The organism is Streptococcus oralis (assembly GCF_964238205.1).
Classification (GTDB): domain Bacteria; phylum Bacillota; class Bacilli; order Lactobacillales; family Streptococcaceae; genus Streptococcus; species Streptococcus oralis_CZ.
On record NZ_CAXSLF010000008.1, the window covers coordinates 1 to 57,671 of the forward strand.

At 41.4% G+C, this 57,671-nt stretch carries 39 protein-coding genes and 1 tRNA gene (1 of these 40 running past the window's edge); 34 read left to right on the forward strand and 6 right to left on the reverse strand.

From position 1 onward, the window contains the following. The 17 genes from ACESOD_RS09440 (at position 1) to ACESOD_RS09520 (ending at position 17,538) form a co-directional block, all read left to right on the forward strand. Positions 1-72 (forward strand) — tRNA-Pro (locus tag ACESOD_RS09440). Between the two features lie 233 nt (positions 73-305). Continuing rightward, entirely contained in the window at positions 306-1,457 is a 1,152-nt protein-coding gene (locus tag ACESOD_RS09445; protein WP_373095420.1) for an iron-containing alcohol dehydrogenase, read from the forward strand. A gap of 184 nt (positions 1,458-1,641) precedes the next feature. Continuing rightward, on the forward strand, positions 1,642-2,913 hold the full coding sequence (locus tag ACESOD_RS09450) for a nucleotide disphospho-sugar-binding domain-containing protein (RefSeq protein WP_373095423.1): 1,272 nt from the start codon (positions 1,642-1,644) through the stop codon (positions 2,911-2,913). Then, positions 2,913-3,893, forward strand: coding sequence for an NAD-dependent epimerase/dehydratase family protein (locus tag ACESOD_RS09455; protein ID WP_373095426.1), 981 nt, complete (start codon positions 2,913-2,915; stop codon positions 3,891-3,893). Before ACESOD_RS09450 ends, ACESOD_RS09455 begins: the two co-directional genes overlap by 1 nt. Beyond that, positions 3,868-4,683, forward strand: a complete 816-nt coding sequence (locus tag ACESOD_RS09460) for an MBL fold metallo-hydrolase (RefSeq protein ID WP_373095429.1) — start codon at positions 3,868-3,870, stop codon at positions 4,681-4,683. Before ACESOD_RS09455 ends, ACESOD_RS09460 begins: the two co-directional genes overlap by 26 nt. Next, entirely contained in the window at positions 4,661-5,923 is a 1,263-nt protein-coding gene (locus ACESOD_RS09465; protein ID WP_373095432.1) for a F390 synthetase-related protein, read from the forward strand. The genes ACESOD_RS09460 and ACESOD_RS09465 overlap by 23 nt, the downstream gene beginning before the upstream one ends. A gap of 14 nt (positions 5,924-5,937) precedes the next feature. After that, a complete protein-coding gene (locus ACESOD_RS09470) occupies positions 5,938-6,882 on the forward strand; it encodes a 3-oxoacyl-[acyl-carrier-protein] synthase III C-terminal domain-containing protein (protein WP_373095435.1) in 945 nt (314 codons plus the stop codon). Between the two features lie 170 nt (positions 6,883-7,052). Then, positions 7,053-8,585, forward strand: coding sequence for a cardiolipin synthase (gene cls / locus ACESOD_RS09475; RefSeq protein WP_373095438.1), 1,533 nt, complete (start codon positions 7,053-7,055; stop codon positions 8,583-8,585). Positions 8,586-8,870: 285 nt separating this feature from the next. Next, entirely contained in the window at positions 8,871-9,161 is a 291-nt protein-coding gene (locus tag ACESOD_RS09480) for a thiamine-binding protein (RefSeq protein WP_000647682.1), read from the forward strand. Next, complete coding sequence (locus ACESOD_RS09485; protein WP_070458596.1) at positions 9,124-9,882, forward strand: ABC transporter permease; 759 nt, start codon at positions 9,124-9,126, stop codon at positions 9,880-9,882. Before ACESOD_RS09480 ends, ACESOD_RS09485 begins: the two co-directional genes overlap by 38 nt. Before the next feature lie 37 nt (positions 9,883-9,919). Then, positions 9,920-10,927, forward strand: coding sequence for an ABC transporter substrate-binding protein (locus tag ACESOD_RS09490; RefSeq protein ID WP_223339527.1), 1,008 nt, complete (start codon positions 9,920-9,922; stop codon positions 10,925-10,927). After that, complete coding sequence (locus ACESOD_RS09495) at positions 10,927-11,655, forward strand: ABC transporter ATP-binding protein (RefSeq protein ID WP_049509246.1); 729 nt, start codon at positions 10,927-10,929, stop codon at positions 11,653-11,655. The genes ACESOD_RS09490 and ACESOD_RS09495 overlap by 1 nt, the downstream gene beginning before the upstream one ends. A 116-nt stretch (positions 11,656-11,771) precedes the next feature. Then, positions 11,772-12,230 carry a CtsR family transcriptional regulator gene (locus ACESOD_RS09500; RefSeq protein WP_001211286.1) on the forward strand — a complete coding sequence of 153 codons (459 nt, stop codon included), beginning with the start codon at positions 11,772-11,774 and terminating at the stop codon, positions 12,228-12,230. Positions 12,231-12,236: 6 nt separating this feature from the next. Further along, a complete protein-coding gene (locus tag ACESOD_RS09505; RefSeq protein ID WP_373095445.1) occupies positions 12,237-14,669 on the forward strand; it encodes an ATP-dependent Clp protease ATP-binding subunit in 2,433 nt (810 codons plus the stop codon). A gap of 249 nt (positions 14,670-14,918) precedes the next feature. Continuing rightward, the gene (locus ACESOD_RS09510; protein ID WP_373095448.1) at positions 14,919-15,977 is read left to right on the forward strand and encodes an AAA family ATPase; all 1,059 of its coding nucleotides are present in this window, start codon (positions 14,919-14,921) and stop codon (positions 15,975-15,977) included. A gap of 9 nt (positions 15,978-15,986) precedes the next feature. Beyond that, complete coding sequence (gene pnuC / locus ACESOD_RS09515; protein ID WP_373095450.1) at positions 15,987-16,763, forward strand: nicotinamide riboside transporter PnuC; 777 nt, start codon at positions 15,987-15,989, stop codon at positions 16,761-16,763. 1 nt (position 16,764) lies between these two features. Continuing rightward, positions 16,765-17,538, forward strand: a complete 774-nt coding sequence (locus tag ACESOD_RS09520; RefSeq protein ID WP_373095453.1) for an NUDIX domain-containing protein — start codon at positions 16,765-16,767, stop codon at positions 17,536-17,538. A 202-nt stretch (positions 17,539-17,740) separates the two neighbouring features. On the opposite strand, the gene ACESOD_RS09525 is transcribed toward ACESOD_RS09520, so the two are convergent. Continuing rightward, positions 17,741-17,971 (reverse strand): hypothetical protein, encoded by a 231-nt coding sequence (locus ACESOD_RS09525; protein WP_373095456.1) that lies wholly within the window; start codon positions 17,969-17,971, stop codon positions 17,741-17,743. Positions 17,972-18,253: 282 nt separating this feature from the next. On the opposite strand from ACESOD_RS09525, the gene ACESOD_RS09530 reads away from it, so the two are divergent. Together ACESOD_RS09530 and ACESOD_RS09535 are read left to right on the forward strand one after the other, a co-directional pair. Next, entirely contained in the window at positions 18,254-18,946 is a 693-nt protein-coding gene (locus ACESOD_RS09530; protein ID WP_373095459.1) for a hypothetical protein, read from the forward strand. A 211-nt stretch (positions 18,947-19,157) separates the two neighbouring features. Next, the gene (locus ACESOD_RS09535) at positions 19,158-19,844 is read left to right on the forward strand and encodes a YoaK family protein (protein ID WP_373095462.1); all 687 of its coding nucleotides are present in this window, start codon (positions 19,158-19,160) and stop codon (positions 19,842-19,844) included. A 45-nt stretch (positions 19,845-19,889) separates the two neighbouring features. Here the strand turns inward: ACESOD_RS09535 and dusB are convergent, their stop codons facing one another. Both dusB and hslO read right to left on the reverse strand, forming a co-directional pair. After that, positions 19,890-20,870 (reverse strand): tRNA dihydrouridine synthase DusB, encoded by a 981-nt coding sequence (gene dusB, locus ACESOD_RS09540; protein ID WP_373095465.1) that lies wholly within the window; start codon positions 20,868-20,870, stop codon positions 19,890-19,892. Beyond that, positions 20,857-21,729, reverse strand: coding sequence for an Hsp33 family molecular chaperone HslO (gene hslO / locus ACESOD_RS09545; RefSeq protein WP_373095468.1), 873 nt, complete (start codon positions 21,727-21,729; stop codon positions 20,857-20,859). Before hslO ends, dusB begins: the two co-directional genes overlap by 14 nt. Before the next feature lie 239 nt (positions 21,730-21,968). On the opposite strand from hslO, the gene ACESOD_RS09550 reads away from it, so the two are divergent. The 10 genes from ACESOD_RS09550 to ACESOD_RS09595 all read left to right on the forward strand — a co-directional run bounded on the left by ACESOD_RS09550 (position 21,969) and on the right by ACESOD_RS09595 (position 32,480). Further along, a complete protein-coding gene (locus ACESOD_RS09550; RefSeq protein ID WP_000358457.1) occupies positions 21,969-22,100 on the forward strand; it encodes a teichoic acid D-Ala incorporation-associated protein DltX in 132 nt (43 codons plus the stop codon). A 20-nt stretch (positions 22,101-22,120) separates the two neighbouring features. Next, positions 22,121-23,671, forward strand: coding sequence for a D-alanine--poly(phosphoribitol) ligase subunit DltA (dltA, locus tag ACESOD_RS09555; RefSeq protein WP_373095472.1), 1,551 nt, complete (start codon positions 22,121-22,123; stop codon positions 23,669-23,671). After that, positions 23,668-24,912: a D-alanyl-lipoteichoic acid biosynthesis protein DltB gene (gene dltB, locus ACESOD_RS09560; RefSeq protein ID WP_303941923.1), complete on the forward strand. Its 1,245-nt coding sequence runs from the start codon at positions 23,668-23,670 to the stop codon at positions 24,910-24,912. Before dltA ends, dltB begins: the two co-directional genes overlap by 4 nt. Before the next feature lie 14 nt (positions 24,913-24,926). Further along, the gene (gene dltC, locus ACESOD_RS09565) at positions 24,927-25,166 is read left to right on the forward strand and encodes a D-alanine--poly(phosphoribitol) ligase subunit DltC (RefSeq protein WP_000351968.1); all 240 of its coding nucleotides are present in this window, start codon (positions 24,927-24,929) and stop codon (positions 25,164-25,166) included. Then, complete coding sequence (gene dltD / locus ACESOD_RS09570; protein WP_373095475.1) at positions 25,159-26,427, forward strand: D-alanyl-lipoteichoic acid biosynthesis protein DltD; 1,269 nt, start codon at positions 25,159-25,161, stop codon at positions 26,425-26,427. Before dltC ends, dltD begins: the two co-directional genes overlap by 8 nt. A 139-nt stretch (positions 26,428-26,566) precedes the next feature. Then, positions 26,567-28,780 carry a cell surface ecto-5'-nucleotidase Nt5e gene (gene nt5e, locus ACESOD_RS09575; protein ID WP_373095478.1) on the forward strand — a complete coding sequence of 738 codons (2,214 nt, stop codon included), beginning with the start codon at positions 26,567-26,569 and terminating at the stop codon, positions 28,778-28,780. A gap of 244 nt (positions 28,781-29,024) precedes the next feature. Further along, a complete protein-coding gene (gene adcR / locus ACESOD_RS09580) occupies positions 29,025-29,465 on the forward strand; it encodes a zinc-dependent transcriptional regulator AdcR (RefSeq protein WP_049548547.1) in 441 nt (146 codons plus the stop codon). Then, positions 29,465-30,169 carry a metal ABC transporter ATP-binding protein gene (locus ACESOD_RS09585; protein WP_045762612.1) on the forward strand — a complete coding sequence of 235 codons (705 nt, stop codon included), beginning with the start codon at positions 29,465-29,467 and terminating at the stop codon, positions 30,167-30,169. The genes adcR and ACESOD_RS09585 overlap by 1 nt, the downstream gene beginning before the upstream one ends. Beyond that, the gene (locus ACESOD_RS09590) at positions 30,162-30,968 is read left to right on the forward strand and encodes a metal ABC transporter permease (RefSeq protein WP_060956260.1); all 807 of its coding nucleotides are present in this window, start codon (positions 30,162-30,164) and stop codon (positions 30,966-30,968) included. The genes ACESOD_RS09585 and ACESOD_RS09590 overlap by 8 nt, the downstream gene beginning before the upstream one ends. A 9-nt stretch (positions 30,969-30,977) precedes the next feature. After that, positions 30,978-32,480: a zinc ABC transporter substrate-binding protein AdcA gene (locus ACESOD_RS09595; protein ID WP_373095483.1), complete on the forward strand. Its 1,503-nt coding sequence runs from the start codon at positions 30,978-30,980 to the stop codon at positions 32,478-32,480. A gap of 143 nt (positions 32,481-32,623) precedes the next feature. Here the strand turns inward: ACESOD_RS09595 and ACESOD_RS09600 are convergent, their stop codons facing one another. Beyond that, positions 32,624-33,481 (reverse strand): 5'-nucleotidase, lipoprotein e(P4) family, encoded by an 858-nt coding sequence (locus ACESOD_RS09600; protein ID WP_373095486.1) that lies wholly within the window; start codon positions 33,479-33,481, stop codon positions 32,624-32,626. Between the two features lie 431 nt (positions 33,482-33,912). Between ACESOD_RS09600 and rpoB the strand changes: the two genes are divergently transcribed. The 4 genes from rpoB to ACESOD_RS09620 all read left to right on the forward strand — a co-directional run bounded on the left by rpoB (position 33,913) and on the right by ACESOD_RS09620 (position 55,282). Continuing rightward, complete coding sequence (gene rpoB, locus ACESOD_RS09605) at positions 33,913-37,515, forward strand: DNA-directed RNA polymerase subunit beta (RefSeq protein ID WP_373095489.1); 3,603 nt, start codon at positions 33,913-33,915, stop codon at positions 37,513-37,515. Between the two features lie 32 nt (positions 37,516-37,547). After that, positions 37,548-41,210: a DNA-directed RNA polymerase subunit beta' gene (rpoC, locus tag ACESOD_RS09610; protein WP_373095491.1), complete on the forward strand. Its 3,663-nt coding sequence runs from the start codon at positions 37,548-37,550 to the stop codon at positions 41,208-41,210. Between the two features lie 262 nt (positions 41,211-41,472). Further along, complete coding sequence (locus ACESOD_RS09615) at positions 41,473-54,582, forward strand: GEVED domain-containing protein (protein WP_373095493.1); 13,110 nt, start codon at positions 41,473-41,475, stop codon at positions 54,580-54,582. A gap of 136 nt (positions 54,583-54,718) precedes the next feature. Next, positions 54,719-55,282, forward strand: a complete 564-nt coding sequence (locus ACESOD_RS09620; protein ID WP_373095496.1) for a sugar O-acetyltransferase — start codon at positions 54,719-54,721, stop codon at positions 55,280-55,282. A 137-nt stretch (positions 55,283-55,419) separates the two neighbouring features. On the opposite strand, the gene ACESOD_RS09625 is transcribed toward ACESOD_RS09620, so the two are convergent. Together ACESOD_RS09625 and ACESOD_RS09630 are read right to left on the reverse strand one after the other, a co-directional pair. After that, on the reverse strand, positions 55,420-56,103 hold the full coding sequence (locus tag ACESOD_RS09625; RefSeq protein ID WP_373095499.1) for a DUF4956 domain-containing protein: 684 nt from the start codon (positions 56,101-56,103) through the stop codon (positions 55,420-55,422). Further along, positions 56,096-56,872 (reverse strand): polyphosphate polymerase domain-containing protein, encoded by a 777-nt coding sequence (locus ACESOD_RS09630; RefSeq protein ID WP_373095502.1) that lies wholly within the window; start codon positions 56,870-56,872, stop codon positions 56,096-56,098. Before ACESOD_RS09630 ends, ACESOD_RS09625 begins: the two co-directional genes overlap by 8 nt. A 207-nt stretch (positions 56,873-57,079) precedes the next feature. Between ACESOD_RS09630 and ACESOD_RS09635 the strand changes: the two genes are divergently transcribed. Beyond that, positions 57,080-57,671 carry the beginning of a carbohydrate-binding domain-containing protein gene (locus ACESOD_RS09635; RefSeq protein WP_373095504.1) on the forward strand. 629 nt of this gene lie beyond the right edge of the window, so the window shows 592 of its 1,221 coding nt (coding positions 1-592); the start codon lies at positions 57,080-57,082; its stop codon lies off the right edge, out of view.

Genomic DNA, 57,671 nt, shown 5'->3' on the forward strand with positions numbered 1-57,671 from the left:
GGAAGTAGCTCAGCTTGGTAGAGTACTTGGTTTGGGACCAAGGTGTCGCAGGTTCGAATCCTGTCTTCCCGATTGATATTACAGAGTAAGAACACTGGTTGTTCTTTTTTTATTTGTTATTAATCTTTTTTTCAATAAAATAATCCATTTCAAATTTGTCTGGTTATCCTTTCCTTATGAAATTTTATTAAAATATTTTTTCAATCTCCTATTTGTTAAAAAAATCACAAATATTTGAAAATACAGAAAATATATTATATAATTAACCTAAATATATAGCGTGAAAAGCGCAAGGAGGATAAAATATGGCAACATTTTACGTTCCAGCAGTTAACCTTATTGGTAAAGGTGTGGTAAATGAAGTTGGGCCTTATGTTAAGGAGTTGGGCTATAGTAAGGCTCTATTGGTGACAGATAAGTTTATAGAATCAAGTGATATCTTGCCCAAAATTTTAAAACCTTTAGATGATGAAGGAATTGCTTACGTTATCTTTAGTGATGTTGAACCCAACCCTACTTGTAAAAATGTTATGGATGGGGTTGCTGCTTTGAAAGAGCACAACTGTGACTTTATTATCTCTGTCGGTGGTGGCTCTCCACAGGATGCGGCTAGCTGTATTTCTGTAATCGCGACTAATGGCGGTAAACCGCAGGATTATGAAGGTTTGCATAAGTCTGCTCAAAAAGGCCTTCCTGTTGTCGCTATCAATACTACTGCAGGTACATCAGCAGAAATTACCATCAACTACGTGATCACTGATGAAGAACGTAAGGTTAAAATGGTAATGGTGGATAAAAACAGTCTTGCTCTTATCTCTGTTAATGACCCTGAATTGATGGTTTCAAAACCTCAAGCTTTGACTGCTGCTACTGGTATGGATGCTCTTACTCACGCCGTTGAAGCTTTGGTAACACCAGGTGCTTATGATGTGACTAAGAAACTTTCTATAGGAGCTATCGAGCTGATCAAAGAATATCTTCCACGTGCGGTAGAAAATGGACACGACATCGAAGCTCGAGAAGGTATGGTTAATGCTATCTTCCTTGGAGGAATGAGCTTTAACAATGCTGGACTCGGCTATGTTCACTCAATGGCTCACCAATTGGGTGCAGTCTATAACTTACCTCATGGTGTGTGCTGTGCTATGCTTTTGCCAGTCGTTGAGCGTGAAAATGCCAAACGTGTACCTGTAGCCTTCCGTAATGTTGCGAAAGCCTTGGGTATGCAAATCGAAGGAAAATCAGATGAAGAATGTGCTGCTTATGCTATTTCTGAAATTGAAAAACTTTCTGAAACTGTCGGTATTCCTAAGAAACTTATAGAACTTGGTATCGAAGAAAAAGACTTTGACTTTGAATACCTTTCTAAGAATGCCTTGATTGATGCTTGTGCACCAGGTAATCCATTCATGCCAACTTTGGAAGAAACCATTGCTTTCTATAAGGAATTGTTCTAAGGAAAGCTACTTCAGAGCCCTTGTGGAATAGTAAATTTAAGATTCTTACATTATGAATTCCTCCCGAATATTCAAATAATGTATGAGGGAATCAAATACTATTCCTATGATTTAAAGCCAATAATATTTAAGAAGAACTATCCTCGTGATAGTTCTTTTTTGGAAAATTTGATATGCTAGGATTATGAAGAAAATCAAAATCGATGTTGTGATTGTTCCTTTGAGTGGACATTTGTATCCAACTATGAATTTATTACTACCTCTATTAGACAATCCTCAGTATGAGATACGTTTATTTACAGGTCCACAGAAAAAAGCTGTTGCTGAGTCTGCTGGTTTTAATGTAGTTACCATACTAGAAGATCATATTGAGGAATTTGAAAAGGCATCAAATAACTCTGAGCAATTAGGAATTTTATCGGCCTATCATCAACTTTCTGCTAGTATTGATTTAATTAATTTAGTTTCTGATCAATTAATGAAAGAGTGGCAAAAGAATCGTCCAGATATTGTTATTGCTGATTTTATAACTTTGTCTGGTGGCCTTGTAGCTAATCAGCTTGGTATTCCTTGGATCACTACCATGGCTACACAATTTGTTTTAGAGACTACTGATGGCCCGCCCTGTTTAATTGGTGGGATGGGGAGTCCCAAGAATGTCTGGCAGGCTGCGGTACAATTTTTAGGTAGAAAGGGAACTCGGTTAGTGAAACGGATTGTATCTTTTTCGTTTCGTGATCGTTTAAAGAGATATAATTTTAGACTCTATAATCAGCTGGACCAAGAGACTATTTATTCTCCATATTCAATCCTTGGTATAGGGATGAAAGAAGTAGAGTTAAAAAAAGGATTCCCAAAACACTATAAATGGGTGGGACCTTCAGGTTCTTCAGTAGAGGCTGGAGAGGATTATCCATTAGATTTGTCGGTTTTCCCTAATCGAAAAAAGGTTTTGGTAACTTGTGGGACACAACTGGCATGGGCCAAAGATAATCTAATCTTTCAAGCGAAGCAACTAGCAAAAGTGCATCCTGATTTTCACTTTTTTGTGACTCGTGGAGTTGGTGGAGAACCTTTTCAGTGTGAGAATCTGATGGAGAATCTGTCCCTTGTTTCTTATCTTCCTTACAAAGAATACATTCCTCAGATGGATTATGTGATTCATCATGGTGGAGCTGGAATTTTTTATCAGTGTATCATTTATGGTAAACCGGCTTTGATTTTGCCTCATGACTACGACCAATATGATTATGCTGTTCGTGGTGTGGAAGCGGGTGTTGCTTTCACAGCTAAAAGAGATAATAGCCAGGAGATTGGGCAGGCATTTGAAAAATTAATTGCTAAAGAAGATTGGTCAGAATTAGAAATTTTACGCCAGGCTGCACAATCCTATCATCCAACAGAAATTTTGGAAAGCGAAATCCACCGTCTGTTAGCAGATAAGGAGAAAGAATGATGAAAAAAGTATTAGTTACAGGAGCCACTGGTTTCTTGGGTAAATATGTAGTAGAAGAACTAGTAGAACATGGTTATCAAGTAAGAGCCTTTGGTAGAAATAGTCAGGTAGGGCAATCCTTGGAAGACTCTTCTGTCAGTTTTTTTCAGGGGGATTTGACAAAGGCAGAAGATTTATTAGAGGCTTGTCAAGGGATGGACATGGTTGTTCATGCTGGGGCTCTTTCAACTATTTGGGGGCCATGGGATGATTTTTATCAGACCAATGTTTTAGGCACTAAATATGTTCTCGATGCTTGTCGTCAAGTAGGTATTCAACGTTTAGTTTATGTATCCTCACCAAGCATCTATGCTGCTCCTAAGGATCAGCTGGCTATCAAAGAAAGTGATGCTCCAGAGGAAAATAATCTCAATAACTATATACGTAGTAAATTGGCTTCGGAGAGACTCTTTAAGGATTATCCAGATGTTCCTAGTATTATCTTGAGGCCTCGGGGACTGTTTGGGATTGGAGATACCAGCATCTTGCCACGGGTGATCAATCTTAGTCAAAAAATTGGTATTCCTTTAATTGGAGATGGGCGTCAGCTCATGGACATGACTTGCGTGGAAAATGTTGCTCTCGCAATTCGTTTAGCCTTAGAAGTCCCAGAAGCAAAAGGTGAGGCCTATAACATTACTAATGGCGAACCGAGGGCTTTTAGGGATTTGCTAGAGGAAAGTTTGAAAGGCTTGGGTTACCCAATCAAATATAGAAAAATTCCAGCATCTCTATTAGCAGGAATTGCAAGTAGTTTAGAGTTTCTTTACAAGTTCTTGAATCTGAAAGGGGAACCGCCTTTAACCCGATATACCTATTATCTACTTCGTTATAGTCAAACTCTAGATATTAGCAAGGCTGAGAGGGAATTGGGGTATCGTCCTAAAATTAGTATTTCAGAAGGGATTGAACAATATGTCCAAGATTATCGAAAGCATTGAGTATTTCCCAGCGGGATATTGTACGAGTTATGCCGGTTTGCTCTTTAAAGGTGTCAAGAATAGAAAGATGACTTTCCCAGCAGGCGTCTTTTTAATCAAACATAGGGATAAGGGCTATGTACTTTATGATACTGGCTATCACTACGATATTAAGACAAAACTAAGATATGCTTTATATCGCTTGGGGACGCCCGTTCAAATGACAGAGCAGGATCAGATTTCGCACCTGCTGAAAGCTAAAGGAATTAAACCAGAAGAAATTAATTATGTCCTGCTGTCTCATCTACATCCAGATCATTTAGGAGGGGCTAGCTTCTTTCCGAATGCAATCTTTATACTGACTCAAGAAGTATATAATGTTTATAAGAAACCCAAATTAAAAGATTTAATTTTTAAAGAATTTTTGCCGAGTGACTTCGAGGAAAGACTGACAGTCATCAAGGCAGATCAGCAAAACTCCAACTTTTCTTACCGTCCTACCTATGATTTGTTTGGAGATGGCAGTATTCTTGTAGCTTCGATAGATGGGCATGCTAAGGGCCAAGCCTGTCTCTTTATGCCAGACTATCATCTCTTTATCGCAGCGGACCTTTGTTGGGGAATTAACCTCTTACCCTATACGAAACAGATGCACCTGATTCCTTCCTTAGTTCAAGATAATAAGGCTGACTATATCAAAGGAACTGAGCTCTTGGAAGAGGTGTTAAAGGATGGAATAGAAGTGCTAGTCAGCCATGACCCTGTAGAAAGGATTGAGCAAATTTTGTATGAAAAAAATAACCTTTCTTAAAACCTTTATCCAAACTCGTTGGCTTCATAATTTTAAGTCTCGAGAAGCCTTAGAAAACTATCAGAAAAAGCAACTGGCTACCTATTTGGACTTTCTCAAGCGTGAGTCCCCTTATTTTAAAAATGGTGTACCTAGTGACTTTGACCATATGGACAAGGCTTTTATGATGAGTCATTTCAATGAGATCAACACCCAAGGAGTAGATCGAGACGAGGCCTTGGATTTGGCAATCGAAAGTGAAAAGACTAGAAATTTTACAGAGCTTAAAGGAGAAATAGCTGTTGGGTTGTCTTCTGGAACATCTGGACACCGGGGACTCTTTATCACAACTGAAAAAGAGAGAAGTATGTGGGCAGCAGCTATCTTGGCAAAGATGTTGCCCAAGGGCCAACTTTTTGGGCACCGCATAGCCTTTTTCCTCAGAGCGGATAATGAACTCTATCAGACCATCAATACGGCACTTATTCGTTTAGAGTACTTTGATATTTTCAAGAATACAGATGAACATATCGAGCGTCTCAATAGTTATCAACCGACTATTGTAGTGGCACCTGCTTCTATGTTGATTGAATTGAGCAAGCGATTAAAAGCAGGAGAGTTAAGAATTCAGCCACAAAAAATCGTTTCAGTAGCTGAAATCTTAGAAGATAGTGATAAAGAGCGAATTTCGAACGCTTTTGAGTTGCCGATTATTGCCCAAGTCTACCAGGCAACCGAAGGTTTCCTAGCTTGTACTTGCTCTGCTGGGAATCTTCATCTCAATGAAGACATCATTTTTGTGGAAAAACACTACTTGGATGACCGACGTTTTTATCCAGTCATTACTGATTTTAAGCGGAGCAGTCAGCCTGTTTATCGCTACCAGCTCAACGATATCTTGGTTGAAAATCCTAATCCTTGCCCATGTGGCTCCCATTACACAAGGATTGACAAGGTCGAAGGGCGTTCTGATGATATCTTCTACTTTGAAGGGCAGGATGGAGGTCAGGTCACGATTTATCCGGACTTTATCAGACGTTGCATTCTCTTTGTGGAGAATGTTGGAGATTATCAAGTCAAACAACATTCTGAGAAGTTAGTGGAAGTCTGTCTGAGTCAAAGGGATGAGCAAGTTGAAACAGCGATTACAGAGCAGTTTCGACTTTTGGCGCAACAAAAAGAGTTTAAAGAAGCTGAAATACAATTTTCTGATTATCACTGGGATACAAGTCGTAAGCTCAAACGTATCCAACGTTTATGAAAGGACAAAAAATTATGACAGAAGTAAAAAGACATGTAGAAATTGCAGGTTATGGAGTCTGCCTTCCAAAAAATACGGTAAAATTTAAAGACCAGACCCGTCATCGTGTGGTTGAAAATAAAGAAACGCAACTAGATTTGGCAGAAGCAGCTATCCAAGCTGCACTTGAAAATGCAAATTTGAGTATGAAAGACATTGATTGCCTGGTATCAGCTAGTGCGGTTGGTGTTCAGCCGATTCCTTGTACGGCAGCTTTGATTCATGAACGTGTTGCAAAAGGGCTCTCTATCCCAGCTATGGATATCAATACGACTTGTACAAGTTTTATCTCTGCTTTATCAACCATGTCACATTTGATTGAAGCTGGGGAATACCGTCGTGTTTTGATTGTATCTAGTGAAGTTGGTAGCTTGGGACTCAATCCAAAGCAAAAAGAAAGCTATGAACTCTTTAGTGATGGAGCGGCTGCCTTCATTTTCCAATCAAGTGATAAGGATAAGGGAGTGATAGCAAGCCTTCAACGTACTTGGTCAGAGGGAGCTCACGATACAGAGATTCGTGGAGGCTTAACTTCTTATCAGCCAAAAGAGTACTCTGAAGAGACCAAGACAAATTTTATGTTTGATATGAAAGGCAAGAAAATTCTCTTGCTTTCTGCTCGTGTCATCCCAGAAATGTTCCAAGAATTCCAAGAGAAATCAGGCATTTCTAAAGATGCTGTAGACTATATTATTCCCCACCAAGCTAGTCGCGCTCTTCCTTTGGTCATGGGAAAACTGGGTGTAGATGAAGACAAGTACCTTAACCTTGTTACGGATTATGGAAATATGGTTTCAGTTGCGGTACCTTTTGGTTTAGCCTATGCACTCGAACATGGCTATGTAAAAGAAGGAGATACCATCTTCTTGATGGGAACTGCAGCTGGTATGACGGTCAATATGTTGGCATTAAAATTGTAATATAAGAGCAGGCATGTATGTGGCCTGCTTTTTATTGTTCACCTCAGTTGGAGAACTATCGGCCTAAACAGAAAAGACTTGCTAAGTTCTTCTAAACTAAGTATACTAGAAGGTAACAAGCGTTTTCAGACGTTAAATTAGGGAGTAGACTTAGAAATTGAGAGGGAGTTATGGGAACTAGAAAATTGCGACTATTGATGTCCAAGTATGGTTTTAGCATTGCGATAATTCTGATAGAATTATTTGTAGTTTTTGCAGTCATTCTTTACATGAGTCAGATTGCTCCGATTATTTGGGTGACTCTTGTATTTTTGATTAGCGTAGCAACCGTTATAGCGATTGTCAATCGTTCGATGTCACCTGAAAGCAAGGTGACTTGGTTGATTGTCACTTTTGTCCCTGTTTTTGGTCCCTTACTTTATATCATGTTTGGTGAGCGTCGGTTATCAAAAAAGGAATTCAAACAACTGCAGGAACTTCGTTCTATTGCATCTCATGAAAAGCGAGAGCATAGTCTTCATCAGATCCTACAAGAAACTGATAAATCTGCCTACGGTATTATCAATGCCTTGCTACATATGGATAGTAATGCAGAGGTTTATGACCATACAGACTCACAATTCTTTGCTAATGGAGAAGAAATGTGGCAACAGATGCTCGAGGATTTGAAGAGGGCTGAAAAATTTATTTTTCTAGAATACTACATTGTCGACGAAGGTTTGATGTGGGATAGTATGCTTGAAATTCTTGAAGAAAAAGCTGCTCAGGGAGTCGAGGTCAAGATGCTCTACGATGATATTGGTTGTATGGTGACCTTGCCTGGGGATTATACCGTTCATTTGCGTTCTAAAGGGATTGATGCTCATAAGTTTAATAAGGTGATTCCTCGTATGACAGTGGCCTATAATAACCGTGACCACCGTAAGATTTTGGTCATTGATGGGCAGATTGCCTATACTGGCGGGATTAATCTTGCAGACGAATATATCAATCAGATTGAACGTTTTGGACACTGGAAAGATAGTGGGATTCGGATAGATGGTCCGGCGACTCAAGCCTTTACCAGACTATTTCTCATGAACTGGTACATCAACCGTGGAGAAATTAGTGACTTTGATCAGTATCATTTGGAAAATCAGACACGACCAGGAGGTGGTCTTTGTATCCCGTATGGAAGTGGGCCTAAGCCTATCTATAAAATGAAGGTGGGTAAAATCGTCTATCAAAATCTGATTAACCAAGCAGAAGATTTTGTCTATATCACCACGCCTTATCTCATTATCGATTATGATTTGACGGAGGATATAAAAAATGCAGCCATGAGAGGTGTAGATGTGAGAATTATAACTCCATTTATCCCAGATAAAAAGCTCATCCAGTTAGTAACTAGAGGGTCTTATCCTGATCTTTTATCTGCTGGTGTACGTATCTATGAGTATACTCCTGGTTTTATCCATAGTAAGCAAATGATTGTTGATGATCGATTTGCGGTTGTTGGAACCATAAACCTTGATTATCGCAGCTTGGTTCACCACTATGAAAATGCAGTTTTATTGTATGAAACACCGTCCATTGCAACTATTCGCAATGATTTTGAAGAAATTTTTGAAGAGTCGCAAGAAATTTTTCCTGGAACAATCAAGCCTACCTGGTATCAAACATTAATCAAGGAAGTGACCCAGTTGTTTGCGCCAATGCTTTAAGTGGAAGAATTAATTAAGAATAGATGATTAGAGGAAGAGGTGGAGAACTGCCTTTTTTTCTGTAAGCAGTTTCCTTGACATCTTGTTTGTTTTGCGTTATCATATGTCCATATAATATATGGGAGTCTGTGTACAGTCTGAGAGGAAGTGTTAAACTTCGACCGCACCTGATCTGGGTAATGCCAGCGTAGGAACGATACTTAGCCTAATTCTGCACCTTTTTCATATATGAAAGAGGTTTTTCTTTTTTCATAAAGAAAAACTGTAAATTAAAAGGAGGTTTGAATGAAAGCAAGCATTGCTTTACAAGTTCTGCCCCTGTCACAGGGGATTGACCGCATAGCTGTAATTGATAAGGTCATTGCTTATCTGCAAGCTCAAGAAGTGACCATGGTGGTGACACCATTTGAAACAGTTTTAGAGGGAGAGTTTGATGAACTTATGCGCATTCTCAAAGAAGCGTTAGAAGTGGCGGGGCAAGGAGCAGACAATGTTTTTGCCAATGTGAAAATAAATGTAGGAGAGATTTTAAGCATCGATGAGAAACTTGAAAAGTATAATGAGACGGCATATTAGTCTGTTAGGATTTTTAGGTGTCTTATCCGTTTGGCAGGTGGCGGGATTCTTAAAACTCTTACCAAAGTTCATCCTACCGACGCCACTTGAAATCCTCCAGTCTTTTGTTCGTGATAGAGAATTTCTCTGGTACCATAGTTGGGCAACCTTGAGAGTAGCCTTACTAGGTTTGGTGCTGGGTGTCTTGATTGCCTGTATCATGGCCGTCCTTATGGATAGTCTGAGTTGGCTCAATGACCTGATTTACCCCATGATGGTGGTTGTCCAGACCATACCGACCATTGCCATAGCCCCTATCCTAGTTTTATGGTTGGGTTATGGAATTTTGCCCAAGATTGTCTTGATTATCTTGACGACAACCTTCCCTATTATCGTCAGTATTTTAGATGGTTTTAGGCATTGTGATAAGGACATGCTGACCTTGTTTAGTCTGATGCGAGCCAATCCTTGGCAAATCCTGTGGCATTTTAAAATCCCTGTCAGCCTGCCCTACTTTTATGCAGGGCTTAGGGTCAGTGTTTCCTACGCCTTTATCACAACAGTGGTATCTGAGTGGTTGGGAGGCTTTGAAGGACTAGGTGTCTACATGATTCAGTCCAAAAAACTGTTTCAGTATGATACCATGTTTGCGATTATTATTCTGGTATCACTGATCAGTCTTCTGGGTATGAAGCTAGTCGATATCAGTGAAAAATATGTGATTAAATGGAAACGTACTTAAAATAGAGTGTTTTGGAAAAAGAAAAGAGGAAATAAAAATGAAGAAAACATGGAAAGTGTTTTTAACGATTGTAACAGCTCTTCTAGCTGTCGTGCTTGTGGCTTGCGGCCAAGGAACTGCTTCTAAGGATAACAAAGAAGCAGAACTCAAAAAAATTGACTTTATCCTGGATTGGACACCCAATACCAACCACACAGGGCTTTATGTAGCCAAAGAAAAAGGTTATTTCAAGGAAGCTGGAGTGGATGTTGATTTGAAATTACCGCCAGAAGAAAGTTCATCAGACTTGGTTATCAATGGTAAGGCACCATTTGCTATCTATTTCCAAGATTACATGGCTAAGAAATTGGAAAAAGGGGCAGGTATTACTGCCGTTGCAGCTATCGTTGAGCACAATACATCAGGAATTATCTCTCGTAAGTCTGACAATATCAATAGTCCTAAAGACTTGGTTGGGAAGAAATATGGAACCTGGAATGACCCAACAGAACTTGCTATGTTGAAAACCTTGGTAGAATCTCAAGGTGGAGACTTTGACAAGGTTGAAAAAGTACCAAACAACGATTCAAACTCGATCACTCCGATTGCCAATGGCGTTTTTGATGCTGCCTGGATTTACTACGGTTGGGATGGCCTTCTTGCCAAATCTCAAGGTGTGGATGCCAACTTTATGTATTTGAAAGACTATGTCAAAGAGTTTGACTACTACTCACCAGTTATCATTGCAAACAACGACTATCTGAAAGACAACAAAGAAGAAGCCCGTAAAGTCATCCAAGCTATCAAAAAAGGTTACCAGTACGCTATGGAACACCCAGAAGAAGCGGCTGATATCCTGATCAAGAATGCCCCAGAGTTAAAGGATAAACGTGACTTTGTCATCGAATCTCAAAAATACTTGTCAAAAGAATATGCAAGTGATAAGGAAAAGTGGGGACAATTTGATGCGGACCGATGGAATGCCTTCTACAAATGGGATAAAGAAAATGGTATCCTCAAGGAAGACTTGACTGATAAAGGTTTCACTAACGAATTTGTAAAATAATGACAGAAATTAGACTAGAACATGTAAGCTATGCCTACGATGATGAAAAGATTTTAGAGGATATTAATCTACAAGTGACTTCAGGTGAAGTGGTTTCTATCCTAGGCCCTAGTGGTGTAGGAAAGACCACTCTCTTTAACCTGATTGCAGGCATTTTAGAAGTCCAGTCAGGTAGAATTGTGCTTGATGGGGAGGAAAATCCCAAGGGGCGCGTGAGCTATATGTTGCAAAAGGATCTGCTCTTGGAACATAAGACGGTACTTGGTAATATCATCCTGCCCCTTTTGATTCAAAAGGTGGATAAGGCAGAAGCTGTTGCGAAAGCAGATGAAATCCTTGCTACCTTTCAGTTGACGGCGATACGGGACAAGTATCCTCATGAGCTTAGTGGTGGGATGCGTCAGCGTGTTGCTTTACTTCGTACCTATCTTTTTGGACATAAGCTCTTTCTTCTAGATGAGGCCTTTAGTGCCTTGGATGAGATGACTAAGATGGAACTCCACGCCTGGTATTTGGAGATTCATAAACAGCTAGGCCTGACGACACTCATCATTACGCATAGTATCGAGGAGGCCCTTAATCTTAGTGACCGTATCTATATCTTGAAAAATCGCCCTGGTCAGATTGTTTCTGAAGTCAAACTCGACTGGTCTGAAACCGAAGACAAGGAAGTTCAAAAAATTGCTTATAAACGCCAAATTTTAGCGGAATTGGGATTAAATAATTAGAAAGACAAGGAGTTGGTGAGGATTCTTCATTACCAGCCCCTTTTTCTTTTAAAAAATCGAAAAATTCGGTATAATAGTCAAAGATGGTCAAGGTTCAAAGAAAGAGGTGGCGTTCTATGAGATTTAAAAATACATCAGACCATATAGAGGCATATATCAAGGCGATTTTGGAGCAGTCGGGTATGGTTGAATTGCAACGAAGCCAATTAGCGGATACCTTTCAAGTCGTGCCTAGCCAGATTAATTATGTGATTAAGACTCGATTTACTGAAAGCAGAGGCTATTTAGTTGAAAGTAAGCGGGGAGGTGGCGGTTATATTCGCATTGGTCGGATTGAATTCTCAAACCACCATGAAATGCTCCGCGATTTACTGTATTCGGTAGGTGAAGAAGTTAGCCTAGCTATCTTTGAAGATGTTTTAAGACTCTTGTTTGAGCAGGATTTAGTGACGCGTCAGGAGATGAATCTATTATTAGCGATGGCGACAGACCGAGTTTTAGGCGATGATGCCAATCTTATCCGTGCCAATATGCTCCGGCAGTTATTACAAGAGGTAGATAGAAAAGGAAAATAGAACTAAATGAAATATTCAAAAGCATTGAGAGAATGTATAGAAAGTGCCTTTCTGGTCGCAAGTCATTTTGGGGCAGAATACCTAGAGTCATGGCACCTATTGATTGCTATGGCCAATCATGGTTACAGTGTAGCTGGGGCGACTTTAAACGAATTTCCATATGAGATTGATCGTCTGGAGGAAGTTGCTGTAGAGCTGACTGAAACAAAGTATAGCGATAAGGAAAATTATCAGGAGCTTCCTTTTTCCCACCGTTTGAAGGTATTGTTGTTGGAAGCAGAGCACGTTGCTTCTGTCGTGCATGCCAAGGTATTGGGAACAGAGCACCTTCTTTATGCTATCTTACATGATGGCAATGCCTTAGCTACTCGCATTTTAGAAAAAGCGGGATTTTCTTACGAAGATCAGAAGGATCAGGTCAAGATTGCTGGACTTCGTCGAAGTCTTGAAGCGCGTGCTGGTTGGACTAGAGAAGATTTGAAGGCCCTTCGCCAGCGTCATCGTACGGTAGCGGATAAGCAAAATTCCATGGCTAATATGATGGGTATGCCTCAGACACCAAGTGGAGGTTTGGAAGATTATACGCATGACCTTACGGAGCAAGCTCGTTCGGGTAAATTGGAACCAGTCATCGGGCGCGACCAAGAAATCTCTCGTATGATTCAAATCTTGAGCCGTAAGACAAAAAATAATCCAGTCCTAGTTGGAGATGCAGGTGTCGGTAAAACAGCTCTAGCACTTGGTCTTGCACAACGCATTGCCAACGGGGATGTACCTGATGAAATGGCTAAGATGCGAGTTCTAGAGCTTGATTTGATGAATGTGGTTGCGGGGACTCGTTTCCGTGGTGACTTTGAAGAACGTATGAACAATATCATCAAAGATATTGAGGAAGATGGTAAGGTCATCCTCTTTATCGATGAGCTTCATACTATTATGGGGTCTGGAAGTGGTATCGATTCGACCTTGGATGCGGCCAATATCTTGAAACCTGCCTTGGCACGTGGAACTCTGAGAACTGTCGGTGCGACCACTCAGGAAGAGTATCAAAAGCACATCGAAAAAGACGCAGCCCTTTCACGTCGCTTTGCAAAAGTGATGATTGAGGAACCAAGTGTGGCTGATAGTATGGCTATCTTGCGTGGCTTGAAAGCAACTTACGAGAAACACCACCATGTCCAAATCACAGACGATGCAGTCGAAACAGCTGTCAAAATGGCACATCGTTATTTGACGAGTCGTCATTTGCCAGACTCAGCTATTGATCTATTGGACGAAGCAGCTGCAACAGTGCAAAATAAATCGAAACACGCTAAACAAGAAGAGTCAGGTTTAACACCAGCTGATAAGGCCTTGATGGATGGTAAATGGAAGCAAGCTGCTCAACTCATTGCAAAAGAACAGGAAGTACCTGTTTATAAAGATTTGGTGACAGAATCAGACATTTTGACCACCTTGAGTCGCTTGTCAGGTATTCCAGTTCAAAAATTGACCCAAACAGATGCCAAGAAGTATCTCAATCTTGAAGCTGAGCTGCATAAACGTGTTATCGGACAGGAACAAGCTGTATCTAGTATCAGTCGTGCCATTCGCCGAAATCAATCGGGTATTCGCAATAACAAACGTCCAATTGGCTCCTTTATGTTCCTAGGACCAACAGGTGTTGGTAAAACCGAGTTGGCCAAGGCCTTGGCGGAAGTTCTCTTTGATGATGAGTCTGCTCTTATTCGCTTTGACATGAGTGAATATATGGAGAAATTCGCAGCTAGCCGTCTTAACGGAGCACCTCCAGGTTATGTAGGCTACGAAGAGGGCGGAGAGTTGACCGAGAAGGTTCGTAACAAACCGTACTCAGTCTTGCTCTTTGACGAGGTAGAAAAGGCCCACCCAGATATCTTTAATGTTCTCTTGCAAGTCTTGGATGATGGTGTCTTGACAGATAGTAAAGGTCGCAAGGTTGACTTCTCCAATACCATTATCATCATGACTTCAAACCTTGGTGCGACAGCGCTTCGTGATGACAAAACAGTTGGTTTTGGAGCTAAGGACATTCGTTTTGACCAAGAAAATATGGAAAAACGGATGTTTGAGGAGCTGAAAAAGGCTTATCGTCCAGAGTTTATCAACCGTATTGATGAGAAGGTAGTCTTCCACAGCTTGTCAAGTCAAGATATGCAAGAAGTAGTTAAGATTATGGTCAAACCATTGATTGCTAGTCTTGCAGAAAAAGGAATTGACTTGAAACTTCAAGCATCAGCCCTTAAACTCCTAGCTCAGCAAGGCTATGATCCAGAGATGGGGGCTCGTCCACTTCGTAGAACCCTACAAACGGAAGTGGAAGACAAACTTGCAGAGCTTCTCCTTAAAGGTGAATTGGAAGCTGGCAAGACTCTGAAGATTGGTGTCAAAGCTGCTCAATTAAAATTTGAGATTGTTTAAAATTGTGAGGTTGGAACAGATTGTTTCAGCCTCTTTTTTTGGGAAGTTGTTACTCAAATAAGCATTTGAATTGTGCAATTAGTTTAAGGATTTCCAAAAGGGATTTTTCCTAATCAAGTTTTGTATGCTACGTAAAAAATTCTTATCATACAGCAATGTTTTTATAAAAAATAATAAAAAAGTCTTGACAAACAGAACAAGATAGAGTATGATATAAAATATAAAAAGTTATAAAAAGGTTGAAAAGACATGAAAAAACAGATAGCAGTGGTTTTTGGAACCTTTGCTCCCTTGCATCAGGGGCATATTGATTTAATCCAAAGAGCAAAACGTCAATGTGATGCTGTATGGGTGGTAGTTTCAGGTTATAAGGGAGATCGTGGTGAACAGGTTGGACTTACACTACAAAAGAGGTTTCGCTATATTCGTGAAGCATTTCGAGATGATGAGTTGACCTCTGTTTGTAAACTTGACGAAACCAATATTCCACGCTATCCAATGGGCTGGCAGGAGTGGTTGGATCAGATGTTGCAGGCCATTTCCTATGATCAGACTGGTCAGGAACTAATCTTTTTTGTAGGAGAGTCCGAATACCAACAAGAATTGTCAGAACGTGGTTTCGAGACTGTTTTGCAGGAAAGAAAATTTGGAATTTCGGCTACCATGATTCGAGAAAATCCAAGCAAATATTGGAAATATATAGCTCAACCTTTCCGCCGTCAGTTTACGAAAAAAGTGTTGATTATGGGAAGTGCGAGTAATGGTAAAACAACTCTAGCCAAGGATTTAGCTCGCTTTTATGATGCGCCAGTCAGTCTAGAGTATGCTCGTGAGTATCAGATAAAAAATAATGTCCGAGATGATGAGCTTACCCCCAAAGATTATTATTACCTTCTATTGGGGCAGTATGATCAAACTTCCAAGTTAATTGATAGCAATGCCAATCGAGGCCTAGTCATTGCAGATACCAACTCACTGGTAACCAAGGGCTACTACGATTACTACATGGAAAGCGAAGAGCAGGAGGACTTGTCCGGAGAGACCTTTGACAATCTCTTTGTTTCCATCTTAGCCAAGGAAAAGTGGGATTTAATCCTCTTTGTGCAACCTATCGGTTCTTATGTCAATGATGGTTTTCGAGACATGACCATGGCAGAAGACCATATCCGTCACAGTTTTTCTCAGCATTTGGATATGATGAGGGAGCAATATCTAGCCAATATCCCTCATGTTTATCTAGCTGATGACTATCTAGGAAATTATGAAGCAGCAAAAGTGGCTATTGATGCCATTTACCAAGCAGATTAGGAGAAGAAAATGAAAAAAATAACTGAAAAAATCACACGATTTATTGAAAACTTTAAAAATGTTCACGCAGAAGCTCGTAAAATTGGTTTTGCAGGAGTTATGCGTTTGCTTTGGAAAGACCTCTTTGTAGGCCGTAGTCTTTTCCAGTGGCTCTATTTGATTGTTTTATCGAGTGTTCCTCTTATTCTGGAGTTTACACAAAACACAGAAAGTCATGACTGGATTGGTCTCTTGGCCTCTTGGACAGGGATTGTCTGCGTTATATTGGTAGCTGAAGGTCGGGCTAGCAACTATCTTTTTGGAGCTATTAACTCTGCAATCTATTTGGTCCTAGCTATGAATGCGACTTTCTACGGTGAAGTTTTGACAACAGTTTATTTCTTTGTCATGCAGCCTATTGGTCTCTATACTTGGTTGTCTAATCGGATCAATGAACAAGGAAGACCAGAGGAGTCTCACTTTGAAGCTAAGAAACTCGGTCTGATTGATTGGCTCAAGTACTTGGCCTTGACTGCTATCATCTGGATTGGCATGGGATTAGCCTACCAAAGTATCAGCAGTGCTCGTCCTTTCCGTGACAGTGTTACCGATGCGACAAATGGTGTTGGTCAGCTCTTGATGACACGTCTTTACCGTGAGCAATGGATTTTCTGGATTGCAACCAATCTCTTTAGTATCTACCTCTGGTGGGGTGAAAACATCCATATCCAAGGAATGTACTGGGTTTACACCATCAATAGTTTAGTCGGTTGGTACCAATGGACTAAGGCTGTCAAGGAGAGATAAGATGACTGAAACGATAATCCCAGCTGGAATGACAGAAAGAGAATATTTTGAGGTTCATGCGACTGAGAAGGAATTTTTAGACTGGTACTGCAAACAGGATCTTCCTCAGTATGAAAAACCGAGCGTGACGGTGGATATGGTAGCTTATTGCTTTGTGGAAGGCAAAATCAAACTCTTACTAATCCGCCGTAAGGCCCATCCTTATCAGAACTGTTTGGCTTTGGTCGGTGGTTTTATGGATAAGAGTGAAGATGCAAGGCATGCTTGCCAGCGTGAGGTGAGAGAGGAGGTCAACCTCGACCTTACTTTGGAAAAAATCGAGCAATTGATGACAGTATCTACTCCAGGTCGTGATCCGCGGGGCTGGACGGTTACTATCGCCCACTTGGTATATCTACCTAGCAGAGCACTCGATCTCGTTCAAGCTGGAGATGATGCCAAGGATGTGGTTTTTGTTGATGTTGATTTTCAGACGGGCAAGTGCTTCTTAGAGGGGCTAGAGTTGGGGGAGCAAGCCTTCGCCTTTGACCATTATGCCATTATCCAAGAGTCTATTAAACGAATCCAAGGGCGTCTTGACTGGAATCCGACCTTTCTCTATCTGCTGGAGGAGGAGTTCACTGTCTATGAAGGGACTGAACTGGTTAATCTCATCAACCCCGGTCGTCCAATCGTCAGCAATAACTTTCTCGTAAAATACGGAGAATATGTAGAAGAAGTTGGACTCAAACGAGTTCCTAAAAAGAAACCCAGAAAAACCTATCGATTAAAATAAAAAGATTGGGGACCGAAATCGATAGCCCAAGTCTTGGTTTCCTAGTTTCAGTCCTGAGAAGTTTCAACAAATCCGATGGCTGGTTGAGCTTGAGAATAGAGAAAATACAGTTTGTGTCAAAAGTCAATTCAGCCATCGTGTCAAAGACTTATTAGTCATAAAAAAGCGAGGTCGGGATTTTTTCCCGACCTCTTTTTGACTACTAAGGATGTTTATCTTTCTTTGAATTGCTCATGATTCGAATGAATAAATCTTTGTATTTATATTTTAAATAGGTTTCGTGTAAATACAATAAAGCTACATAGACAATCATGAAAATGGCAGTTAGGTAGAACAAATCAAATGTTGTTTGAGCGTAATGAGTAGCTGTCCCATAAGAAACGAAAGCAGCTAAAATCACCCAAGGAAGATACTTGTAATATTTGCTTAACATAAGCCTACACCTCCAATATCCTATCTCAATTTTATTATAGCCCTTTAAGAAAAAAATGCAAGCGGTTACGTGTATAAAATATAGTATTCTCATAGGAAAAATTTTCCTGTTTTTTTTAATTCTTTGCGAATAAAAGATATAGGAGGGATAAGGAAATAAATGTACTAAAAAATAATTCTAAAAAATTTTAGATAAATAGTTGACAGATTCAAAAACAAATATTACAATTATGTTACAAAAATATTTCTTAACATTTCAAAAATGTTACAAAAGGAGCATAAAATGAAAACTAAAACTTCTATCAAATTAATGGCTGCAACTGTACTCGCTTCAACATTACTATTGGGGGCTTGTGGCAATAAGAAAGAGAATACTGCAAGTGATAGTTCTAGCAAGACAACACAAGCATCTTCTAGTTCTAAGGCAAGTTCTTCAAGTAAAGAGAACAAGACTCAGAAGTCCTCAAGTTCAGCTTCAACAGAAAAAGCTAAATCATCATCTTCTGATCAGTCAACGACTACTGCTAACCAATCGCAAGCAACACCAGCACCAGAAACAAAACAAAATCAAGAACCTTCTGCTAAGCAAACCCCTTCTCAAGCCCCATCCAATCAACAAGGAACACAAGCAAAATCGAATCAGTCAGCTTATGATCCAGCAACTGATCGCAAACTCCAAGACAAGCAAGCAGAGCACAACAAACGTTATAAAGGTGTCTTGACTATGGTAGACAAAGATTTTTCGGCTGCGGCTGGAAATTGGAAGGGTGCAAATGGTGAAACGATCACTGTCTCATCAGCTGGTCAATTCACAGTAGAATCTGCTGATGGCAAGAAAGAAAACTACTCTATCCAAAGCTATTCTTATACCCTTGATGATGGGAAATACAATGCTGAAGTAGGTGGTGGAAAAGTCATCCAAATTACAACAGGTGCAGATGGTACTGTTTCAAGTGTTACTTTGATTAAGCCATAGACTTCAGTGCAGAAATAATTTGTTTAAAAATAGTTCAGTTGATGAGTACCTACAGCATTTGAAGTTGATAAGACGTCATAAATGAACTACAGAGATGAGACTAACTTAGGAGTATATGTAATCATGTCTACCTGAACTGACCGTTTTTCACTTAGTTTCTCCGAGAGAAGTGGTATAATGAATGCATTAAAGGGAAACGAGTGATGAATCAATGACGGATAAATTAATTTTACCTCAAAACACACGACTCATGGGAGTGTTTCTTGGCTTTATCGGTGGTTCTTTGGATGTATTCTGTCACATCCAGTACCATAGTTTGGTGGCGACACAGACAGGGAATATCCTCCTACTGATATCAGATTGGCACGATTCACATGTCATCAATACCATGTTGCGATTCTGTTCTATTATATTCTTTTCCCTAGGCTTTCTTTTTGCCTTACACATGAAAGAATATCGCAAAACAGCCTATTGGCGAGTTAAGATGCTGCTTCCCTTATTTATCGGGACCCTTGTTCTGCCCTTCTTTTACCGCTTTCCTCTATTAGAAGTTCCTTTTATTGCTTTTGGAACTGGAATGATGATGCTAACATTTACGGGTAGTTTGATTGAAGATCATCCCTATGTCATTTTTATGACGTCTGGAAATTACCGAAAAATGTTGACTGCTTTGTATCACATCGTTAGAGGAGAAGGAGATGTTCAAGAATATCGTCGTCAAGCCTTGAACTATGGTATTGTTGTAGGTAGTTTCGTAGTGGGGGCCATTAGCTTGGCTGTATCTATGCATTTTTTCCATGAATGGTCTATTTGGATTGTCAGCTTTAATTTGTTGTTGATTATGTCCTACTATATAGCTAGAGTGAAGCAGCTAGATTTGCAAGATGAAAATATATAAAAAACGGCAAATCTCAATTTGAGAGATTTGCCAATTTTTATACGTTTATGCTTTTTCTAACTGTAAGAGAGCTTCAATTTCTGCAAGTGTGCTTGCATGTGAGATAGCTCCACGGAGTTTAGCGGCGCCAGATGTTCCACGGAGATAGTGAGGAGCGAGGCCACGGAATTCACGGACCGCAACCTTTTCTCCCTTGAGATCAATCAAGCGTTTTAAGTGTTCATAGGCAATTTTCATCTTGTCTTCAAAGGTTAAATCAGGCAGGATTTCTCCAGTTTCAAAGTAATGATTGATTTGATTGAAGAGGTAAGGGTTTCCCATGGCTGCGCGTCCGATCATAACGGCGTCGGCACCGACTTCCTCGATGCGTTGTTTAGCTTCTTGAACCGTACGGATGTCTCCGTTAGCGATAAATGGAATCTTGGTCAGAGCTTGTGCAACCTTATGAAGAGTCTCAAGGTCTGTGTGACCTGTGTACATTTGCTCACGTGTACGGCCGTGCATGGCAAGGGCAGAAACACCTGCAGCCTCAGCAGCTAGAGCATTCTCAACTGCCAGGGATGGGTCAGACCAGCCTGTACGCATTTTGACAGTAAGGGGGATATCAAGGACAGATTGAACTTTGTTAATGATAGAGTAAATCTTATCTGGGTCCTTGAGCCACATAGCCCCAGCTTCGTTTTTTACGATTTTATTAACTGGGCAACCCATGTTGATATCAACGATATCGGTCTTGGTGTTTTCTTGGATGAATTCTGCTGCGCGTGCTAGGCTGTCTTCATCGCTACCAAAAAGTTGGATAGAGACTGGGTTTTCGCCTTCATCGATATGAAGCATGTGAAGAGTTTTTTCGTTGTTGTATTGGATTCCCTTGTCAGAGACCATTTCCATGACAACGAGTCCAGCTCCAAGCTCTTTTGCAATGGTACGGAAGGCTGAGTTGGTCACACCAGCCATGGGTGCTAAAACGGTACGATTGGGAATCTCAACATTACCAATCATAAAAGGTGTATTAAGATTTGTCACGAATGAGTTCCTCCAGGTCGTTTTCATCAAAGTTGTAAGTAGTTTGGCAGAATTGACAAGTGATTTCTGCCCCGTGGTCTTCGTCCTTCATTTCCTGCAAGTCTGAGCTTGGAAGACTAGAAAGAGCCTTCATAAAACGTTCTTTGCCACAGTCACATTGGAAACGAATTTCTTCTTCAGACAGACGTTTGTATGGTTCGTCTCCGTAGATAGCCTTGAGAAGGGCTTCGATATGGTCGTCGCTTTCTAGAAGAGTCGAAATAGCTGGCATCTCTTGGATACGTTTTTCAAAGCGAGCAATCTCTTCTTCCTTGGCTCCTGGCAAAACTTGAACGAGGAAACCACCTGCGACTTTGACCTTGTCGTCTTCATCCAAAAGGACATTGAGGCCGACTGCTGAAGGGGTTTGTTGGCTTTCAGTCAGGTAATAGGCCAAGTCTTCACCGATTTCCCCAGAGATGAGGGGAGTCATAGAGTTATATGGATTTCCAGTGCCGTAGTCCGTAATCACTAGAAATTGCCCATTGCCGACAAAAGGTCCGACTAGAACTTCACCAGTTGCAGTCTTTTTGATATCAACACCAGGATTTTGAACGTAGCCTTTGACATTTCCTTTGGTATCTGCGACAGTGATAATGGCACCTAGAGAGCTAGTTCCAAGAACTTTAACTGTTAGCTTGGTATTTCCTTTTTCATTGGCTGCGAGAATCTGGCTAGCAATAAGGGTGCGACCAAGTGCTACAGTTGAGCTAGCTTGGGTTTGATGTTTTTCTTGAGCAGTGCGGACGGTTTCAGTGCTATCAAGAACATAAGCACGAAAGGCCCCGCTTTCTGATATAGTTTTAATAATTTTATCCATAGCTACTATTTTAGCATAAAAATGCCCAAAGGGGGGAGTGGAGTGTCTACTATCGTTTTAAAGTGATCTGTTTACATCAGTGAAATTATGAAGAAAGAACTAAAATAGGCTAAAATGTGCTCTTTAAAAATGGTAAACAGTTGAAAATGAAGAGACTAAAGTGGTAAAATGGGAACAAGAAAAAATAGTAATTGTATATTTGCATAAAATTATTGAAAATTTACAAAAAGAAGTTAATTATGGATAAAAAGAAACCAATCTATGTTTTTTTAGGACAAACGGTCCTGTATTTTATTGTTCTACTTGGTTTGCTTTACTTTTTTAGTTACCTAGGACAAAGTCAGGGAAGCTTTATTTACAATGAATTTTAGTTTAAAGGAGAAAAATCATCGTGTCTAATAAGCCGATAAAAGATATGATTGAAGCGATTGAATATTTCGCCCAAACTCAACCTACCTTTCCAGTATACAATGTCTTAGGGCAAGAGCACACTTATGGTGATTTAAAGGCTGATTCAGATAGTTTGGCTGCAACCATTGATCAGCTAGGATTACCTGAAAAATCTCCAGTAGTTGTTTTTGGTGGCCAGGAGTATGAAATGTTGGCTACCTTTGTAGCTCTGACTAAGTCTGGCCATGCCTATATTCCAATCGATAGCCATTCGGCCTTGGAGCGCGTGTCTGCCATTCTTGAAGTGGCTGAGCCAAGCTTGATCATTGCTATTTCAGAGTTTCCAATCGAAACCCCAGCTGCTCCAATCATGTCCTTGGAGCAGGTGCATGAAGCTTATGCGGCTCAAAAAGCTTACGATTTGCAGCATCCGGTCAAGGGGGATGATAACTACTACATCATCTTTACTTCAGGGACAACTGGTAAACCAAAAGGGGTGCAAATTTCGCATGATAATCTGCTCAGTTTTACCAACTGGATGATTACGGACAAGGAATTTGCAACGCCAGAGCGTCCGCAAATGTTGGCGCAACCACCCTATTCCTTTGACTTGTCTGTCATGTACTGGGCACCGACCTTGGCTCTTGGTGGAACCCTTTTTGCTCTTCCATCAGCCATCACTCAAGACTTCAAACAACTCTTTGCGACGATCTTTTCTCTTCCGATTGCTATCTGGACTTCAACACCATCTTTTGCTGATATGGCCATGTTGTCTGATGATTTCAATGCTGAAAAGATGCCAGGCATCACCCATTTCTACTTTGATGGGGAAGAGTTGACTGTTAAAACCGCTCAGAAATTGCGCGAGCGTTTCCCAAATGCACGCATCATCAATGCCTACGGCCCAACGGAAGCAACCGTTGCTTTGTCGGCAGTAGCAATCACAGATGAGATGTTAGCGACTTTGAAACGTCTGCCAATCGGTTATACCAAAGAAGATTCTCCAACCTTTATCATTGATGAGGAAGGGAACAAATTGCCAAATGGAGAGCAAGGAGAAATCATCGTATCTGGTCCAGCCGTTTCAAAAGGTTATATGAATAATCCAGAGAAAACAGCAGAAGCCTTCTTCGAATTTGAAGGTCTTCCAGCCTACCATACGGGAGATGTCGGAACCATGACAGATGAAGGTCTCCTTCTCTACGGTGGACGGATGGACTTCCAAATCAAGTTTAATGGTTATCGTATTGAGCTAGAGGATGTTTCTCAAAACTTAAACAAATCGAAGTATATTGACTCAGCAGTCGCAGTACCGCGTTATAATAAAGATCACAAGGTCCAAAATCTCTTGGCCTATGTTATCTTAAAAGATGGGGTCAAAGAACAATTTGAGCGCGAAATTGATATCACGAAAGCCATCAAAGAAGACTTGGAGCATATCATGATGTCTTACATGATGCCGTCTAAGTTCCTTTATAGACAAGATTTGCCATTAACTCCAAATGGCAAGATTGATATTAAAGGATTGATTAACGAGGTGAATAATAGATGATGGATTTCCTAAAACAGCTACCTCATATTGAGCCGTATGGGAATCCGCAGTACTTTTTGTACGTGATTACTGCTACCTTGCCAATCTTTATCGGACTTTTTTTCAAAAAACGTTTTGCCTGGTATGAAATATTGGTTAGTTTGTTCTTTATCGTCACTATGTTGACGGGGGGCAAGACTAATCAGATAGCTGCCTTAGGTATTTATCTGATATGGCAAATATTACTGGTACTTTTGTACAAGCAGTATCGAAAAGTCCGAGATGGCAAATGGATTTTCTACTTGGTGAGTCTATTATCGTTACTTCCCATCATTTTTGTGAAAGTGCAACCGGCTATTAACGGCACACAGTCTTTATTAGGATTTATTGGTATTTCCTATTTGACTTTTCGTTCGGTGGGAATCATTATTGAACTCAGAGATGGAGTCATTAAGGAATTAAAGTTGTGGGAGTATTTACGTTTTCTCCTCTTCATGCCGACATTTTCAAGTGGTCCCATTGATCGATTCAAGCGTTTTAATGAAAATTATAAGACGATTCCAGAACGTGATGAGTTGATGGACATGCTAGCCGAGTCTGTTCGATATATCATGTTGGGGTTTCTGTATAAATTTATCTTGGCTCATATTTTAGGCGAAATTATGTTAACGCCCCTAAAAAATCTAGCTCTACAGGCAGGTGGATTCTTTAACTATTATGTAGTGGCAGTCATGTATACATTTGGTTTGGATCTTTTCTTTGATTTTGCGGGCTATTCTCTGTTTGCTTTAGCAATTTCAAATCTGATGGGAATTCGTAGTCCGATCAATTTCAACAAACCTTTCTTGTCGAGAGATTTGAAAGAGTTTTGGAATCGTTGGCACATGAGTTTATCTTTCTGGTTCCGTGACTTTGTCTTTATGCGCATGGTTCTGTTGATGACGAGAAAGAAATTGTTTAAGAATCGAAATATGACTTCAAGTGTCGCTTATATCTTGAACATGCTCCTTATGGGATTCTGGCATGGGATAACATGGTTTTATATCGCTTACGGACTCTTTCATGGGGTAGGCTTAGTGATGAATGATGCCTGGATTCGGAAGAAAAAAACGCTCAATAAGGAACGTAAGAAAGCAGGGCAACCTCCCTTGCTTGAGAATCGTTGGGCTCAGTTACTTGGCATGGTGCTAACCTTCCATGTCGTAATGGTTTCATTCTTAATCTTTTCTGGATTTTTGAATGATTTATGGTTTAAAAAATAGAAGGAATTAAAAAAATGGATATCAAATCAGAAGTTATTGAAATTATCGATGAATTGTTCATGGAAGATGTTTCTGACATGATGGATGAAGATCTTTTTGATGCAGGTGTCTTGGATAGTATGGGAACAGTTGAATTGATCGTGGAAATCGAAAATCGCTTTGATATTCGTGTCCCGGTTACAGAATTTGGTCGTGACGACTGGAATACAGCCAATAAAATCGTAGCAGGGATTACGGAGTTAAAGAATGCTTAAACGTCTGTGGTTAATTTTTGGGCCACTCCTTGTTGCTGCTTTATTGCTTCTTCTACTTATCCTTTTTTATCCTGGTAGCAAAAGTCACAATCTTATGGAGGAAAAATACTCTGCGGCCTCAATAAGTGCAGAAAGCTTTAAGGAGAGAAGTCAAAAAGTGAGAGCTCTCACAGACCCTGATATGCGTTTTATCTCTTTCTTTGGGTCCAGTGAGTGGAATCGCTTTGATAATATGCACCCGGCAGTACTAGCTGAAAAGTATAATCGTTCTTATCGACCTTACTTTCTGGGTCAGGCAGGAGCAGCGTCTCTTAGCCAGTATTTTGGAATGCAGCAAATCACATCTGAACTTGAGAATAAACAAGCGGTATTTGTAATCTCTCCACAATGGTTTACAAAAGAGGATCATGATCCGACTATTTTCCAAACTTACTTTAATAACGATCAGCTAACTGCTTTTTTGGAAAATCAATCTGGAGATGCTGCCTCTCAGTTTGCTGCCAACAGACTTTTGAAACAAAATCCAGGAATCTCTCTGAAAGGGATTGTTGAGAAGTTGGCTAAGAATGAACAACTATCAGAGTTTGACCAGACAATGATTAAGGCTTCTGCAGAATTCAACGAAAAACAATCTGCTCTTTTTGGCCAATTCTCGATTCGTGGGCGATTAAGTTACAAAGATCACGTTGAAAAATATTTGGGCAATCTCCCTGATCAATTCTCTTATGAAGAATTGGAAAATATTGCACGTAAGGATGCAGAAGAAAATACGACCAATAATGATTTGGGGATGGATAACCACTTTTACAATACTCAACTAAAGAAAGATTTAAAAAAGTGGGAAGGGTATCAAAAAAATTACAACTTTCTCCAGTCAAGTGAGTACAATGATTTGCAGTTAGTGCTCGATCAATTTGCAAAATCTAAGGTCAATGTGCTCTTTGTCTTTCAACCTGTCAATAAAAAATGGATGGATTATACAGGCTTGAGTGAAGAAATGTATCAACACTCTGTCGAAAAAATTCGTTACCAGTTGGAGAGTCAAGGTTTCACCAATATTGCTGATTTTTCAAAAAACGGTGATGAACCTTATTTTGTCAAGGATACGATTCATATTGGCTGGTTGGGCTGGTTAGCATTTGATAAGGTTGTAAATCCCTTTTTGAGCAGTCCAACAACAGCACCTATTTACCAAATGAATGACCGTTTCTTTAGCCAAGATTGGGCAAATTATGATGGGAATATTAAAGATTTTCAATAATATAGAAAAGGAGTTTGAACTTTTTGTTCAGACTTTTTTTATGAAATGTCAGATAGATTACCTTCAAAAAGGTTAAAATTTTTAAAATCATGATAAATAGCGTATAATGGTAGAAGAAAGAAGAGAAAGGGATTCCAAAATGAATAAACGTTTTTTGTTGCCTGTCCTATCGACAGCCCTATTAGCTCCAGCCTTTTTAGCTGGACAAGTCTATGCTGAAGAAAATACTAGTTCTTCAGAAGTTACAGAAGTTGTGAGCACTGCAGAAGCACCAGTAGTAGCAGCAGCGACTCCTGAGGTTGTTACAAGTACGGCAACACCAGCTGAAGAGGTTGCACCTCAAAAAGAAGAAGCAGATACTGTTATCTTGCATACCAATGACGTGCATGGTCGTATCGTAGAAGAAAAAGGAGTAATTGGAGATGCCAAACTCGCGACAGTTATTGAGAAGGAGCGAGAAAAGGGCAACCAAACGACTCTAGTAGTGGATGCAGGTGATGCCTTCCAAGGTCTGCCGATTTCAAACTCTACAAAGGGTGAAGCTCGTGCCAAAATCCTAAATGAGATGGGCTACGATGCTATGGCTGTAGGAAATCACGAGTTTGACTTTGGACTTGACGAAGCTAAAAAATACAAAGAAATTTTGAACTTCCCATTGCTCAGCTCAAACACTTATGTCAATGGTGCTCGTTTATTTGAAGCAGCAACAATTGTTGATAAGAACAAGGATGTTGCAGGTGATGAGTTTGTCGTCATCGGTGTGACAACACCTGAAACAGCTACTAAGACCCACCCTAAAAATGTTAAAGGCGTAACCTTTACAGAACCTATTGCAGAGGTTAACAAGGTTATCGAAGAAATTCAAGCTAAAGCCTTGGCAGAAGGCAAAGACTACAAACACTATGTTGTCCTTGCTCACTTGGGAGTTGATACAACAACACCTGTAGAATGGCGTGGTTCAACACTTGCAGAAGCACTTTCAAAAAATCCTCTTTTGAAAGGTAAACGCGTGACTGTTATCGATGGTCATTCACATACTGTAGAATCAACCACATATGGCGACAATGTAACCTATAACCAGACTGGAAGCTATCTCCATAATGTTGGTAAAATCACTTACAAATCTCGTCAATTATTAGGAAATCCAAGCCAGGTACCTGCTGCAGATGCTAAGAAATTAGAAGCCAATCCAAAGATTGCAGCCATGGTCAAAGAAATCAAAGAAAAATATGACGCTGAAAATGCTATAGAAGTTGTTTCAAATAGTCCAGTTGAGTTGAATGGTGACCGTGAAAATGTTCGTGTCCGTGAAACCAACCTTGGGAATGTCGTAGCAGATTCTCTCTACCAGTATGGTCAAACAGGATTTAGTCATCCAACAGATATCGCTGTGACAAATGGTGGTGGCTTGCGTGAAACGATTGCCAAGGGTAAACCAATTACAAAAGGAAATGTCATTGCGGTTCTACCATTTGGAAACACAATCTCACAAATCCAAGTAACTGGTCAGCAAGTTTTTGACATGTTTGAAAAATCACTCGGATCTATTTTGCAGGTTGATAAGGCAGGAAAAACTGTCTTGGATGAAAATGGTCAACCATTGCTAGAGCCAAGTGGTGGATTCTTACAGGTTTCAGGAGCCAAGGTCTATTACGATACAAACTTAACTGCAGGCAAACGTGTCTTGGCTATTCAAGTTAAGAATCGTGCGACTGGTCTTTATGAAAAACTAGATTTGGAAAAAATCTACTACCTAGCAACCAATGACTTCCTTGCGGCAGGTGGTGACGGTTATACCATGCTTGGTGGTGCCAGAGAAGAAGGTCCTTCAATGGATGCTGCCTTTGAAGACTATCTCAAAACGGTTGATTTGTCTCAGTATGAAAAGGTAAATCCAAATTCACGCACGATTTCTGTGGATTCAAAAACATTTAAACTGCCAGAAGAGCAAGGTCCAGCTAAACCAGGAAAAGATTCAGCAACAGATCCGGCTAAACCAGAAAAAGATCCAGCAATAACTCCTACTCAACCAGGAAAAAATCAGGGAACAACTCCGGCTAATTCAGGAAATGATGCAACTAAGCCAGGAAAAACTCAAGAGACAACTCCAGCTAAAACTGAGAAGGACTCAGCAACAAAAACAACTCCATCAGGGAAAAATCAAGGAACAACTCCTGCCCAAACATCTACTGTAAAAGTTGATTATAAGGTTGCAGATAAATTTGCCAACAAGACAGTCGTATCAGAAAAATTACTTCCTAATACAGGTAGTGAACAATCTATTTTCATGATGCTATTGGGTATGATTCTTGGAGCGACAGCCCTCTGGACTAGCCGTAAACAAGAAAAATAATTCTAAAAGATGAAAACATCTCAGGTGTTTTCATCTTTTTTCTTGACTCCTTACTTGGATGTGATATACTTAACTAGTAAAGGAATGGTGTGATACTCAATAAAACTCAAAGAGCAAACTAGGAAGCGAGACGCGGGCTGTACTTGAGTACGCCAAGACGAAGCTGACGTGGTTTGAATTTGATTTTTGAAGAGTATGAAAACCTTGTATTTATAGAAATTCCGTTCTAAGAAAGGAGCAAATCATGAGACAGTTGGCAAAAGATATCGATCAATTTTTAAACGAGATTATTTTAAAAGCTGAAAATCAGCATGAAATTTTGATTGGCCATTGCACGAGTGATGTGGCCTTGACCAATACCCAGGAGCATATTCTCATGCTTTTATCAGAGGAGTCGCTAACCAACTCTGAGTTGGCGCGTCGTCTCAATGTCAGTCAAGCTGCCGTTACCAAGGCTATCAAATCCTTGGTCAAGGAGGGGATGTTGGAGACATCTAAGGATCCCAAGGATGCTCGCGTTATCTTCTATCAATTGACAGACTTGGCACGACCAATTGCTGAGGAACACCACCATCATCATGAGCATACCCTCTCGACTTATGAGCAGGTTGCCACTCAGTTCACACCAAACGAACAAAAAATTATCCAGCGGTTTTTAACTGCTTTAGTAGGAGAAATCAAGTAATGAGATACATCACAGTAGAGGATTTGTCCTTCTATTATGACAAGGAACCTGTGCTTGAGCATATCAATTACAGTGTTGATAGTGGGGAATTTGTCACCCTTACTGGGGAAAATGGAGCAGCCAAGACAACGCTAATCAAGGCTAGTCTTGGAATTCTTCAACCACGAATTGGGAAAGTAACCATCTCAAAGACAAATATTCATGGGAAAAAGCTAAGAATTGCCTATCTTCCTCAACAGATCGCCAGTTTTAATGCAGGCTTTCCAAGTACTGTTTATGAGTTTGTCAAATCAGGTCGCTACCCGAGAAAGGGCTGGTTCCGTCGTTTGAATGCTCACGATGAAGAACACATCAAGGCTAGTTTAAACTCAGTTGGTATGTGGGAACATCGGGATAAACGCATTGGTTCTCTCTCTGGTGGGCAAAAGCAAAGAGCGGTCATTGCACGTATGTTTGCTTCAGATCCAGATATCTTTATCTTGGATGAGCCGACAACAGGGATGGATGCAGGTACCAAGAATGAATTTTATGAGCTCATGCACCATAGTGCCCACCATCATGGCAAGGCTGTTTTGATGATTACTCACGATCCCGAAGAAGTCAAGGACTATGCAGATCGTAACATCCACCTTGTTCGAGACCAAGATTCGCCATGGCGTTGTTTCAATGTCCATGAAAATGATCAGGAGGTGGACCATGTTTAATCTATTTTCTTATGATTTTATGCAGCGGGCCTTTTTGGCTGTTATTGCCATGAGTCTCTTTTCGCCAGTACTGGGAACCTTCCTCATCTTGCGTCGTCAAAGTCTCATGAGTGATACACTGAGTCACGTATCGCTATCAGGTGTGGCCTTTGGTTTGGTTTTAGGGATTTCTCCGACCATCTCGACTATTGCTATTGTCTTGATTGCGGCGGTCTTTCTTGAATATCTACGTACGGTTTACAAGAGCTTTATGGAGATTGGAACAGCCATCCTCATGTCAACAGGTCTTGCGGTTTCACTCATTGTTATGAGTAAGGGTAAGAGCTCTAGCTCGATGAGTTTGGACCAATACCTCTTTGGTTCTATTGTGACTATTAGTCAAGAGCAGGTAATTGGACTCTTTGTCATTGCAGCGGTTGTTTTAATCCTTACCTTCCTCTTTTTAAGACCTATGTACATCTTAACTTTTGACGAGGATACAGCTTTTGTAGATGGTCTTCCAGTGCGTACTATGTCTATCCTCTTTAACATGGTGACGGGTGTGGCCATTGCGCTTATGATTCCAGCTGCAGGAGCACTCTTGGTATCAACTATCATGGTCTTGCCAGCTAGTATCGCTTTGCGTTTAGGGAAGAACTTTAGTTCGGTGATGATTCTTGCCAGCGTTATTGGTTTTCTAGGTATGGTAGCAGGACTTTATATTTCCTACTATGCAGAGACACCACCGAGTGCAAGTATTACCATTATCTTTGTAGTTGTCTTTTTGTTAGTCAGCTTACTCAAACGTTTTATCAAATAGGAGAAGAAAATGAAAAAACTAGGCCTACTTTTGGCAAGTCTTGTGACACTATTCTTAGTCGCTTGTTCCAATCAAAAACAAGCAGACGGGAAATTAAATATTGTCACAACTTTCTATCCTGTCTACGAATTTACCAAGCAAGTAGCAGGGGACACAGCCAATGTCGAGCTCTTGATTGGGGCAGGGACAGAACCACATGATTATGAACCATCGCCTAAGGCAGTTGCTAAAATCCAAGACGCCGATGCCTTTGTTTATGAAAATGAGAACATGGAAACATGGGTTCCCAAGCTTTTAGATTCACTAGATGCGAAAAAAGTAAAAACAATCAAGGCTACTGGAGATATGTTGCTTCTTCCAGGTAGTGAAGAAGAGGAAGACCATGACCACGGCGAAGAGGGTCATCATCACGAGTATGACCCTCATGTATGGTTGTCTCCTGCGCGTGCCATTAAGCTTGTAGAGCATATCCGTGATAGTCTTTCAGCTGACTATCCAGATAAGAAGGCGACTTTTGAACAAAATGCAGCAGCCTATATTGAAAAACTACAAGCCTTGGACAAGGCCTATAGTGAAGGACTTTCTAGTGCTAAACAAAAGAGTTTTGTGACTCAACACGCGGCCTTCCGTTATCTAGCTTTAGATTACGGACTCAATCAAGTTTCTATCTCAGGTCTTTCCCCAGATGCGGAGCCTTCAGCAAGCCGCTTGGCAGAATTGACCGAATACATCAAGAAAAATAAGATTTCTTATATCTACTTTGAAGAAAATGCCTCACAAGCCCTAGCTAATACTCTCTCGAAAGAAACAGGAGTTAAGTTAGACGTTCTGAATCCTCTGGAAAGCTTGACCGAAGAGGACATGAAAGCTGGAGAAAACTATATCTCTGTCATGGAGAAAAATCTCAAGGCCCTCAAGCAAACAACTGACCAAGCAGGGGCAGAAATTGAGCCAGAAAAAGCAGAGGAAACTAAAACCGTTCAAAATGGTTACTTTGAAGATGCCGATGTCAAGGATCGTACCTTGAGTGACTATGCTGGTAACTGGCAGTCTGTTTATCCTTTCCTTGAAAATGGAACTCTAGATCAAGTCTTTGACTACAAGGCTAAATTGACTGGCAAAATGACCAAGGATGAATACAAAGCCTACTATCAAAAGGGCTATCAAACCGATGTATCTAAGATTAATATCACGGATAACACTATGGAATTCATCCAAGGTGACCAAAGTAAGAAATATACATACAAGTATGTCGGCAAGAAAATTTTGACTTATAAGAAAGGGAATCGAGGAGTTCGTTATCTCTTTGAAGCGACAGATGCGGATGCTGGACAATTTAAGTATGTTCAGTTTAGCGACCACAATATCGCTCCGGTCAAGGCAGAACATTTCCATATCTTCTTTGGAGGCACTAGCCAAGAAGCCCTCTTTGAAGAGATGGACAACTGGCCAACCTACTATCCAGATGGCTTATCAGGTCAAGAGATTGCTCAAGAAATGTTGGCTCATTAAGATACGAATCACATGATAAAAGCGGACAGGAAAGTTTTCTGGTTATCAGAATCCTCTCTTGTCCGCTTTTTTTGAGTTTTGTAAGTTAAAGAGCCATTGTCCCTATTTATGTGCTTATAAATTTATTCAGTTTCAAGCTTACTTTATTTGTCAAAGCCTTGTAAGGCTTTTTCGCGTTCGTCTACTTGTCCCTTGGCATCTAGTTTGTTACCACCGTAAACTGCTGTTTCCCATGATCCATACATTGGATTTGGGAAGATGATGAATTTTTCACCAAATTCTTTTTGCAATTCTTCAAGTTGTTTGTCACGATCAGCTTCAGAAGTTTTAGAAAAATCTGCAAAGTCTACAAGGTTATCACCAAATAGTAACACAAGATTTGTTTTTTCTTGAACAGCTTGGCGACGACCTTCTTTAGATTTTACACCACTCTCTAGGAACATGAGATGGTCACGTCCCTGTACAGGGATACCTTCGTTTTCTAGATTTTTAATGGTAGCATCTACTTGGTCAACTGAGCGGTCAGAAATATAGTAGATTTGGACACCATTTTGATCGGCAAACTGAAGAAAATCTTTAGCACCTGGGACGGCTTTAGCTGCAGCTTTTTGGACCCAAACATCCCAATTTTCAGGTGTGAATGCTGTTCCATCTTTGACATTTTGAACTTGGTAAGGACTGTTGTCTAAGACTGTTTCATCCAAGTCCAAAACAATCGAATAAGGCTTGTCTGATTCTGTTTTCAGTAATTCCTTTAGACGATCTGTAGCAACATTATAGCCTTGTAGATACAAAGCTTTTGTTTCAGCTGCTTTTTGATACCAGAGAGTTGACATGGTATTTTCTCTAGACCGTAACTGGTCATAAGTCATTGTAATCTGATTGTCAGATGAGTTATTAGCGGATGTTTGTGTTTCTGTGGATTTTGTAGCGCAGCTGGTCAATAAGATGACAGATGCAAGTGCAGAAACGACTGTAACAGTGGTTTTAGCTGTTTTCATAAAATGTCTCCTGTCTATTAATTTCAATAACAGTATAGCATGAGGAAATAGTTAAGGCAAGCGTTTTCCTAAATATGGACTTGGTTTTTCAAAGAAAGATGCTGATAATTAATGGATTTAAGGAAGAGAAAAATCTTTAAAAGACCTTGAAAAATCTAGCTAAATAGGGTATAATGTAAATAATCATTTGTCGTAGGTTTTGTCTGAAATATTGTCCGGACAAGGCTCACAGCAGTTAAATCTCCTGAAAAAGTCGGATTTAGCTGCTCTTTTTGTGCTTTTTTTCAGGTTTTTCGATCTTTGTAATAAAGATTTAAAGATTCTGAAAATTAGTCGAAGGGGATAAGTTGATAGGGTTTTTAGAACCCTCTAACGATAATTACTAGCTTAGATCACTAAGCTTGGAACTTTAATTAAAAAGGAGAATCATCTTGGCAGGACATGACGTTCAATACGGGAAACATCGTACCCGTCGTAGTTTTTCAAGAATCAAAGAAGTTCTTGACTTACCAAATTTGATTGAAATTCAAACTGATTCATTCAAAGATTTCCTAGACCATGGTCTGAAGGAAGTGTTTGAAGATGTATTGCCAATTTCAAACTTCACAGACACAATGGAGTTGGAATTTGTTGGCTACGAAATCAAAGAACCTAAATATACGCTTGAAGAAGCTCGTATCCATGATGCCAGCTACTCAGCACCTATCTTTGTAACCTTCCGCTTGATTAACAAAGAAACTGGCGAAATTAAAACCCAGGAAGTATTCTTTGGTGATTTCCCAATCATGACTGAGATGGGTACTTTCATCATCAACGGTGGTGAACGAATTATCGTATCACAGTTGGTGCGTTCTCCAGGTGTTTACTTTAATGACAAGGTAGACAAAAATGGTAAAGTGGGTTACGGTTCAACTGTTATCCCTAACCGTGGAGCTTGGTTGGAACTTGAAAGCGACTCAAAAGATATCGCCTATACTCGTATCGACCGTACTCGTAAGATTCCATTTACGACCTTAGTTCGTGCGCTTGGTTTCTCAGGCGATGATGAAATCTTTGATATCTTTGGTGACAGCGATCTTGTTCGTAACACTGTTGAAAAAGATATTCACAAGAACCCAATGGACTCTCGTACAGACGAAGCTTTGAAGGAAATCTACGAACGCCTTCGTCCAGGTGAGCCTAAGACTGCTGAAAGCTCACGTAGCTTACTTGTAGCTCGTTTCTTCGACCCACGTCGTTATGACTTGGCTGCAGTTGGTCGTTACAAGATCAATAAAAAACTCAATGTTAAAACACGTTTGCTCAACCAAACTATTGCTGAACCATTGGTAGATCCTGAAACTGGAGAAATCTTGGTAGAAGCTGGTACAATCATGACTCGTAGTGTGATTGAAAGCATTGAAAGCCATTTGGATGGCGACTTGAACAAGATTGTCTACATTCCAAATGATGCTGCTGTAGTAACAGAGCCAGTTGTTCTGCAAAAATTCAAGGTTGTTGCACCAACTGATCCAGACCGTGTTGTAACAATCATCGGTAATGCAAATCCAGATGATAAAGTTCGCATTGTAACACCTGCAGATATCTTGGCTGAGATGAGTTACTTCCTCAACTTAGCAGAAGGTATTGGTCGTGTGGACGATATCGACCACCTCGGAAATCGTCGTATCCGTGCTGTTGGTGAATTGCTTGCCAACCAAGTGCGTCTTGGACTTTCACGTATGGAACGTAACGTTCGTGAACGTATGTCTGTTCAAGATAACGAAGTACTAACACCACAACAAATTATCAATATCCGTCCAGTAACTGCAGCAATCAAAGAATTCTTTGGTTCTTCTCAATTGTCACAGTTCATGGACCAACACAACCCACTTTCTGAGTTGTCACACAAACGTCGTTTGTCTGCCTTAGGACCTGGTGGTTTGACACGTGACCGCGCTGGATATGAAGTGCGTGACGTGCACTACACTCACTATGGTCGTATGTGTCCGATTGAAACACCTGAAGGGCCAAACATCGGTTTGATCAACAACTTGTCTTCATACGGGCACCTCAACAAGTATGGTTTCATTCAAACACCATATCGTAAGGTTGACCGTGCAACTGGAAAAGTAACCAACGAAATCGTTTGGTTGACAGCCGATGAAGAAGATGAGTTCACAGTAGCTCAGGCTAACTCTAAATTGAACGCAGATGGCACTTTTGCTGAAAAAGTTGTTATGGGACGTCACCAAGGGGTTAACCAAGAATATCCAGCATCAAGTGTTGATTACATGGATGTTTCTCCTAAGCAGGTAGTTGCCGTTGCGACAGCATGTATTCCTTTCTTGGAAAACGACGACTCCAACCGTGCCCTTATGGGTGCCAACATGCAACGTCAGGCTGTGCCATTGATTGATCCCAAAGCACCTTACGTTGGTACTGGTATGGAATACCAAGCAGCTCATGATTCAGGAGCTGCAGTTATTGCACAACATGGTGGTAAGGTTACCTATGCGGATGCGGACAAGGTAGAAGTTCGTCGTGAAGATGGCTCATTGGATGTTTACCACATTCAAAAATTCCGTCGTTCAAACTCAGGTACTGCCTACAATCAACGTACTCTCGTAAAAGTTGGCGATATCGTTGAAAAAGGTGATTTCATTGCTGACGGACCTTCTATGGAAAATGGAGAAATGGCGCTTGGAAAAAACCCAATCGTTGCCTACATGACATGGGAAGGTTACAACTTCGAGGATGCCGTTATCATGAGCGAACGCTTGGTTAAAGATGATGTCTATACATCTGTCCACCTTGAAGAATACGAATCAGAAACACGCGATACAAAGCTTGGGCCTGAAGAAATCACTCGTGAAATTCCAAACGTTGGTGAAGATGCCCTTAAAGACCTTGACGAAATGGGTATTATCCGTATCGGTGCTGAGGTTAAAGAAGGGGATATCCTTGTAGGTAAAGTAACACCTAAGGGTGAAAAAGACCTTTCAGCTGAAGAACGTCTCTTGCACGCTATTTTCGGAGACAAATCTCGTGAAGTTCGCGATACTTCACTTCGCGTACCCCACGGTGCCGATGGTGTTGTTCGTGATGTTAAGATCTTTACACGTGCAAATGGTGATGAATTACAATCAGGTGTTAATATGCTGGTTCGTGTTTACATCGCTCAAAAACGTAAGATTAAGGTCGGAGACAAGATGGCCGGACGTCACGGAAACAAAGGGGTTGTCTCTCGTATCGTTCCTGTAGAAGATATGCCTTACCTTCCAGATGGAACTCCAGTCGATATCATGTTGAACCCACTTGGGGTGCCATCACGTATGAATATCGGTCAGGTTATGGAGCTTCACCTTGGTATGGCAGCTCGTACTCTTGGTATCCACATCGCAACACCAGTCTTTGACGGAGCAAGTTCTGAAGATCTTTGGTCAACTGTTAAAGAAGCAGGTATGGATAGCGATGCTAAGACTATCCTTTACGATGGACGTACTGGTGAACCATTTGATAACCGTGTGTCAGTTGGTGTCATGTACATGATCAAACTTCACCACATGGTTGATGATAAATTGCACGCTCGTTCAGTCGGACCATACTCAACCGTTACGCAACAACCACTCGGAGGTAAAGCTCAGTTTGGTGGACAACGTTTCGGTGAGATGGAGGTTTGGGCGCTTGAAGCCTATGGTGCATCAAATGTCCTTCAAGAAATCTTGACTTACAAGTCTGACGATATCAACGGACGTTTGAAAGCTTATGAAGCTATTACAAAAGGAAAACCAATTCCAAAACCAGGTGTTCCAGAATCCTTCCGAGTTCTTGTTAAAGAATTGCAATCACTTGGTCTTGACATGCGTGTCCTTGACGAAGATGATCAAGAAGTTGAACTTCGTGATCTTGATGAGGGCATGGACGAAGATGTCATCCACGTAGATGACCTTGAAAAAGCACGTAAAAAAGCTGCTGAAGAAGCAAAAGCTGCTTTTGAAGCTGAAGAAGGTGCAAAAGCGGAAGCAACAGAAGAAGCTACTGAACAAGAATAAGTAGCTCACTTAGAATAGAAAGGGAAGAAATAGTGGTTGACGTAAATCGTTTTAAAAGTATGCAAATCACACTAGCTTCTCCAAGTAAAGTCCGTTCATGGTCTTATGGAGAAGTCAAAAAACCTGAAACAATCAATTACCGTACGTTGAAACCAGAACGTGAAGGACTATTCGACGAAGTCATCTTTGGTCCTACAAAAGACTGGGAATGTGCTTGTGGTAAGTACAAACGCATTCGTTACAGAGGGATTGTTTGTGACCGTTGTGGTGTTGAAGTAACGCGTACAAAAGTTCGTCGTGAACGTATGGGACACATCGAGTTGAAAGCTCCTGTATCTCATATCTGGTATTTCAAGGGAATTCCAAGCCGTATGGGCTTGACCCTTGATATGAGTCCTCGTGCCCTCGAGGAAGTAATCTACTTTGCTGCTTACGTGGTGATTGATCCAAAGGATACACCACTTGAGCACAAATCTATCATGACAGAGCGTGAATATCGTGAGCGCTTGCGTGAATATGGCTACGGATCATTCGTTGCTAAAATGGGTGCCGAAGCTATCCAAGATCTCTTGAAACAAGTAGATCTTGAAAAAGAAATTGCTGAGCTTAAAGAAGAATTAAAGACAGCAACTGGACAAAAACGTATCAAAGCCATCCGTCGTTTGGATGTTTTGGATGCCTTTTACAAGTCTGGAAATAAACCTGAATGGATGATTCTTAACATCCTTCCGGTTATTCCACCAGATCTTCGTCCAATGTTGCAGTTGGATGGTGGCCGTTTTGCCTCATCTGACTTGAACGACCTTTACCGTCGTGTTATCAACCGTAACAACCGTTTGGCTCGTTTGCTTGAGTTGAACGCACCAGGTATCATCGTTCAAAATGAGAAGCGTATGCTTCAAGAAGCGGTTGACGCTTTGATTGACAATGGTCGTCGTGGTCGTCCAATTACAGGACCAGGTAGCCGTCCACTTAAATCATTGAGCCACATGCTCAAAGGTAAACAAGGACGCTTCCGTCAAAACTTGCTCGGTAAACGTGTTGACTTCTCAGGACGTTCCGTTATCGCCGTTGGTCCAACTCTTAAGATGTACCAATGTGGTGTGCCACGTGAAATGGCTATCGAGCTCTTTAAACCATTTGTGATGCGTGAAATCGTAGCGCGTGATATCGTGCAAAACGTTAAAGCCGCTAAACGCTTGGTGGAACGTGGAGATGAGCGTATCTGGGATATCCTCGAAGAAGTTATCAAGGAACACCCAGTGCTTTTGAACCGCGCACCGACCCTTCACCGTTTGGGTATCCAAGCCTTTGAACCTGTCTTGATTGACGGTAAAGCCCTTCGCTTACACCCACTTGTCTGTGAAGCCTACAATGCCGACTTTGACGGGGACCAAATGGCCATCCACGTACCGCTTTCAGAAGAAGCCCAAGCAGAAGCTCGTATCTTGATGTTGGCTGCTGAGCACATCTTGAACCCGAAAGATGGTAAACCAGTTGTTACTCCATCTCAGGATATGGTTTTGGGTAACTACTACTTGACCATGGAAGAAGCTGGTCGTGAAGGTGAAGGAATGGTCTTCAAAGACCGTGATGAAGCTGTTATGGCTTACCGCAATGGCTATGTTCACCTCCACTCACGTGTAGGTATTGCAACAGACAGCCTCAACAAACCATGGACAGAAGAGCAAAAACATAAAGTCTTGCTTACAACTGTTGGTAAGATTCTCTTCAACGATATCATGCCAGAAGGTCTACCTTACTTGCAAGAGCCAAACAATGCTAACTTGACAGAAGGTGTTCCAGATAAATACTTCTTGCCACTAGGAGGAGATATCAAGGAGGCTATCAGCAAACTTGAGCTTAACCCTCCATTCAAGAAGAAAAACCTTGGAAATATCATCGCTGAAATCTTCAAACGTTTCCGTACGACAGAAACTTCTGCCCTACTTGACCGTATGAAGAACCTCGGTTACCACCACTCAACTCTTGCAGGCTTGACAGTGGGTATTGCCGATATTCCAGTTGTTGAAGACAAGGCTGAAATCATCGAAGAATCACATAAACGTGTAGAACAAATCACTAAACAATTCCGTCGTGGTATGATCACAGACGACGAACGTTATAATGCTGTTACAGCTGAATGGCGTGCTGCCCGTGAAAAACTTGAGAAACGCTTGATTGCCAACCAAGATCCGAAGAACCCAATCGTTATGATGATGGACTCTGGAGCCCGTGGTAACATCTCAAACTTCTCACAGCTTGCCGGTATGCGTGGTCTGATGGCTGCTCCGAACGGACGTATCATGGAATTGCCAATCCTTTCAAACTTCCGTGAAGGTTTGTCAGTACTCGAAATGTTCTTCTCAACTCACGGTGCTCGTAAAGGTATGACCGATACGGCCCTTAAGACAGCCGACTCAGGTTACTTGACTCGTCGTTTGGTTGACGTTGCCCAAGACGTGATCATCCGTGAGGATGACTGTGGAACAGACCGTGGTCTCTTGATCCGTTCTATCACTGAAGGTAAAGAGATGATTGAGTCTCTTGAAGAACGTCTCAATGGTCGTTACACTAAGAAAACTGTTAAACACCCAGAAACTGGTTCAGTTATCATTGGTCCAAATGAATTGATCACAGAAGACAAGGCTCGTGAAATTGTTAATGCTGGTGTTGAAGAAGTAACCATCCGCTCAGTATTTACATGTAACACTCGTCATGGTGTTTGCCGTCACTGTTATGGTATCAACTTGGCGACTGGTGATGCGGTTGAAGTCGGTGAAGCAGTAGGTACAATCGCTGCCCAATCTATCGGGGAACCTGGTACACAGCTTACAATGCGTACCTTCCACACGGGTGGGGTTGCCTCAAATACCGATATCACTCAGGGTCTTCCTCGTGTCCAAGAAATCTTTGAAGCCCGCAATCCTAAAGGGGAAGCGGTTATCACAGAAGTTAAAGGACAAGTTACTGCTATCGAAGAAGATGCTTCAACTCGTACTAAGAAAGTCTTCGTTAAAGGTGAAACTGGAGAAGGCGAATATGTGGTACCATTTACAGCCCGTATGCGTGTCGAAGTTGGAGACCAAGTTTCTCGTGGTGCAGCATTGACAGAAGGTTCTATCCAACCAAAACGTCTCCTTGCTGTACGTGATGTCTTGTCAGTTGAAACCTACCTTCTCGGTGAAGTCCAAAAAGTTTACCGTAGCCAAGGGGTAGAAATCGGAGACAAACACATTGAGGTAATGGTTCGTCAAATGATCCGTAAAGTTCGTGTTATGGATCCAGGGGACACAGATCTTCTCATGGGAACTCTTATGGACATCAATGACTTTACAGATGCTAACAAGGACGTTCTCATCGCAGGTGGAGTGCCAGCGACAGGTCGTCCAGTCCTTATGGGAATCACCAAAGCCTCACTTGAAACAAATAGTTTCTTGTCAGCAGCTTCCTTCCAGGAAACAACTCGTGTCCTTACAGATGCGGCTATCCGCGGTAAGAAAGACCATCTCCTTGGTCTTAAGGAAAATGTTATCATCGGTAAGATTATCCCAGCTGGTACAGGTATGGCACGTTACCGTAACCTTGAACCACAAGCTATCAATGAAGAGTCTTACCTAGCATCTTCTCAAGAAGAAGCTTCAGTAGATACGACTGTAGAAGAAGTCGTTGAAACTGTTGAAGTAAGCGAATAAAATAATACTTAAACAAAAAGAGGGTTATCCCTCTTTTTTTGTATTAAATATATAGAAAAGGTATATTAATTTTTATATGATTTACTGAATAATTTGAACTATAAAAGTAGAAAATTTTTTCAGAAAAATTGAGCAAAATGCTTGGTATTCAACGGCTGACATGATAAAATATAACAGCGAGTAGTTTACGAAATATAATGGATAGTAAATACATATTTATTCTAAACTAAGTTAAATTTTATGCAACTCGGAGGTAATATTAGTGAAAAATGATCTGTTTAATGATCGTATTAGTCGATTTTCAATTCGTAAGTTAAATGTAGGAGTTTGTTCAGTTTTACTAGGAACTTTAGTTATGCTTGGAACTGCTACAGGAGTAGCAGCTGAAGAAGTCGCTGAGAATAAGCAAACTGACGAGGTTGCTGTGACAACTGAAAAGGAACAGCCAGAATCTCTTTCTACGTCTCAAGCTGAGAAAGAAGATGCTACAACTTATCAGGCAACTCCAGTTGTCCCAGTTGCAACTGAGACAAAGCTTGAACTAGATCAAACAAGATTACAAGCCTATATTGCTGAGATTGAAGCAAACTTGGCAAATGGTAAATATAGCAATAAGACTGATGAAAGTATTGATGCTTTAAAAGTAAGTCTTGTTAATGCTAAGAATGTTCTTGTCTCTGCTGAAAGTCAAGCTGAGTTGGATGCTGCTTATCAATCACTGGTAACAATGGTGAATGCAAAACTTAAAAATAAGGTAGTAGCAGAAGCAAAACCAGTTGTGGAAGCTAAGGCTGAAGTTACTGAAAAAACTGAAGAAAGTATCGGAAAACCAGCAGCAAATACTCAGCCAGCAGAAGGTACAAATGCAATCGCAAATACAGGTCAGAACGATCCTCGTAATGGTAAGGAGATTAATAAAAATACAGCATTTCGTGCGGATACAACAACCTCTGGGATTGGTGCAGATGTTGAAGACGCAACTTCAACTCCAAAAGTTGAAAAACCTGGCTTCACAACAGACCTTGACGCAAAATCTTTGACTAGCCAGATTACTTGGTTGGACTTTGGAGATGTAGCCAACTGGACAGGGGCAAAAACAGTCCTCGTTCCTAAAAATGACGCTTTTCCTGATAAAAATTTAGAAGAAAAATTAGCTCTTCAAGTTGGCGCTACTTATACCAAGGAAATCATGCCTGGCTATGTAGTCACTGTAAAAGTCAAATCCTTGAAGCCTTTCCAAGCAACTGAGATTTATAAGAAACGGATGGAAAATCAAGGAGCTACAGAAGCCGAAAAAGCAACCTATGATCCAAATGCAAAAAATGGCTATGTAAGTGGTGTAACTTCAACAGGCGCTAAAAAAGCTTTTAATGATGGTATGGAAGCCGATGTTGTCGCTGATGCTCAAAATAATTGGACTGAAATTAGATTTGAAAACGTTGATACGAAAACCAAGAAGACTACCATGGGTTCAGCTATGAATGGTGGAAATATTGGAGTTCAGTTTGAAATCTCTGCAACCTTCCGTGGCAAGACAGTTAAGCCAGCTATTGTTATGGCTGATGGGGAGTCTGCTAACCCAGGTGAATTTGTTATGTTTACTACCAATGGAGAAGGTTGGCAACACCTTGGAGAATGGAAAAAGTTTATCAGACCAACTACTTCTGTAACATATTCACCACAAGATACTGAAAATCTTTTTGGATCTACACCTAAATATAATAACATTAACCTAAGACAACTTCGTGATTCTAATCAAGTTGGACCTGATAAGAAACCAGTAGCTTGGAAGTATTTTGGAAATCCTGACCAAGTTACAGGTGGTCTAGGAACTGGTATCTTTGGACCAAACATTTCTGCAGGTAATTATACTGTTCCAATCGTTATGACGCGTGGTGCATCTGAAGTGGGGCTTTATATCGCTTCAGGTGGTAAACAGTCAGCAATGCTAGGATTCTTCCCAATTGATGAAGGAGACGCTCCTGAGTCATACGGCAAGGCTATGCATACCATTGCAACTGTAGATGGCGTAACTGGGGCTAAAGTAAATCAACCGTATATTGGTAATGTGAGCCCAGATATGGATGAGAATACGACTCTTGACTGGTTCGGTGATGATAAGGCAACCACGGCTGATGAAGGAATTAATCAATTGCTTCCAGATGAGCTTAAAGGTACAACCAATGAGATGATCAAGATGGACCGTACACGCCCAGGTAACTACAAACTGTCAATTCAAGCCCATACAGATGGAGCTTCAGAAGCTTATATCTATGGTTGGATAGACTTTAACCAAAATGGTATCTTTGATGAAGATGAACGCTCTGATCTTGCAAGAATCACAAATGACGGCACCGTTGAGTTGACCTTTGCAAAGAGCAAGACTTATATCGATCCTAGCGTTAAAGAACTAGGTGCTCGTGTTCGTATTGCCAAGAAAGCTACCGAGATTGAGAGCCCAACTGGTATGGCCTTCTCAGGGGAAGTGGAAGACTTCAGAACTCAAATTACGCACCCACCAAAAGGGGAATTCAAAGAAACAAGTGGTCTTCAAGGGGCGAAGCAAACTGCAACTGTAACCTTTACAGCACGTGGAGAACATAAGTATGAGCTTAATTCCAGTGCCGTTATTGACGAAACGGTAGAACCATACATCGTTGATAAAGATGGCAACCGTGCAACTCTTGATGCGGACGGTTACTATGTCGTTCCAGGACAAGGTAAGTACAAGATTACTGCCAACGGTAAAGATGTCGACGTTGAATTTATTCCTGAAGATAACTTCATTGGAACAGCTGATGGTATTTCTATCCGTCGTTCAGATAACAACGGTTATGATACTGGTTGGTCAACAAAATTCCCAGATCAAGAAGCAAACATTAATGGTCAGTTGAATACCATGGATGGTCAATACGTTCCAACAGTCACTCCAATTGAAATCGAAGGAGTTGACAAAACTTCGACTGATGTTCAAGGTGCGACTCAAATAGGTACACCAGAGTTTGAACTAGAGGGTACAAATAGTAATGGTGAGAAAGTTAAAATCACACCTGATTTTGATTATCCGGCTAAGTTTGTGAGTCCTACGACTGGCAAAGTTATCAATGATCCTGTTGTGACTGTAGAAGGGGAAGGAATTTACTACTTAGATGATTTGACTGGGAAAGTTACCTTTGTGCCGGAACCAGGATTTACTGGCACTGCTAAGGGAGTAACAGTTTCACTTACTGCACCAGTTGGACGAGATAAAAATAAACAAGTTCAGTCAGAGTTTATAAAAACAGCTACAGCTAAGTACATTCCAACTGTAACGCCAGTTACAATCGCACCTACTAATAAGGTTTCTGAGGATGTTCAAAACGTTCCTCAAACTCAAACACCTACATTTGAGTTAAGCAATGACAAGGCTACGAAGATAACTAGCAAGAAATTAGTAGATCCAGCTACTGGCCAACCAACTGATGAAACAAGTGTAACGGTAGCGGGCGAAGGTAGTTATACAATTGATCCTACTACAGGAGCGGTTACCTTCACACCTGAAAAAGACTTTGTTGGAACTGCAACAGGTGTAACAGTTCAAGCAACTGCGACTATTACAAATGCGAACGGTAAGATTTCAACTATTACTTCCGATGCAACTTACACTCCAACTGTTGTAGCAGCTGTTCCAACGGCAAGTCCTGCAACTTCAAAAGACATCCAAGGTGCCACTCAAACGGGTAGACCAAGCTTTGCAGGAACAACTGTTCAAGTGAACGGTGACGATAAAGCCATTACCATTAAAGATAATAGCTACACACTTTTGGACAAAGATGGTAATGAAGTGGCAACTATGCCAGCTTATGCGGCTGACGGTACAACTGAAATCGGTACTTTCACAATTAATCCAGCCACTGGCCAAGTGACTTTCACACCGACTGATAAATCATACACTGGTGCCGTAACACCAGCCAAGGTTCAAGCTGAAAGCTCAAACGGTATTAAGGTGGATACAACTTATAGACCTGAAATCGTTCCAGTAACCCCAACAGCGACACCAGCTGAAACAACTGATATTCAAGGTGCAACTCAGACTGGTAAACCTGAATTCAAGGGTGGAACAGTAACCGTTGATGGTGTTGAGAAAACAGTAGCTATCAATGAAGCTGTTCCAGCAACATTTGATAATGGTTTAACGACTAAGAAAGTAGATGGTGTTGGTACATACACAGTAGCCGCAGACGGAACTGTGACATTTGTTCCTGAGAAATCATTTACAGGAACTGCTCCGGCAGTGACGGTTGTTCGTGAAGATAAGAACGGAACTAAGGTTTCAGCAACATACACCCCAACTGTAACTCCTGTTACTCCAACTGCCTCACCAGCTGAAACAACTGATATCCAAGGTGCCACCCAAACAGGTAAGCCTGAATTCAAGGGTGGAACAGTAACCGTTGATGGTGTTGAGAAAACAGTAGCTATCAATGAAGATGTTCCAGCTACGTTTGATGATGGCTCAACTACTAAGACAGTGGATGGTGTTGGTACATACACAGTAGCAGCCGATGGAACAGTAACTTTTGTTCCAGAAAAATCATTCACAGGTAAGGCACAAGCTGTAACGATTATTCGTGAAGATAAGAACGGCACTAAGGCTTCAGCGACCTACACACCAACCGTAACCCCAGTAACACCAACAGCAGAAGATACAACATCAACAGGCATCCAAGGTGCAACGCAAACAGGTAAACCTGTATTTACTGAGGGTGATAGCCGAGTACCGATGAACGATGACGTTCCAGCAACCTTCGACGATGGTTCAACTACGAAGACAGTTGACGGCGTTGGTACTTACACGGTGGCTTCAGATGGTACGGTGACATTTGCACCAGAAAAATCATTTACAGGCACAGCACCAGCAGTCACAGTCGTTCGTGAAGACATGAATGGAACTAAGGCTTCAGCGACTTACACACCAACCGTAACCCCAGTAACACCAACAGCAACTCCAGCTGAAACAACAGGTGTTCAAGGTGCGACACAAACAGGTAAACCTGAATTCACTGAAGGCGACAGCCGTGTACCAATGAACGATGACGTTCCAGCAACCTTCGACGATGGTTCAACAACTAAGACTGTTGACGGCGTTGGTACCTATACAGTTGCAGCAGCTGGAACTGTGACATTTGTTCCAGAACCAAGCTTTACAGGCACAGCACCAGCAGTTACAGTCGTTCGTGAAGACATGAATGGTACTAAAGCTTCAGCGACCTACACACCAACAGTAACGCCTGTGACTCCAACAGCAAGTCCAGCAACTTCAAAAGACATCCAAGGTGCTACACAAACTGGTAAGCCTGTATTCACTGAAGGCGACAGCCGTGTGCCGATGAATGATGATGTTGCCGCAACATTTGACGATGGCTCATCAACTAAGACAGTTGATAGTGTCGGTACATACACAGTAGCAGCAGACGGAACTGTGACATTTGTTCCAGAACCAAGCTTTACAGGAACTGCACCAGCCGTAACCGTTGTTCGTGAAGATAAGAACGGAACCAAAGCCTCTGCGACTTATACACCAACTGTAAATCCGGTCACTCTTACTCCAACAAATAAAGTTTCTGAAGACATTCAAAATGTTCCTCAAACAGAGACTCCTACATTTGCCTTGAGTGATGATGAAACTGCTCAAATTACAAGTAAGAAATTGGTTGATCCTGCAACAGGTCAACCAACCGATGAAACAACTGTGACAGTAGCAGGCGAAGGAACATATACAATTGATCCTATTACAGGAGTAGTAACCTTCACTCCTGAAAAAGACTTTGTCGGAACTGCAACAGGTGTAACAGTTCAAGCAACTGCAACCATTACAAATGCCAATGGTAAGACTTCAACGATCACATCTGATGCGACTTATACACCAACTGTTGTAGCTGCTGTTCCAACAGCTCAACCAGCCACTTCAAAAGATATCCAAGGTGCGACACAAACTGGAACACCAACCTTTGCAGGAACAACTGTTCAAGTAAATGGTCAAGATAAAGCGATTACGATTAAAGAAGATAGCTACACACTTTTGGATAATGATGGTAATGAAGTGGCAACTATGCCAGCTTATGCGACTGACGGTACAACTGAAATCGGTACTTTCACAATTAATCCAGCCACTGGCCAAGTGACTTTCACACCGACTGATAAATCATACACTGGTGCTGTAACACCAGCAAAGGTTCAAGCTGAAAGCTCAAACGGCATCAAGGTGGATACAACCTACACACCTGAAATTGTTCCAGTAACTCCGACTGCAACACCAGCTGAAACAACGGATATCCAAGGTGCAACTCAGACTGGTAAACCTGCATTCACCGAAGGTGACAGCCGTGTGCCGATGAACGATGCTGTTCCAGCTACGTTTAATGATGGCTCAACTACTAAGACTGTAGATGGTGTTGGTACTTACACAGTAGCAGCCGATGGAACAGTAACCTTCGTACCTGAGAAATCATTTACAGGAACAGCTCCAGCAGTGACAGTCGTCCGTGAAGACATGAACGGTACTAAAGCTTCAGCGACTTACACACCAACAGTAACTCCTGTTACCCCAACTGCATCACCAGCTGAATCAACAGATGTTCAAGGTGCAACGCAAACAGGTAAACCTAAATTTACTGCAGGTAATAGCCGTGTGCCGATGAACGATGTTGTTCCAGCTAAATTTGATGATGGCTCAACTACGAAGACAGTTGATGGTGTTGGTACTTACACAGTGGCAGCAGACGGAACGGTGACATTTGTTCCAGAACCAAGCTTTACAGGTACTGCGTCAGCTGTTACCGTTGTTCGTGAAGACATGAATGGTACAAAAGCTTCAGCGACTTACACACCATTGGTAACACCAATTACAATTACTCCTACAGACAAGGTATCTGAGGATGTTCAAAATGTTCCTCAAACACAAACACCGACCTTTGATTTGAGCAACGATAAGACTGCTGAAATCACAAGTAAGAAATTGGTCGATCCAGCAACTGGTCAACCTACTGATGAAACTACTGTAACAGTAGCAGGTGAAGGTAGCTATACTATCGACCCTACAACTGGAGCAGTTACCTTCACACCTGAGAAAGACTTTGTTGGTACTGCAACTGGTGTAACAGTTCAGGCGACTGCGACTATTACCAACGCAGACGGTAAGACAGCAACCATTACATCAGATGCGACCTACACACCAACTGTTGTAGCAGCTGTTCCAACAGCTAAACCAGCTACATCTAAAGATATCCAAGGTGCCACTCAAACAGGTAGACCAACCTTTGCAGGAACAACTGTTCAAGTGAACGGTGAAGATAAGGCTATTATGATTAAAGATAATAGCTACATACTTTTGGACAAAGATGGTAATGAAGTGGCAACTACACCAGCCTATGCTGCAGATGGCACAACTGAAATTGGTACTTATTCAATTGATCCAGCAACTGGACAAGTAACCTTCACACCGACGGATAAATCATACACAGGTGTAGTAACACCAGCCAAGGTTCAAGCTGAAAGCTCAAACGGTATCAAGGTGGATACAACTTACACGCCTGAAATCGTTCCGGTCACACCAACAGCAATTCCAGCTGAAACAACTGATATCCAAGGTGCCACCCAAACAGGTAAGCCTGAATTCAAGGGTGGAACAGTAACTGTTGATGGCGTTGAGAAAACAGTAGCTATCAATGAAGCTGTTCCAGCTACGTTTGATGATGGCTCAACTACCAAGAAAGTTAACGGCGTTGGTACCTACACAGTAGCAGCCGATGGAACAGTAACTTTTGTTCCAGAAAAATCATTCACAGGTAAGGCACAAGCTGTAACGGTTATTCGTGAAGATAAGAACGGAACCAAAGCCTCTGCGACTTACACACCAACTGTGACACCAGTAACTCCGACTGCGAAAGATACAACATCAACAGGTAAGCAAGGTCAAACTCAAACAGGTAAGCCTGAATTTATTGAAGGCGACAGCCGTGTACCAATGAATGATGACGTTCCAGCTACGTTTGATGATGGTTCAACTACCAAGAAAGTTAACGGCGTTGGTACCTACACAGTAGCTCCAGATGGAACCGTAACATTTGTTCCAGAAAAATCATTCACTGGAGAAGGTACAGGCGTAACGGTGAAACGTGTTGATAAAAATGGCACACCAGTTACAGCTATGTACACACCAACTGTGACTCCAGTAACTCCAACAGCAGAAGATACAACATCAACTGGTAAACAAGGTCAAACTCAAACAGGTAAGCCTAAATTTACTGAAGGCGATAGCCGTGTGCCAATGAACGATGACGTTCCAGCAACCTTCGATGATGGTTCAACAACCAAGACCATTCCAGGTGAAGGAACTTACACTGTTGCTCCAGATGGAACCGTAACATTTGTTCCAGAAAAATCATTCACTGGAGAAGGTACAGGCGTATCGGTGAAACGTGCCGATAAGAACGGTACTCCAGTTACTGCTAAGTACACACCAACAGTTACACCAGTAACTCCAACAGCAACTCCAGCTGAATCTACTGGACCTCAAGGTCTTGTTCAAACTGGAACTGTAATCTTTACTGAGGGAGATTCAGTTGCTCCAATCGACAAAGATACCATTACCCTTCTTGATGAAAATGGTCAGCCAGCAGCCTCAGTAGAGGCGAAATCACCAGCAGGTGATGTGATCGGTACCTTCACTGTTGATAAAGAAACTAGTGTTGTGACCTTCACACCAACGGATAAATCTTACTCAGGTGATGTGGTTCCAGTTAAGGTTCAAGGTAAAGATACAAACGGAACTGTTGCTGAAACAACTTACACACCTAAGATAACTCCAGTTGTACCAACTGCTGATCCTGCAACATCTACAGACATCCAAGGTCAAACTCAAACTGGTACACCAAGCTTTACACCTGGTAACCCTGCAATCCCAATGGATGATGATGTACCAGCAACCTTTGAAGATGGCTCAACTACGAAGATAATTCCAGGAGAAGGAACTTACACAGTCGCTCCGAACGGAACTGTAACCTTCGTACCAGAAAAATCATTTACAGGAGAAGGTACAGGCGTAACGGTTAAACGTGTTGATAAGAACGGTACTCCAGTTACTGCTAAGTACACACCAACAGTTACACCAGTAACTCCAACAGCAACTCCAGCTGAATCTACTGGACCTCAAGGTCTTGTTCAAACTGGAACCGTAACCTTCACAGAAGGTGATGAAGTAGTACCAATTAACAAGGATTCAATTACTCTCCTTGATGAATCTGGTCAACCAGCAGCCTCAGTAGAGGCGAAATCACCAGCAGGTGATGTGATTGGTACTTACACAGTTGATAAAGATACAGGTGTAGTTACTTTCACACCAACAGATAAATCTTATTCAGGTGATGTTGTTCCAGTTAAGGTTCAAGCAGCTGATGCAAATGGAACTACAGTTGAAACAACTTATACACCGAAGATTACTCCTGTTGTACCAACTTCTGAAGATGCTACATCGACTGATATTCAAGGCCAAACACAATCTGGTAAACCAACCTTCACAGAAGGTGATCCAAATGTGCCAATGGATGATGATACACCTGCAACCTTTGAAGATGGCTCAACTACGAAGACAATTCCAGGAGAAGGAACTTACACAGCCGCTCCGAACGGAACTGTAACCTTCGTACCAGAAAAATCATTTACAGGAGAAGGTACAGGCGTAACGGTTAAACGTGTCGATAAGAACGGTACTCCAGTTACTGCAACATATACACCAACAGTAACCCCAGTTACACCAACTGCTGAACCAACAACATCAACTGGTAAACAAGGTCAAACTCAAACAGGTAGATCAATCTTCACTGAGGGCGATAGTCGTGTGCCAATGAACGATGACGTTCCAGCTACTTTCGACGATGGCTCAACAACAAAGACAATTCCAGGAGAAGGAACTTACACAGTAGCTCCAGATGGAACCGTAACATTTGTACCTGAGAAATCATTCACAGGAACAGGTACAGGCGTAACGGTGAAACGTGCCGATAAGAACGGAACTCCAGTTACTGCTAAGTACACACCAACAGTTACACCAGTAACTCCAACAGCAACACCAGCTGAATCAGAAGCACCTCAAGGTGTGGTTCAAACTGGAACTGTAACCTTCACAGAAGGTGACCCAGTTGCACCAATCGACAAGGATACCATTACTCTTCTTGATGAAAATGGTCAGCCAGCAGCCTCAGTAGAGGCGAAATCACCAGCAGGTGATGTGATTGGCACCTTCACTGTTGATAAAGAAACTAGTGTTGTGACCTTCACACCAACGGATAAATCTTACTCAGGTGATGTGGTTCCAGTTAAGGTTCAAGGTAAAGATACAAACGGAACTGTTGCTGAAACAACTTACACACCTAAGATAACTCCAGTTGTACCAACTGCTGATCCAGCAACATCTACAGACATTCAAGGTCAAACGCAAACAGGTACACCAAGCTTCACACCTGGTAACCCTGCAATCCCAATGGATGATGATACACCTGCAACCTTTGAAGATGGCTCAACTACGAAGACAATTCCAGGAGAAGGAACTTACACAGTCGCTCCGAACGGAACTGTAACCTTCGTACCAGAAAAATCATTTACAGGAGAAGGTACAGGCGTAACGGTTAAACGTGTCGATAAGAACGGTACTCCAGTTACTGCAACATATACACCAACAGTAACCCCAGTTACACCAACTGCTGAACCAACAACATCAACTGGTAAACAAGGTCAAACTCAAACAGGTAAACCTGAATTTACTGAAGGCGATAGCCGTGTACCAATGAACGATGACGTTCCAGCTACTTTCGACGATGGTTCAACGACTAAGACAGTTGACGGCGTAGGTACGTACACAGTAGCTTCAGATGGTACAGTAACCTTTGTTCCAGAACCAAGCTTTACAGGTACTGCTCCAGCAGTGACGGTTGTTCGTGAAGATAAGAACGGAACTAAGGCTTCAGCAACATACACACCAACCGTAACTCCAGTAACTCCGACTGCAACACCAGTGGAAACAACAGACATCCAAGGTGCGACTCAGACCGGTAAACCTGAATTTACTGAGGGTGATAGCCGTGTGCCGATGAACGATGCTGTTCCAGCAACATTTGACGATGGCTCAACGACTAAGACAGTTGACGGCGTAGGTACGTACACAGTAGCTTCAGATGGTACAGTAACCTTTGTCCCAGAAAAATCATTCACAGGTGAAGCACCAGCCGTAACAGTTGTTCGTGAAGATAAGAATGGAACAAAAGCTTCTGCAACATACACACCAACCGTAACCCCAGTCACACCAACTGCTGAACCAACAACATCAACAGGTAAACAAGGTCAAACTCAAACAGGTAAGCCTGAATTTACTGAAGGCGACAGTCGTGTACCAATGAACGATGATGTTCCAGCAACCTTCGACGATGGTTCAACAACTAAGACAGTTGACGGCGTTGGTACCTATACAGTTGCAGCAGACGGAACAGTAACATTTGTACCAGAAAAATCATTCACAGGTGAAGCACCAGCCGTAACAGTTGTTCGTGAAGATAAGAATGGCACTAAGGCTTCTGCAACTTATACACCAACCGTAACTCCTGTAACACCAACAGCGGAACCAGCTACAACTATTGGATCAAAAGGTCAAGAACAGTCTGGTAAACCAGCATTCAAGGAAGGCGATAGTCGTGTTCCAATGAATGATAATGTACCAGCAACCTTCGAAGATGGTTCAACAACGAAGACTATCCCAGGTGTTGGTACTTATACGGTAGCAGCAGACGGAACAGTAACCTTTAAACCAGAATCTGAATTCACAGGCACAGCTCCATCTGTAACAGTTGTTCGTGAAGATATGAACGGAACAAAAGCTTCTGCAACATACACCCCAACCGTAACACCAGTTACTACATTTGTAGATAAAGCTGGCAATTCAATTCCAGGATATCCAAGTGAAGATGGCGAACAACCGAAGAAAGAAATTCCAGGTTACCGCTTCGTAGAGACTAAGAAACTTCCGAACGGAGATACAGAGCACGTCTACGAATCGGTTACGACATCATTCAAGGATAAAGCTGGCAATTCAATTCCAGGATATCCAAGTGAAGATGGCGAACAACCGAAGAAAGCTATCCCAGGTTATCGCTTCGTAGAGACTAAGAAACTTCCGAATGGAGATACAGAGCACGTCTACGAACAAGTTAAGACATCATTCAAGGATAAAGAAGGCAATTCAATTCCAGGCAATCCAAGTGAAGATGGCGAACAACCGAAGAAAGAAATTCCAGGTTACCGCTTCGTAGAGACTAAGAAACTTCCAAACGGAGATACCGAGCACGTCTACGAACCAGTTAAAACATCATTCAAGGATAAAGAAGGAAAAGAAATCCCAGGATATCCAAGTGAAGATGGTGAACAACCGAAGAAAGCTATCCCAGGTTACCGCTTCGTAGAGACTAAGAAATTTCCGAACGGAGATACCGAGCACGTCTACGAACAAGTTAAGACATTATTCAAGGATAAAGAAGGTAAAGCAATTCCAGGCTACCCAAGTGAAGATGGCGAACAACCGAAGAAAGAAATCCCAGGTTACCGCTTCGTAGAAACGAAGAAACTTCCAAACGGAGATACCGAGCACATCTACGAACAAGTTAAGACATCATTTAAGGATAAAGAAGGAAAAGAAATCCCAGGATATCCTACAGTTGATGGTGAACAAGAAAAAGCAGAAATCCCAGGCTACCGCTTCGTAGAGACTAAGAAACTTCCGAACGGAGATACCGAGCACGTCTACGAACAAGTTAAGACATCATTCAAGGATAAAGAAGGTAATTCAATTCCAGGATATCCAAGTGAAGATGGCGAACAACCGAAGAAAGCTATCCCAGGTTACCGCTTCGTAGAAACGAAGAAACTTCCGAATGGAGATACCGAGCACGTCTACGAAAAGATTACGACCTCTTATGTTGATGAAAATGGAAATCCAATTCCAGGATATCCGACTGAGAACGGTGAACAACCTGAGAAAGAAATTTCAGGTTACGAGTTTGTGAAGACGGTTGTAGATAAAGACGGTAATATCCAACACATCTACAAGAAGGTGGTAACACCGAATCCGGTACCGACACCAGATTCGAAATTAACGCCAGAACCAAAACCAATCCAAGTTCCAGAAACACCAAGGGAATCAACTCCAGTAACTGAAGCAGTAGCTAAGACAACTACTCCTCAGTTGCCAAATACTGGTACTGAAGATCATGCTAGTCTTGCTGCGCTTGGCTTGTTAGGTGTCTTAAGTGGATTCGGACTTATGGCTCGTAAAAAGAAAGAAGACTAATCAAGTCTGTAAAGTAGTGAGAAAGTCAACTTTCTAATAAGAAACTAGTGCATCGTGCGATGCACTAGTTTTTTTGATGCTTGTACTAAAGATAGAACTATGCTACAATCATCTAAAAAAGCAAGGAAATTAAAACATGAAAACAGAATATCAAAAAATGATCGCGGGAGAACCCTATCACCCATTCGACCCAGAACTCCGTTCTCTCGCACAAACAGCGCGACAAAAGCAAGCTGCTTTTAATGAAGAGGTAGATCCAGTAAAAGGTATGGAAATCATCAAAGGATGGTTTGGTTCTACTGGTGAAAATCTCTACATCAACACTCGCTTGATGGTAGATTACGGGGTCAATATTCATCTGGGAGAAAATTTTTATTCCAATTGGAATTTAACTATGCTAGATGTTTGTTCTATAACCATCGGTGACAATGCTATGATTGGTCCCAACTGTCAATTTTTAACACCCCTTCACCCACTGGACCCTGACGAACGAAACTCAGGGCTAGAATTTGGCAAACCCATCACGATTGGTAAGAACTTTTGGGCAGGTGGTGGTGTCATTGTCCTTCCAGGTGTTACTTTAGGGGATAATGTCGTTGCGGGAGCAGGAGCGGTCATTACAAAATCCTTTGGTGACAACGTGGTTCTAGCAGGAAATCCAGCACGAGTTATCAAAGAGATTCCAGTTAAAGGAACTTAAAGGTTGTAGAAAGAGAAAGTGAAGTCTTTTTCACAAGAACTCTTTGGAATCGAAAAGCCTAACCAGTCCCAGTATCAAAAACTTATTGCTAGCAAAAAACGAGGTGGGAATTTTTATCCCAGCCTCGTTTTTCGTCTTTAGAGATTTTTTCTCTTTTTAGCTTTTTTAGTCAATGCCACATCGCACTGATCAATATTTTGTGTGAGGTAGCTAGTCACTTGGAAATCGTCTGCCTCTGTTTTTAGCTCGACTTCATAGACAATGCTAAGGTTGTCCCCTGCATTTGTGCTATTGATCGTAATCATGTCAATTTCTGAGCAGAATTGGTCAAGAGCTGATTGTATAGCTCCCTGTACCTTGTCTTGATTGGCTACCGTGATTGTCAAAAGTCTACGGCGTTGATTGTCAGTTTTGACCTGTTGATTTTCCAAAAGGAACCAAACGCCCAAGATAAAGAGCGTGAAGAGAATTGCCAGGAAGAGATAGCCTGTTCCACAAGCTAGACCGATAATCATGGCTAGGAAAATAGCAATCAGTTCTCTTGATCCACTCGTTGCGGAACGAAAACGAATTAAACTAAAGGTTCCGGCTACAGCAATTGAGGTGCCCAAGCTTCCATTGACTAGAAAAATAACCAAGGTCATGAGGCAGGGAAGCAGACTCAAGCTGATAGCAAATTCTCTGGTGTAGAGGGTCCTATACTTGTAAGTCCAAGAGAGGGCTAAGCCTAGGGCTAGACTTACTAGCAGTGTCAGTATTAGTTGAAGGGGATTTGCGCTTGCAGTGGTGTTATTGAAAATTGAATTAAAAAGATTAAGCATAAGCGGTACCTGCACTTTCTATACTGGGACGAGGGGCATAAGAGAGTCCTTGAGATTTGTGGTATGCACAACTGTATTTTGAAAATTTGTGCTCCATCAAACCATACTTGTCTAGGATGTCCTGCAACCACTGGGGCTTGTTTCCAGGGGCCTTGATTTCCATAATCACAGTGTTGTTATCTAAGAGAGGAGTCCCGTGATTTCCCGCGAAGAGACTGACAGTTTCATCTCTATAGACTAGATTTTGGTCAATTGTGATACGGATTTTGTTATAGTGGCAGCCCTCAATAGATTTCTTTTCCTTTAATGAATAACGATCGTAGTAGATGTACATACGAGGCTTGATAGCGAGTTTGTAATCATGCTGAAGTTTTTTCACTTTTTCAATGACGACTGTATCAGTAATGCTAGCATCCAAGTGCCCTTTGGTCATGAAATTGATGATGGAACTAGGAGTTGAGAGCAGTCGGTACTTGCGACCAATCCCTTCTTGGTCCTTAGTTTTGATTTCTAAAAAAACTTGACTATCTATTTTAGGTTGGCTGAGATAGGTCCGCATCCGTACCTTTTCTTTTCGTTTGACTCCAAGATGCTCATCTTGGAGAATATCAAAGTCTTCTGTGTCAAAGTAGATGTTTGATATTGTTGAAATTGGATAGTCGTCTTCTACTAAATATTCCTTTAAATCTTGAATCAGTTTATCTAATATTTCTTTGGAGACAACATATTTGGTTTCAATCCGTTTAAAAGTTGTTTCGATTGGTTTCATAAGTCCTTCTCCTCTAATCTTGGGTTATACTATTTTTAAACAAGGACGAGCTTGTTTGTCTAGGATTTTAAAGAGTTTATCTAAAACTTTTGTTAAATTTAACTTAATTGAAACTAAACTTAAGAAAACTTTCAGAAAAAGTTTAGGCTTATTTTAGGAAAGTCACGTAGACTAAGAGCATGTAAAATGAAAGTCGAGGAAACGAGCATGAAAGCAAAAAAATGGACATTCTTATTAACGAGTATAGCAACTCTAGCACTAGTAACAGCTTGTACCCAGTCAACTTCAAATACAACAGCTAGCAATACTGCGACAACGAAAACGACATCAACTACAGAAGCTAAGAAAACTAGCTATTTTACAGACAAGGACTATGATACTTCTTATGATGAAAAGACAGCAGCAACTGTAACCTTGTCAGGATCAACAGCGAAGGTATCAGGTGACGGAGTTGCCGTATCAGGATCTACCGTTACAATCTCCAAGGCAGGAACCTATGTCATATCTGGTCAATCCGACGGAGTTCAAATCAAGATTGAAGCCGAAAAGACTGATGATGTACATATTGTTCTAAAGGGTGTGACCATGACTAATACCAATGCTGCTATTTCTGCAACATCGTCTGGTCATGTTTACCTAACTCTAGCAGATGGCACAACCAATAGCCTCTCAGATTCAGCTTCTAATAGCGATGAAAAAGCTGATGCAGCCCTCTTCTCTAAAGTGGACTTGACCATCAATGGTAAAGGAACTCTCAATGTAGATGGCAAGAAAAATAATGGTATCAAGGCAAATGATA

What these genes read in the sequence shown, in the direction of transcription:
- ACESOD_RS09445 (WP_373095420.1), top strand. Translation starts at nt 306, where the DNA reads ATGGCAACATTTTACGTTCCAGCAGTTAACCTTATTGGTAAAGGTGTG.
- ACESOD_RS09450 (WP_373095423.1), top strand. Translation starts at nt 1,642, where the DNA reads ATGAAGAAAATCAAAATCGATGTTGTGATTGTTCCTTTGAGTGGACAT.
- ACESOD_RS09455 (WP_373095426.1), top strand. Translation starts at nt 2,913, where the DNA reads ATGAAAAAAGTATTAGTTACAGGAGCCACTGGTTTCTTGGGTAAATAT.
- ACESOD_RS09460 (WP_373095429.1), top strand. Translation starts at nt 3,868, where the DNA reads ATGTCCAAGATTATCGAAAGCATTGAGTATTTCCCAGCGGGATATTGT.
- ACESOD_RS09465 (WP_373095432.1), top strand. Translation starts at nt 4,661, where the DNA reads ATGAAAAAAATAACCTTTCTTAAAACCTTTATCCAAACTCGTTGGCTT.
- ACESOD_RS09470 (WP_373095435.1), top strand. Translation starts at nt 5,938, where the DNA reads ATGACAGAAGTAAAAAGACATGTAGAAATTGCAGGTTATGGAGTCTGC.
- cls (WP_373095438.1), top strand. Translation starts at nt 7,053, where the DNA reads ATGGGAACTAGAAAATTGCGACTATTGATGTCCAAGTATGGTTTTAGC.
- ACESOD_RS09480 (WP_000647682.1), top strand. Translation starts at nt 8,871, where the DNA reads ATGAAAGCAAGCATTGCTTTACAAGTTCTGCCCCTGTCACAGGGGATT.
- ACESOD_RS09485 (WP_070458596.1), top strand. Translation starts at nt 9,124, where the DNA reads ATGAGAAACTTGAAAAGTATAATGAGACGGCATATTAGTCTGTTAGGA.
- ACESOD_RS09490 (WP_223339527.1), top strand. Translation starts at nt 9,920, where the DNA reads ATGAAGAAAACATGGAAAGTGTTTTTAACGATTGTAACAGCTCTTCTA.
- ACESOD_RS09495 (WP_049509246.1), top strand. Translation starts at nt 10,927, where the DNA reads ATGACAGAAATTAGACTAGAACATGTAAGCTATGCCTACGATGATGAA.
- ACESOD_RS09500 (WP_001211286.1), top strand. Translation starts at nt 11,772, where the DNA reads ATGAGATTTAAAAATACATCAGACCATATAGAGGCATATATCAAGGCG.
- ACESOD_RS09505 (WP_373095445.1), top strand. Translation starts at nt 12,237, where the DNA reads ATGAAATATTCAAAAGCATTGAGAGAATGTATAGAAAGTGCCTTTCTG.
- ACESOD_RS09510 (WP_373095448.1), top strand. Translation starts at nt 14,919, where the DNA reads ATGAAAAAACAGATAGCAGTGGTTTTTGGAACCTTTGCTCCCTTGCAT.
- pnuC (WP_373095450.1), top strand. Translation starts at nt 15,987, where the DNA reads ATGAAAAAAATAACTGAAAAAATCACACGATTTATTGAAAACTTTAAA.
- ACESOD_RS09520 (WP_373095453.1), top strand. Translation starts at nt 16,765, where the DNA reads ATGACTGAAACGATAATCCCAGCTGGAATGACAGAAAGAGAATATTTT.
- ACESOD_RS09525 (WP_373095456.1), bottom strand. Translation starts at nt 17,971, where the DNA reads ATGTTAAGCAAATATTACAAGTATCTTCCTTGGGTGATTTTAGCTGCT.
- ACESOD_RS09530 (WP_373095459.1), top strand. Translation starts at nt 18,254, where the DNA reads ATGAAAACTAAAACTTCTATCAAATTAATGGCTGCAACTGTACTCGCT.
- ACESOD_RS09535 (WP_373095462.1), top strand. Translation starts at nt 19,158, where the DNA reads ATGACGGATAAATTAATTTTACCTCAAAACACACGACTCATGGGAGTG.
- hslO (WP_373095468.1), bottom strand. Translation starts at nt 21,729, where the DNA reads ATGGATAAAATTATTAAAACTATATCAGAAAGCGGGGCCTTTCGTGCT.
- ACESOD_RS09550 (WP_000358457.1), top strand. Translation starts at nt 21,969, where the DNA reads ATGGATAAAAAGAAACCAATCTATGTTTTTTTAGGACAAACGGTCCTG.
- dltB (WP_303941923.1), top strand. Translation starts at nt 23,668, where the DNA reads ATGATGGATTTCCTAAAACAGCTACCTCATATTGAGCCGTATGGGAAT.
- dltC (WP_000351968.1), top strand. Translation starts at nt 24,927, where the DNA reads ATGGATATCAAATCAGAAGTTATTGAAATTATCGATGAATTGTTCATG.
- dltD (WP_373095475.1), top strand. Translation starts at nt 25,159, where the DNA reads ATGCTTAAACGTCTGTGGTTAATTTTTGGGCCACTCCTTGTTGCTGCT.
- nt5e (WP_373095478.1), top strand. Translation starts at nt 26,567, where the DNA reads ATGAATAAACGTTTTTTGTTGCCTGTCCTATCGACAGCCCTATTAGCT.
- adcR (WP_049548547.1), top strand. Translation starts at nt 29,025, where the DNA reads ATGAGACAGTTGGCAAAAGATATCGATCAATTTTTAAACGAGATTATT.
- ACESOD_RS09585 (WP_045762612.1), top strand. Translation starts at nt 29,465, where the DNA reads ATGAGATACATCACAGTAGAGGATTTGTCCTTCTATTATGACAAGGAA.
- ACESOD_RS09590 (WP_060956260.1), top strand. Translation starts at nt 30,162, where the DNA reads ATGTTTAATCTATTTTCTTATGATTTTATGCAGCGGGCCTTTTTGGCT.
- ACESOD_RS09595 (WP_373095483.1), top strand. Translation starts at nt 30,978, where the DNA reads ATGAAAAAACTAGGCCTACTTTTGGCAAGTCTTGTGACACTATTCTTA.
- ACESOD_RS09600 (WP_373095486.1), bottom strand. Translation starts at nt 33,481, where the DNA reads ATGAAAACAGCTAAAACCACTGTTACAGTCGTTTCTGCACTTGCATCT.
- ACESOD_RS09620 (WP_373095496.1), top strand. Translation starts at nt 54,719, where the DNA reads ATGAAAACAGAATATCAAAAAATGATCGCGGGAGAACCCTATCACCCA.
- ACESOD_RS09625 (WP_373095499.1), bottom strand. Translation starts at nt 56,103, where the DNA reads ATGCTTAATCTTTTTAATTCAATTTTCAATAACACCACTGCAAGCGCA.
- ACESOD_RS09630 (WP_373095502.1), bottom strand. Translation starts at nt 56,872, where the DNA reads ATGAAACCAATCGAAACAACTTTTAAACGGATTGAAACCAAATATGTT.